A 55873-nucleotide genomic window follows, 5' to 3' on the forward strand; every position below is an offset into this window, starting at 1 on the left:
GCTTCGGCGACGGTTCTTCCCGGAGCGCCGCAACAGCTCCCCCGCGGCAAGCGTCACGGAAGCCACGACGCGGGCCCAGCGGGGCCCGCCGCGTTCCGCCCACACCACACACGCGCAGCCGCCGACGGCAAGCGCCAAGACGCCGAGCAGCACCAGAACAGCCATGTTCCCTACCCCTGGATTCGTTCTTACGGTCCTCGTGATCGTCTCACCGGAGAGAGAGGTGGCTGGGGTGGGCCGGGCGGCGGGATGCGGGGAACCATGAAGGTCCTCCTCGGCGTGGCACATGATGAAGGCGGTCGTCCCGTCAGAAGCGAGGTGTCGCGTTCCGATGAAGCGCAAGACCAGAATCCTCCTGGCGGGCCTGGCGTCCGTGGGCGGCGCCGTCGTCGGCGCGGGCATGCTGCACAACCGGCGGCCTGATCGCAGGGAACGCCTTTACGTCACGTTCTACAGCGAGCCCGGCTACATGGGCCGCAACGAGAAGCTGACCTGGACCGGCGGCAAGCGCGAGGTCGTCCCGCTCAACCGGATAAAGCTGCCGCGCATCGGCTCGATCAGGCTGGAGCGGCTCGTCTACCGCTTCCAGCCCGACGTGCGGCTACCGAACCCGTACTTCCTGTGGCACGCCATCACCGAGCGCTTGGACCCCTCGGACCCCGAGGACGGCATAGTCGGCTTCATCGCCATGCACCAGCTCGCCGGCATGTTCTCGGTGGGGTTGTGGGAGCCCGTCCGCGAGTCCGAGGCGCGGTCGGGGGTGCGGCTCTGGGCCGGGCGCCCCGCGCGTGACCCGGGGGCCCCTTCCGGTAAGGCGGCCTCCGGCAGCTCGCGCTGGCACGACGTCCTGACCAACGCGCCCGATCTCGGCTCCTGGAGCACCCGCGCCCGCTACCTCGAACTCGGCTATCACGGCGGGAGCGGCGCCCGCCGCTGACCGGCCGTCTGCCCTGCCTGCTCCCGCGCCGCCGCTACGGTGGATCAAGCGCTGAGCGGGGCGCACCGGGTCTCGCCGTCGACCATGTCGTCGGCCGCGGTCATGAGGGCTTCCAGGTGGTCGCGGGCCTTGGCCAGGTCGGCGATCTGGGCGTTCATACGGTCGCGTTCGGAGGTCAGGCGGGTGCGCATGGAGGGGGTGGCGACGCCGGTGTCCATGCAGGGGACGAGTTCGCGGATGGTCTTGCTGGACAGGCCCGCGGCGTAGAAGCACTGGATCATCAGGACGCGGGCGACCGCGGTGTCCGGGTAGTGGCGCTGGCCGCTGGGGCTGCGCTCCGAGGTGAGCAGGTGCTGCTCTTCGTAGTAGCGCAGCGCTCGCACACTGACGCCGGTCTGGGCGGCGAGTTCGCCGATGCGCACCGTGGCTCCTACCTCTGACGTCAAGGGTCGTTTCAGAGTAGTCGAGGGCAGGAGCGTCAGTGCGCTGTCGGGTTCGGGTTCCCGCCGCCGAGGGAACCGTCGGCGTTCTTGCGCCGGGCCTCGTCCTCGACGAGCAGGGAGAGGAGCGAGGCCACGGGGAGTCCGGCCTCGGCCGGGTGGCGCAGGACCTTCCCCGGCTCGATGCGGTACGTGTTCGTGCGCCCCTCACGGGTGTGGGACAGATAGCCGTCCTGTTCCAGGTCCGCGATGATCTTTTGGACGGCGCGCTCCGTCAGCCTGCAGTGCGCGGCGATGTCGCGGATCCGCACGTTCGCGTCGTCGGCGATCGCGGCCAGCACGCGGGCGTGGTTCGTCAGGAACGTCCACCCAGTGTGCGATTCAGGCACTCCTCCCATGCGCTCATGATATTGCCGAAGCGATGATGACGCATCTGGAAACATGAATTATGCTTCGTGTAAAGCAAGTCGTGTGATGCCGGTGGGACGACTTGAGGGGAGTCAGAGACAGATGCACGCCCGAGACGTCTCCACGCCCGAGCCCGGGCATCGCTCGCCGTACCGGCCCGTGCACGATGCGGCACCCGGGGCATCGGTCGGGCCGACGCCGTCGCGCCCCGCGTCCACGCCCCCGTCCGCCCTCATCACCGACAGCTACCAGGAGGGACCCCGGAAGGTTGTCGTGATCCGGGGGGAAGTGGACTACGAGACCGCCCCCGCCGTGTCCGCCGCCCTGCGCACGGCCCTCCGCGCTTCCGGCGAGGGCGTCGACCTGGACCTGAGAGCGGTGAGGTTCTGGGACTGCTCGGGCCTCAACGCACTGCTGAGGCTTCGCCGGGAGGCGCTCGCGCACGGCAAGACGGTCACCGTCCGCTCCCCGAGTCGCGCGGTCAGGCGAGTCCTCGGCCTGACCGGCACAGCATCGCTGTTCCGGCCGCCGCACCTTCGCCGTTGGGCCGTCGAGGGGCGCTCGATCACCCCTCCATCTCGTCCTTGATGGCCTCGGCGATTCGGGTCAGCGCCTTGGTGAGGGTGTCCACGGCGGTGGCCTTGTCGATGCCCAGGCCGGTCAACAGGCCCGCGCCGTCCTCGTGTTCGAGGAGGGCGAGGAGGATGTGCTCGGTGCCGATGTAGTTGTGGCCCAGCCGCAGGGCCTCGCGGAAGGTGAGCTCCAGGACCTTACGGGCACCCGCGTCGTACGGGATGAGCTCGGGCACCTCCTCGGCGGCCGGGGGAAGGGCCTCGGTGGCCGCTTGGCGAACGGTGTCGAGCAAGACGCCCTGGGAGAGGATCGCCTTCGCGGCGAGGCTGTCCGGGTCGTGAAGGAGGCCCAGGACCAGGTGCTCGGGGCGCACCTCGCCGTTGGAGGCCGCGCGGGCCTCGTTCGCCGCCGCCATCACCGTGTTCCGCGCCCGTGGGGTGTAGCGGCTGAAACCCTGGCTGGGGTCGAGGTCCGAGGGTTCGCCGGGCGCCTTGGGGACGAAGCGCTTCTGGGCCGCCTGCCGCGTCACCCCCATGCTCTTGCCGATGTCGGTCCAGGAGGCGCCGGAGCGGCGGGCCTGGTCCACGAAGTGGCCGATGAGGTGGTCGGCCACCTCGTCGAGGTGCTCGGCGGCGATCACCGCGTCGGTGAGCTGCTCGAGAGCGTCGGTATGGACCTTCTTGATGGCCTCGATCAGATCGTCGAGGCGTACGGGATGACTGAGTCCGACTGGTTTCGTCATGTGTCAACCATAGGTTGACACCTTGAGGAGCGTCAACGTTGGGTTGACAGTGAATTCCGTGAAAGCGGCAGTCGCCAGAGCCCGGCCCCGCGGGCCACCTAGCCGCGGTGCTCGTGGCGCGACCGATGCGGGGGCCAGAACGACGTCCACGTGAACTTGTCGCCGCCCACCCACCGGACCACATCCGGATCATCCAGATCGACGTCGTCCAGGCCGACCTCCCGGGCGATCTCGATGACGTCCAGGACCGAGTGCGCCTTGCCCGCCAGCTCACCGGCGATCTCGACCAGCCGGTACGGGGGGTCGTTCTGCTGCACGCCGAGCACCACGATCGGAGGCCGATGAATGCGCGGCGCCTGGGATTCGGTCATATGTCCCAGGCTGCTCCCCACGCCCTCCCACCGCACCTCGGAAGCGCCGGACACACGGCTGGACGGGCGATCCGACGCCAACGGAACGCGGCGGGGCCCGGGTCCGGGAGCCCCGCCGCTCAGGCACGGAAAGCCACTATTCGAAGAGGTCCGCGTACGACCCCATCGCCAGCGCGATGTCCGCCTGGGCCCAGAACCGGTGGTACGTGAAGCTGGGCACCGCACCGCCCTTCAGATACGCCTCGACCTTCGACCAGGCCGGGTCGTTCTTGTAGAAGGAGCGGATCGACTGGAAGGTGGAGCCGGCGTCGATCTTGTCACCGTTCGGCATGGTCCCCGTCCATCCGCTGGGGACGTAGACCGGGTCGTCGAAGCGGTTGTAGTCGGCGCGGGACTCGGGGACCGCGATCCCGAGGGCGTCCTGGTCGTTGTTCCACATGCCGTCCAGCAGCGCCTTCGCGGTGTCCCTGGCCTGGGTGTCGCCGGACTTGGCGGCGTAGTAGGACAGGGTCTTGGCGTACGCGGCCGCCACGCCCACATCATTGGTGTAGTCGGCGACGGTGACGTGCAGGCTCGCGTTGGCGCCGGGGCTGGAGGCGTTCCAGGTGTCGGGCTGGCCGGACCACTGGAGGGTGGACGGGATCTGGTAGGTGCCGTTGGCGTTGACGGTGGTCTTGGACAGCGCCCACTTGACCCACTTGTCCAGGACCGTCTTCGCGGAGGCGTCGCCGGTGCGGTTGTAGTACTCCGCGACCCGCTCCATGGACCATGCCTGGAAGCCGAACCACTGGTTGGACGGCGGGTCGTGGTAGACCGGCTTCTCGTCGTAGTACATGCCGTAGAACGTGGACTTGCCCGACGGCGGCGTGGCGTAGCGGCCCTGCCAGCTATTGGTGGCGCCGCCCGCGATGGCGCCCTCGCTGGACTGCAGCCAGCGGTAGAACTCGAGCTGGCGCTTGAGGCTGGTGGACCAGTCGCTCGTGCCCGTCGCGGACTTGGGCTTGAGGTCGGCGTACGAGCTGAGGGCCCAGGCCGCCATGGGGTTCTGGTAGCCGCCGTGGGCGTGGCTGGAGCCGATGCGCCAGGACCAGCCCGCGGAGGTGTCGGTGGCGCCGCCCCAGGCGTAGTACCAGGACAGCAGATAGTGGGAGCTGTTCTTGCCGCTGCCGGCCGCGCAGCCGGTCTCGCCGACGCAGTTGCCGATCTTCTTGAAGTACTTGTCGTACATCGCGTAGCGCAGATAGTCGCCCATCTTGGCGGCCTTGGCGATGTTCCCGGAGATCTGGCCGCCCTTGCCCTGCGCCTTGGCCCACTCCGAGGCCCAGTAGGCGGCCTGGACGACGCGGGCGTCGGCGTCGGGGGCGTTGGTGAACTTCCACTGCTTGGCGTACGCGGCGTCGCCGGTGAACAGGTCCAGATAGCCGTTCTTGCCGCCGTACTTGAAGCCGTCGCAGGTGGGCTGGGTCACGGTCTCCCAGACCGACTCCTGCGGGCCGCGCTGGAAGGTGTTGACGTAGCTCGGGCCGGTGTCGCTCGGGCCCGCCTCGCACTTGCCGGGCGCGTTGCCGTAGCCGTAGACGTTGTCGACGTCCTGGATCCAGTGCATGGCGTAGATGTCATCGGTGCCGTACGCGCTCTTCAGCTCGGCGGCGATGGGGTCGTTGCCGACCGGCACATTGCCGTTGAGCTGGGAGGGGTACTGGGAGGGCTGGTCCCATTCGGGCGCGTAGGTGGCCGGCTTGGAGGCGTTGTAGAAGCCGCCCGTGGGCTGGTCGGCGTGGGTGGGGATCATGTACTTCTCCATGATGTCCCACGCGTTGTTGAACTTGGACCAGTCGCCGGTGACCTTGCCGTACATCGCCTGCAGCCAGATCAGATAGCTGTACGCCTCGGAGGTCGTCTCATGGCCGTGGTCGGGGGCCTCGACGATCAGGGTCTCCACCGAGTGGTACGGAACGCCCTCGGGCGAGAAGTAGCCCGCCGAGGGTGCGGTGATCTTGTTGTAGAGGTCCAGGAAGCGGGCGTCGTAGACCTTCGCGGCGGCGAGCTGGGTGACGGTGACCTCGGCCTTGGTGTGGCCGGCGGCGGTCGCGGTGAAGGTGGCGGCGCCGGTGCCGCTGTTGGCGGCAGCCACGGTCACCTGCTGGGCGGTGTCCCAGTTGGCGGGAGTGAAGGTGAGGGTGGCGCCCGAGGAGATCGTCAGCCCGGTGTTGCCCGAGGTGCGGGCGACGGAGACGGTGACGTTCGCGGACGGCTTGGTGGACAGCTTGACGCCGAACGTCCCGCTCTTGCCCTGCTGCACCCCGAGTTGACCGGGGCTCGCCACCAGCGTGGGGCCGGCCGCCACATGGATGCCGACGGGGGTGGACTCGGCCGAGGCGCCCTGGCTGTCGTACGCCTTGGCATAGAGCGAGTAGTCGCCCACCGGGACGTCCTGGTGGTCGAAGGCGTATGGGGAGGTGGTGTCGGTGCCGAGGAGCTTGGTGTCGCTGTAGAACTCGACCTTGGTGATCGTCGCCCCGTCGGCCGCCGCGGCCGTGGCCGTCATCGGGACGGTGCCGCCGGAGGTGAAGACGGCGCCGGGGGACGGGCTGCTCAGCACCGCGATGGGCGGCTGATGGGCGCCCCGGCAGGCCACGCCGTTGACGGCGAAGGAGGTGGGGGCGGCGTTGGTGCCGCTGTAGGTGAACTGGGCGCCGGTGGTGACATTGCCCCCGGCCGCGATCTTCGCGTTGTGCCCCGCGTTGGTGACGGTGACGGTCTTGCCGGACTGCGACCAGCTACCGTTCCAGCCGTTGCTCAGCTTCTGGTTGCCGGCGTGAGTGTACGTCAGGGTCCAGCCGTCGATGGCGTCGGTGCCGGGGTTGGTGAGGGTGAGGTCGGCGGTGAAGCCGGAGCCCCAGTCGTTGGTCTTGTAGTCGACCCCGCACTGGACCGCCGCGGCGTGCGCGGGAGCGGCGCCGCCCGCCGCGGTCATGGCCACGGGGAGCGAGAGCGCGGCGGCCAGGGCGGTCACCAGCCGTCTCATGCGTCGTCGTGCCCCTGAGAGCCGTGCCCCTGAAAGTCGTGCGCCGGATAAGGGCGAGCCACGCTGTACGCGCATCGGGGGGACCTCCTCGCGGTTCGTGCGGGTGGTGGGGGAAATTGCGAACCAGTGGGAGCGCTCCCAAGGTTCGTGTCAGGCTGATGAGGTGTCAAGTCTTTGAACAACACCGAGTGCTCAGAGGTCTTCTACCGATAATTCCGTGAACGGGAACTGTTGACATGAGCCCGTCGAGCGCTACCTTCACTTCAACCAGTGGGAGCGGTTCCAGCAGTCTGCGCCGTATCGAACGGCGCTTGGACCTCAAGGAGTCGCTCCATGCGAGCACCCCCGCGCCTTTATGCCTTGGTGGCCGCCGCGGTCTTATCCGTGGTGGGCACCGCCCTGGCGCCCACCGCCGCGTCGGCGGCGAGCGGCCCGGCCATGACCACCGCGTCGGTCGCCCCCGCCGACGCGCCGGCCAAGCCGCTCCGTCCGAACGCCGCACCGCCGAAGCTGCGCGCCTCGGGCAACAAGCTGGTCGACGAGAACGGCGCCACCCGGCGGCTGCTCGGCGTCAACCGCTCCGGCGGTGAGTTCATGTGCGTCCAGGGATACGGCATCTTCGACGGCCCCGTGGACGACGCCTCCGTCAAGGCCATCGCGGACTGGAAGGTCAACGCGGTCCGGATCCCGCTCAACGAGGAGTGCTGGCTGGGCCTTTCCCATATCAACCCGGCCTACGGAGGGGCCAACTACATCACGGCGGTCAAGGCACTCGTCGCCCGGCTGGAGGCCCATGGCATCACGCCCATCGTCGAACTCCACTGGTCCCACGGCAGATACACCGGAGGGGACAGCCACTGCCCCGGCACCGAGTACGCCACCTGCCAGAAGCCGATGCCGAACGCGCAGTACACCCCGGCCTTCTGGACCTCGGTCGCCCAGACCTTCAAGAGCGACCAGGCCGTGGTCTTCGACCTGTTCAACGAGCCGTTCCCGGACCGCGCCACCTCCGACCTCACGGCGGCGTGGAAGTGCTGGCGCGACGGTGGGAGCTGCCCCGGAATCGACTTCCAGGTAGCCGGGATGCAGACCCTGCTGAACGCCGTAAGGACCACGGGTGCCAAGAACCTGGTCCTGATCCCGGGGGTCGCGTACTCCAACGATCTGCGCCAGTGGCTGACGTACAAGCCGAACGACCCGGCGGGCAACCTCGCCGCCGCCTGGCACACCTACAACTTCAACACCTGCTCGAGCGAGAGCTGTTTCAACGAACAGCTCGCCCCGGTCATCGCCCAGGTCCCCTTCGTGGCGGGCGAGATCGGCGAGAACACCTGCTCCCACGGCTATATCGACCGGGTCATGGCCTGGCTGGACGCCAAGGGCGCCTCGTATCTGGGCTGGACCTGGAACACCTGGGACTGTTCCTCGGGCCCGTCTCTGATCAGCGATTACAACGGCACGCCGACCAACTTCGGCGTGGGACTCCGTGATCACCTGAAGGGAATGCAATGAGCCGCAGAATCCGAATGGCGGGCACTCTGCTCGCCGCCTCCGCGCTGACCATGGGGGCGCTGACCGGCGTGGCGTCCGCCCAGGTGGACAGCGGCAGGGCGGCCGCCGCGAAGGTCGACAACCCGTACGCGGGCGCCAAGGTGTATGTGAACCCCGACTGGTCGGCGAAGGCCGCCGCCGAACCGGGCGGCAGCAAGATCTCCAACCAGCCGACCGGCGTCTGGCTGGACCGCATCGCCGCGATCAACGGCGCGAACGGCGCGATGGGGCTGCGCGCCCACCTCGACAAGGCGCTGCAGCAGTCGGCCGGCAGCCCGACCGTCGTCCAGTTAGTGGTCTACGACCTGCCCGGCCGTGACTGCGCCGCGCTGGCGTCCAACGGCGAGCTCGGCCCGACCGAGATCGACAAGTACAAGACGCAGTTCATCGACCCGATCGCGGCGATTCTCTCCGAGTCGAAGTACGCCAACTCCAATCTGCGGATCGTGACCACGATCGAGATCGACTCACTGCCCAACCTGGTCACCAACACCGGCGGCCGTCCCACCGCGACCCCGCAGTGCGACACGATGAAGGCCAACGGCAACTACGTGAAGGGCGTCGGCTACGCCCTCAACAAGCTGGGCGCCATCGGCAACGTCTACAACTACGTGGACGCCGGGCACCACGGCTGGATCGGCTGGGACGACAACTTCAACGCCACCGCCCAGGTGCTCAAGCAGGCGGCGACGGCCGAGGGCAGCACGGTCGACAAGGTGGCCGGCATCATCGTCAACACGGCCAACTACAGCGCGCTGAAGGAGAACAACTACACCATCAACGACTCGGTCAACGGGACGACCGTGCGCCAGTCGAAGTGGGTGGACTGGAACCGGTACGTCGACGAGCTCTCCTTCGCCCAGGCGTTCCGCCAGGAGCTGGTCAACGTCGGCTTCCCGAGCAACGTCGGCGCGCTGATCGACACCTCCCGCAACGGCTGGGGCGGCTCGGCCCGGCCCAGCGGCCCCGGCGCGAAGTCGGACGTGGACACGTACGTCAACGGCGGGCGCTACGACCGCCGGATCCACATCGGCAACTGGTGCAACCAGTCCGGTGCCGGACTCGGTGAGCGGCCCAAGGCGGCACCCGCGTCCGGGATCGACGCGTATGTGTGGATGAAGCCCCCGGGCGAGTCAGACGGCTCCAGCTCCTCGATCCCGAACGACGAGGGCAAGGGCTTCGACCGGATGTGCGACCCGACGTACACCGGCAACCCGCGCAACGGCAACAACATGTCGGGGGCGCTGGCGAACGCTCCGCTGTCGGGCCACTGGTTCTCGGCTCAGTTCCAGGAACTGCTGAAGAACGCCTACCCGGCGCTGTAAGCGCCTGACCCGTCCCCTGATCGTGGGGCCGGTGGACACTGTCCACCGGCCCCATGCCCTTTGCGGTCCCTCAGGAAGACTCCCGCCGCACCAGCTGGGTAGGAAGTACCATCTGCGGCCGCTTGGAGGTGCGGTCCGACAGCCCCTCGATCTCCTCCAGCAGCACCCGCACCATCGCCCGGCCCATCTCCTCCGTGGCCTGCCGGACGCTGGTGAGCGGAGGGTCCATATGGCGGGCGACGGCCGAGTCCTCGAAGCCGACCAGCGCCACGTCGTCCGGGACGCGGCGCCCGCTCTCGCGCAGCACCTGCCGGGCGCCCGCGGCCATCACGTCCGAGGCGGCGAAGAGGCCGTCCAGGTCCGGGCGCTGGTCGAGGAGTTGGCGCATGGCCCGGCGGCCGCCCTCCTCGGTGAAGTCCGCGGACGCCACCAGCTCCGGTTCCACTTCCCGGCCCGCCGCCCGGACCGCGGCGCCGTAGCCCTCCAGGCGGCACTGGGCGACATACATGTCCAGCGGTCCGGTGATGGTGGCGACCGTCGTGCGGCCGCGGCCGATGAGGTGTTCCACGGCGGACTGGGCGCCCCCGGTGTTGTCCGAGTCGACGTACGGGACCGATTCATGCGCCGAGCGGCGGCCGCTGAGCACCGCGGGCATCTCGATCTGCTCCAGCAGGTCCGGCAGCGGGTCGTCCGCGTGCACGGAGACCAGCAGCACCCCGTCGACCCGGCGCGCGGAGAGGTAGTCCGCGAGCCGCTGCCGTTCCTTGGGGGTGCGGATGAGGGTCAGCAGCAGTTGCAGGTCGGTGTCGGCGAGCTCGGCGCCGACACCGCGGATGATGTCGGAGAAGTACGGTTCGGCGAAGAGCCGGGTCTCGGGCTCGGGGATGACCAGGGCGACGGCGTCGGCACGGTTGGCGGCGAGCGCGCGGGCCACCCGGTTGGGCACATAGCCGAGTTCGGCGACGGCCTGCTCGACGGCTGTCCGGGTGCGGTCGCTGACCCGCGGCGAACCGTTGATCACGCGGGAGACGGTGCCGCGGCCGACTCCGGCGCGGGCCGCCACTTCCTCGAGGGTCGGCCGTCCCCGCCCCGCGCCATGCCGCCGCGTTCCTGCCATATCGCGCCTCCAGCCGTCCGTACCCAGCAGCTCCAACCCCCCAATGGGCGGCTGCGGGGTCATTCAACAGCAGTGTGGTTTCGGGAAGTTGTTTCGCGCACTCCCTTGACACCCCAGCAGGGAGCCGCGACCCTTCAACACATCACAGCTGGGAGCGCTCCCACAGTACCTGAGCCATACACAACCCGCACGATGTCCACCCGGCTCGATGCATCTCAAAAACCCATGTATCGCTACTTATTGGCCGGAAGCCGTTGGGCGGGGCGCTAGGAGGACGGAATGCGCAGGAGCACTGGTAGTCACCGCAGCAGAGCCGTGGTCCTCGCGGCCGTCGCCGCTTTAGGAGCCGGGCTGCTCAGCGGCTGCGCCGACGACGGCGACAGCGGGAGCGGCAAGTCCGGCGGTGGGGGCGATGGAGGCGGCAAGACCAAGATCATCATGGGGCTCTTCGGCACCATGGGCTTCCAAGAAGCCGGTCTTTACGACGAGTACATGAAGCTCCACCCGGACATCAAAATCGAGCAGACGGTCATCGAGCGCAATGAGAACTACTACCCGCAACTGCTGAACCACCTCAGCACGGGCAGCGGTCTGGCCGATGTCCAGGGCATCGAAGTCGCGAATATCGCCGAGGTCGTCCAGACCCAGGCGGACAAGTTCATTGATCTTTCGAAGACAGCCGGGGTCAAGAAAGAAAACTGGCTCGACTGGAAATGGCAGCAGGGCGTCGCGAAGGACGGTAAGGCGATCGGCCTGGGGACCGACATCGGCCCCATGGCGATCTGCTACCGCAAGGACCTCTTCCAGAAGGCCGGGCTGCCCACCGACCGCGACAAGGTCGCCCAGCTATGGGCCGGAGACTGGAACAAGTACGTCGACGCGGGCAAGACGTATATGAAGAAGGCCCCGAAGGGCACGGCCTTCGTCGACTCGGCCGGCGGTGTCTTCAACGCGGTGATCGCCGGCAGCGCCGAGCGCTACTACGACAAGAGCGGCAAGGTCATCTACAAGGACAGCCCGGCCGTGAAGGACGCGTGGGAGATCGCGGCCAAGACGGCCACCGGGAAGATGACCGCCAAGCTGCAGCAGTTCCAGAAGACCTGGGACCAGGGCTACGCCAACGGGCAGTTCGCCACCGTCTCCTGCCCGCCGTGGATGCTCGGCTACATCCAGACCAAGGCCGGGGACAAGGCGAAGGACCAGTGGGACGTCGCCGCCGCGCCCAAGCCCGGCAACTGGGGCGGCACCTTCCTCGGCGTGCCCCAGGCGGGCAAGCACAAGGAGGAGGCGGCCAAGCTGGTCGCCTGGCTGACCGCCCCCGAGCAGCAGGCCAAGCTCTTCAAGGAGCGCGGAAGCTGGCCGAGCGCCCAGGCGTCGTACTCCCTGCCCGATGTGAAGGACGCCAAGCACCCCTACTTCGCGGGCGCGCCGATCGGCTCCATCTTCACCGAGGCCGCCAAGGGCATTCCGGTGCAGGTCCTGGGACCCAAGGACCAGATCATCAACCAGAACATCGTGGACATCGGTCTGCTCCAGGTCGACCAGCAGGGCAAGTCCCCTGAGGAGGGCTGGAAGGCCGCGACCAAGACGATCGACAACGCGCTGGACCAGTGACCCGGATGTCAGCCACTTCCGGTACTGCCGCGCCCCCCGCAGGGCAGGGGGGCGCGGCCCCGCGCGGCGCCGGCACCACGGCGCCCTCCGATCCCCGCGAGCAGCGGCGGCGCGACTGGCGCGCCCGCCGCCACCGCTGGGACGTGCGCTGGAGTCCGTACGCCTTCGTCGCCCCCTTCTTCGTCTTCTTCGCCGCCTTCGGGCTCTTCCCGCTGCTCTACACGGGTTGGGCCTCGCTGCACCGGGTGGAGCTGACCGACCCGACCCATATGGAGTGGGTCGGGATGCGCAACTTCTCCCGGCTGTGGGAGGACGAGTTCTTCTGGAACGCGCTCCAGAACACGTTCACCATCGGGGTCATCTCGACGGTGCCGCAGCTCATGATGGCGCTCGGGCTCGCGCATCTGCTCAACTACAAGCTGCGCGGCTCGATGTTCTTCCGGGTCGCCGTCCTCACCCCGTACGCCACCTCGGTGGCCGCCGCGACGCTGGTGTTCGTGCTGCTCTTCGGGCGCGACTACGGGATGATCAACTGGGCACTCGGCTCGATCGGCATCGACACGATCGACTGGCAGAACGGCACCTGGACCTCCCAGTTCGCCGTCTCCACGATCGTGATCTGGCGCTGGACCGGCTACAACGCGCTGATCTACCTGGCCGCCATGCAAGCGGTGCCGGAGGATCTGTACGAATCGGCGGCGCTGGACGGGGCCTCGCGCTGGCAGCAGTTCCGCCATGTGACGATCCCCTCGCTGCGCCCCACCATCCTGTTCACCGTCGTGGTGTCCACGATCGGGGCCACCCAGCTCTTCGGCGAGCCGCTGCTGTTCAACGGCAGCGCGGGCGCGACCGGCGGGGCCGACCACCAGTTCCAGACGCTGGGGCTGTACCTGTACGAACAAGGCTGGGTGAACCTCCACCTCGGCCGGGCCTCGGCCACCGCCTGGGCCATGTTCCTGATCCTGCTGCTGATCGCCGCGGCCAACTGGCTGCTCCAGCGACGGCTGCGGAAGAGCCAGTGAGGGAGACGAGGGACCACCATGACCGCCACCGTGTCTTCCCCACCCGCCTCCGCACCGCCCGCACCGGCCCCGGCCGGGCGGAAGGGCCGTAGCCGCGCGGGCAAACAGCTACACGGCGGGAAGATCACCTATGCCGTGCTGATCCTCTTCACCGTGGGCTCGCTCTTCCCGCTGGTGTGGACCGCCATCGCCGCCTCCCGCACCAACACCCGGCTCGCCGAGACCCCGCCGCCCTTCTGGTTCGGCGGAAACCTGCTCCACAACCTCGATCTGGCGTGGAACGACGCCAACATGGGCTCGGCGCTGCTCAACACGACCATCGTGGCCGGGACCATCGCGGCCGGGACCGTGCTGTTCTCGACGATCGCGGGCTTCGCCTTCGCCAAGCTGCGCTTCCGCTTCAAGAACCTGCTGCTGATGCTCACCATCGGGACGATGATGGTGCCGCCCCAGCTCAGCGTCGTGCCGCTGTACATGATGGTGGCCAAGCTGGAGTGGACCGACCAGTTGCAGGCCGTCATCCTGCCCACGCTGGTCAGCGCCTTCGGGGTCTTCTTCATGCGGCAGTACCTCACCCAGGCGCTGCCGACCGAGCTGATCGAGGCCGCCCGGGTGGACGGGGCCGGCAGTCTGCGGATCATCTGGCACATCGTCTTCCCGGCGGCGCGCCCGGCCATGGCGGTACTGGGGATGCTCACCTTCGTCCAGGCGTGGAACGACTTCTTCTGGCCGATCATCGCGCTCACCCAGACCGGCAACCCGACCGTGCAGGTGGCCCTGACCGGCCTGGGCCGCGGATACACCGTGGACCAGTCGCTGATCATGGCCGGGGCGCTGCTCGGCACGCTGCCGCTGCTGATCGCCTTCGTCCTGTTCGGCAAGCAGATCGTGGGGGGAATCATGCAGGGGGCGGTCAAGGGCTGAGCGGGCCGCCCCCTCGGGCGGCCCGCCTCTCCCCACCTAGCCCGTCACCTCTCCCCCGCCTGAGCCCGTCCCCTCTCCCCTTTTCTCTTCTCTCTCTTTCGTCCCATCCCTCTCTTCGCCCCTCCCCTCCCGCCGCACCATGACCTCGAATGGGAGCGCTTCCATGACGCTGACCTTCCCGCCCGGATTCCTGTGGGGCGCTGCCTCGGCCGCCTACCAGGTCGAGGGCGCCGCCCAGGAGGACGGCCGCACCCCGTCCATCTGGGACACCTTCAGCCACACCTCCGGCAAAGTGCTCGCCGGTGACACCGGTGATGTGGCCATCGACCACTACCACCGCTTCCGCGAGGACGTCCGGCTGATGGCGGAGCTGAACCTGGCGGCGTACCGCTTCTCGGTGTCCTGGTCACGGGTGCAGCCCACCGGCCGGGGACCGGCTGTGCAGCGCGGGCTCGACTTCTACCGCTCGCTGGTGGACGAGCTGCTGGGCGCGGGCATCCAGCCGGTGCTCACCCTCTACCACTGGGACCTCCCCCAGGAACTGGAGAGCGCCGGCGGGTGGCCGGAGCGCGAGACCGCCGAGCGGTTCGCCGAGTACGCGGGCATCGTGGCCGAGGCGCTCGGCGACCGCGTCGAGTTCTGGACCACCCTCAACGAGCCGTGGTGCAGCGCCTTCCTGGGCTATGGCTCGGGGGTGCACGCCCCGGGCCGCACCGAGCGGCTGGCCCCGCTCCGCGCCGCCCACCATCTGAACCTCGCCCATGGCCTCGGCGCCCAGGCGCTGCGCGCCGCGCTCCCCGCCCGCGCCCAGATCGCCATCAGCCTCAACCCGGCCGTGGTCCGGCCGCTCAGCGACAAGCCCGAGGACCTGGACGCAGCGCGGCGTATCGACGCACTGGCCAATCGCGTCTTCACCGGGCCGCTGCTGCGCGGTGCGTACCCCACCGACCTGGTCAAGGACACCGCCTCGATCACCGACTGGTCGTTCGTCCGGGACGGAGATCTGGCCGTCATCAAGCACCCCCTCGACGCGCTGGGCATCAACTACTACACACCGTCATTGGTAGCAGCGGGCACCGACAACGAGGGCTCGCCCGCCCGCCACGACGGCCACGGCGCCAGCACCCACTCCCCCTGGCCGGGCTCGGAGCAGGTGGCCTTCCACCAGACGCCGGGCGAGCGCACCGAGATGGGCTGGACGATCGACCCGACCGGACTGCACGACCTGCTGATGCGCTACAGCCGTGAGGCGCCGGGCGTACCGCTGTACATCACCGAGAACGGCGCCGCGTTCGACGACAAGCCGGACGCGGAGGGCGCGGTCCACGACCCGCGGCGGATCGACTACCTCCGGGACCATCTGGCCGTCGCCCACCAGGCCATCGCGGACGGCGCCGATCTGCGCGGCTATTTCCTGTGGTCGCTGATGGACAACTTCGAATGGGCGTACGGCTACAGCAAGCGCTTCGGCGCGGTCTACGTCGACTATCAGACGCAGGCCCGGGTGCCGAAGTCCAGCGCCCGCTGGTATGCCCAGGTGGCCCGCACCGGAGAGCTTCCGGCGGCGTAGGGGACCTGCGTCCGCGGCGCCGCCCGCTGGGGGGCGGGCGGCGCCGCGGACGGCAGTCGAGGCGGCGCACGGGGGCGCAACCGGGCCGGTGCGTTCTTCCTTCAAAGGGGTTACGCCCTGATCCACCCGGCCGAAGAGCGCCGTCATCCGTGGAGAATGCCTGGTAAACCCATTGAGATATGAGAGCATTTCCGGAGCGCCGACAGAGGTTCCGCGATGAGGGATCCGGTCGGCGCGCGCCCGCCGGAAAAGGCGAGGCCCTCGCCGACTGGTTCGACGGCCGGGTGGGCCTCTTCAAGATGGCCAAGGCCAATCTGCGCAAGGTCTTCCCCGACCACTGGTCCTTCCTGATCGGCGAGATCGCCCTCTACACGTTCGTCATCATCATTCTGACCGGCGTCTATCTGACCCTGTTCTTCGAACCAGCGATGAACGAAGTGGTCTACGACGGCCGGTGGACGCCGCTGAACGGCATCCGCATGTCGCAGGCGTACGAGTCCACCCTGCGCATCAGCTTCGATGTGCGCGGCGGCCTGCTGATGCGGCAGGTCCACCACTGGGCGGCGATCATCTTCATCGCCAGCATGCTCGCCCATATGATGCGGACGTTCTACAACGGCGTCTTCCGCAAACCCCGCGAGATCAACTGGCTCTCCGGCGCCGGTCTGCTGATTCTCGGGATGTTCGACGGCTTCATGGGCTATTCACTGCCCGACGATCTGCTGTCCGGCACCGGTCTGCGCTTCATGGAGGGCGCGATCCTGTCGATCCCGATCGTCGGCACCTATCTGTCGTTCTTCTTCTTCGGCGGTCAATTCCCGGGAACCGAGATCGTGCCACGGCTGTTCACCGTGCACGTACTGCTGATTCCGGGCATCATGCTCGGGCTGCTGGCGCTCCATATGATCCTGCTCGTCTACCACAAGCACACGCATCTCCCGGGGCCCGGCAGAAAGAACATGAATATCGTGGGGCCGCCTCTTTGGCCGGTCTATGTGGCCAAGTCCGGCGGTTTCTTCTTCCTGGTCTTCGGCGTCACCACGCTGATGTCGGCTATCGCCCAGATCAACCCGGTGTGGGCCTATGGCCCCTACCGGCCCGACCAGGTGTCCACCGACGCCCAGCCCGACTGGTACATGGGCTATTCCGAAGGGCTGATCCGGCTGATGCCGGGCTGGGAGATCAATCTCTGGGGCCACACCCTGGTGCTCGGGGTGCTGATCCCCTTCCTGGTCTTCCCCACGGTGCTGCTCGTGATCTGGCTCTATCCATTCCTGGAGGCATGGATCACCGGGGACAGACGCGAGCACCATCTGAACCAGCGCCCGCGCAACGCCCCGACCCGCACCGCCTTCGGCAACGCCTGGGTCGCCCTCTACGGGGTCCTGCTGTTGGGCGGCGGTAACGACCTCATCGCCACCCACTTCGATCTGTCGATCAACGCGATCACCTGGGCCTGCCGGATCGGCTTCTTCGTGGTGCCGGTCGTGGTCTTCATCATCTCCAAGCGGATCTGTCTCGGCCTCCAGCGCAAGGACCGGGAGCTGCTGCTGCACGGCCGCGAGACCGGCATCATCGAGCGGCTGCCGCACGGCGAGTTCGTCGAAGTGCACGAGCCGCTGTCGGCGGCGGAGAAGTACACGCTGACCGCGTACGAACAGTACGAGCCGCTGGAGCTGCCACCGACGGTCGACGAGGCCGGGGTCGCCCGCAGGCTCTCCTTCATGGAGCGGCTGCGCGTCTCGCTGTCCCGGAGCTACTTCGGTATCGACGGCCAGATCGCCAAGCCCACGAAGGAGCAGGTGGCGGAGCACGAGGAGCATGAGGAGGAGGAGAGGGCCGAGGAGCCCCAGCGCCCCTAGGGGAAGCGGATCCTGACCGAGAGGCCGCCGCCCGGGTTGGCGTCCGCGGTGGCCTCGGCGCCGTGGGCGCGCGCGATGGACGCGACGATGGACAGACCGAGTCCGGCGCCTTCCCCGGCGGTGTGCGCGCGCTCGTTCAGACGGCGGAACGGTTCGAAGAGCCGGGGGACCGTGTCCGCGGGGATCTTTGGGCCGGTGTTGGAAACCTGCAGCACCCGGCCGGTGAGGTCGACGCGGATGCGGCCACCCTGGTGGTTGTACGCCACCGCGTTGGCAACGAGATTACGGACCAGATGGGCGAGCAGGACCGGGTCGCCCGGAACCGTCAGCGGCTCCACGGTGGTCGTGACCGTGATCGCCTTTTCGTGGGCCTCGTCGGAGAATCCGGCGGTGACGACCGCGACCGTCTCGTCCATCTCGACGTGCTCGCGGCGCTGGATGCCCTGGTCGGTGGAGGCGAGCAGGAGAAGCGACTCGATGAGTCTCTCGCTGGTGTCCGCGGTCTTGATCAGCTCGGCCCGGATCCACGCCACGCGTTGGGAGTCGGCGTCGGCCAGACCGATCTCGGCGGCGGCCCGCTGGACGGCCAGCGATGTGCGCAGCTCGTGCGCGGCGTTCGCCGCGAACCGCTGCTGGGCCGTCACCAGTTGTTCCAGCCGACCCAGCATCTGGTCGAAGGTGTCGGCCAGCGCCTTGAGCTCCCCGGGCGGTCCCTTGAGGCCGATGCGCTGGTGGAGGTTCTCCCCGGAGAGCTTGCGCGCGGTGGCGGTGATAACACCCACCGGGCGCAGCACCCGGCCCGCCATCCACCAGGCCAGGAAGAGCGAGAGCACCGCGAAGACGCCGAGCGCGATGCCCGAGACGGTCAGCAGGCGGCTGAGGGTGGTGGCGGTGAGGGCCGCCACCGTCTGTGTCTTGGCGGCCTCGCCCGCCTTGTTCGCCGGGACGACGGTGTACTCGTCCCCCCGGACGGAGCCGGGAGGGACGTCTCCGTCGGGATTCATCCGGGGCCCGAGCGGCACGGAGGTGACCTCCCTGCCGAGACGTACGTCCAGGTCGTCCTGGACCAGTGCGTAGATGACGCTGACCAGGACGCCTCCGGCCAGCAACAGGAGCCCGCCGTACAGGGCGGTGAGGCGGGCCCGTTCCGTCGTGGGACGCAGTCGGCGCATCATCGCGGTCGCGGGAGGCAGTCGGCGCATCATCGCCCGGCCCGCCTGGAACCGCTGGATCCGGATGTGTCCGCGGAGTGGGGTGTGTCCGCCGGGCCGGGTGTTTCCGGGGAACCCGGTGTTTCCGGGGAGCCGGGTGCTTCCGGAGAGCCGGGTGCTTCCGGAGAGCCGGGCGCCTCCGCGGCGTGCTGCCGGGGCAGGGAGGAGGAGGAGGCGATCCGGTATCCGGCGCCGGGTATGGTCTCGATCACCGGCGGGCCCCCGAGCTTGGCGCGCAGGCGGCTCAGGGCGACGCGCACAGGGTTGGTGTCGTACCCGGCGTTCTCCTCCCACACCCTCTCGATGAGGTCCTCGCCGCTGACGACGGCGCCGTTCGCGCGCATCAGCGTTTCGAGGACGGCGAACTCCTTGCGGGTCAGGGAGAGCGCCGCGCCATCGCGGTCGGCCTGGCGGCGGGCGGTGTCCAGGGTGATCCCGGCACGCTCGATCACCGGTGGCAGCGCGGGCTGGACGCGGCGGCCGAGCGCGAGCACGCGGGCGAGCAACTCCTCGTAGGCGAACGGCTTGGTGAGGTAGTCGTCGGCGCCGAGGCTCAGGCCCGCCACCCGCTCGGAAACGGTCACCGAGGCGGTGAGCATCAGCACCCGGGTGAGCAGGCCCTTGGCGACCAGGCGGCGGCACACCTCGTCGCCGTGCATGCCGGGAAGGTCGCGATCGAGTACGAGGACGTCGTAGTCGCCCAACTGGAGCTTGCGCAGAGCGCTGCCTCCGTCGAGGGCGACATCGACGGTGATCGCGTCGCGGCGCATGCCGTCGGCGATCATCTCGGCGAGGAACGCGTTGTCTTCCACCACAAGAACACGCATGGTCCCTGTCTACCGGACGGGCGCCTTTCGCCGTTGTTACACGTGTCCGCGGTGCCGCCCCGCGGCGCCGGGCGGGGCGCCCGTGCGTCGGTAAGAGACCCGCGCGTCTGTAAGAGGCCCGTGCGTCTGTAAGAGAAACGAAACAGCTCCATCGATCACTCTCTGATCCGTCCGCAACCACGCGGTCGCCGCACGGTGCGCAGCACGGTGCGGCGGCTCGTTCGCGAGGAGAGAGAACCATGAGGAACCACAGGCTCACCCTGACCCTGGCGGCCACTGCGGCCGGTCTGGCCCTGTTCGTGACCGGCTGCTCCGGCTCGTCCGACTCCGGCGGGTCCAAGGATTCGGCCTCGTCCGAGAATTCCGCCGCTTCGGGCGGGTCCGGCGACTCGGGCGGCTCGGGCTCGGACTCGGACTCGGCCGCTTTCGACAAGGCCCAGAAGCTGCGCACGTGCCTGCGGGACAAGGGCATCGACGTTCCCGACCTCAAGCCGGGCGAGGACCCGCGCTCGGCGACGCTGGGGCAGCCGGAGGGCGTATCCGCGGACAAGTGGTCCAAGGCGCTTGAGGACTGCGGTTCCGGCATGGCCGGGGGCGGCTCCGGCGGCGCCGCCGACCAGCAGGGCTCGCTCGACCAGCAGGTCAAGATCGCCGAGTGCGTGCGGGGCAAGGGCTTCGACATGCCCGACCCGAAGCCCGGCCCCGACGGGGGCAACACCGGCTTCCGGATCCCGAAGGGAGCCGACCCCGACAAGTTCCTCAAGGCCCTCAACGAGTGTGCGGCATGAGGCGGGCAGCCGTGGTCGTCCCGCTGGTGGCGGTCGCGGCCGTCATCGGCGGCGTCGCCGTGACGGGACTGGCCCAGCCGCAGAAGGACGAATCCGGGCCGCAGCGGTCCCGGCTGCCCGCGGCGACAGAACCCGTCGAGCGCGGCGACCTGACCAGCAGCACCAGCGTCGATGGCACGCTCGGCTACGCCCAGGAACGCAAGCTGAACGCCGGGGCGTCCGGCACCCTCACCTGGGTGACCCGCAGCGGCTCCACCGTCAAGCGGGACGGCCGTCTGTACGCCCTCGACGGCAAGGACGTACGCCTGATGTACGGAAGCGAGCCGATGTACCGGACGCTGAAGGACGGCGACACGGGCGCCGACGTCAAGCAGCTGAAGGAGAATCTCATCGAGCTCGGGTACGGCGGCGGCCTCGTCGCCGACGACGAGTTCACGGCGGGCACGACCGCGGCCGTCGAGCGCTGGCAGGAGGACCACGGGCTGAAGGAGACCGGCCGGATCGGATCCGACCAGATCGCCTTCGCGTCCGGCCCGCTGCGGGTGCAGAGCGTGAACGTGTCGGCCGGCGACGTGGCGGCGCCGGGCCAGAAGATCATGACCACCACCGGTTCCGACCGAGTCGTGCGCCTTGAGGTCAAGGTCTCCGAGGCCGCGCTGGCCAAGCCGGACCACAAGGTGCGGGTGGAGTTGCCCGACGGAACCGTCGCCGACGGGACGGTCTCCTCCGTGGGCGAGGTCGCCACGACGGGGGACGACCCGAACGACAAGACCCCGAAGGTCGGCGTCACTGTCACCTTCGACGATCCCGGCGCGGTGGAGGGCGTCGACAAGTCCCCCGCCACCGTCAAGTTCACCGGCCGGATCCGCAAGGACGTGCTCAGCGTTCCGGTCAGCGCTCTGCTCGCTCTGGAGGACGGCTCGTTCGGCGTCCAGGTCGTCGCGGGCGGCAAGGCACGGGAGGTCAAGGTGAGGCTCGGCATGTTCGCTCAAGGCCGGGTCGAGGTCTCCGGCGCCGGACTGCGGGACGGTATGCGCGTCGGGGTGCCCACGACATGACCGCCCCTGACCTCCCAGTCCCTGACATCCACGTCCCTGGCGCGACCGCCGACGCCATGCCCGCCACCGACATGACCGCCACCGACATGACCGCCGACGGTGCCGCTCGGACCGGACCCGTGGTGCGGCTGACGGGTGTGACCAAGGAATACCCGGGCGGGGTCGTGGCCCTGCGCGGTGTGGATCTGACCATCGGCCGGGGCGAACTGGTGGCCATCGTCGGCCCGTCGGGGTCGGGCAAGTCGACCCTGCTGCACATCGTGGGCACCCTCGACCAGCCCACGGCCGGTTCGGTCACCATCGCGGGCCATGACGCGGCCGGGCTCAGCGACCGCAGCCTGTCCGCGCTGCGCGCCCAGCACATCGGCTTCGTCTTCCAGGCGTTCCACCTCGTACCGGGCATGAGCGCGCGGGCCAACGTCGCCGAGGGCCTGCTCTACTCCGGTCTGCCGCGCGCCGAACGCCGCAGGCGCGCGGTCGAGGCCCTGGAACGGGTCGGCCTCGGCGACCGGATGAACCACCGGCCGCATGAGCTGTCCGGCGGTCAGAAGCAGCGCGTCGCCATCGCCCGTGCGGTCGTGGGCGAGCCCGATCTGCTCCTCGCCGACGAGCCGACCGGTGCGCTGGACTCCGCCTCCGGCGAGGCCGTCGTGGAACTCATCCACGAACTCAACAAGGAGGGCGCGACCATCGCGGTCATCACCCACGACACCGAGATCGCCGGCGAGCTGCCCCGGCAGGTGCGGATCCGCGATGGCAGCATCGTCGAGGACACCGCCCACGGTCAGGGGCACGCGCGTACCCCCGGCCACGTACCGGGCGAGGCCCGGTGAGGCGGCGGCGGTCGGTGCTCAAACCGGCCCGTCTGACACCGCTGGACACCCTGCACACCGGGATGGCCGGGATGCGCAACCGCCCGATGCGCGTCGTGCTGTCCGCCCTCGGTATCGCCATCGGTATCGCGACGATGATCTCGGTGGTGGGCATCTCCGCCTCCAGCAAGGAGGAACTCCTGCGGGAACTCGACAAACTCGGCACGAACATGCTGGTCGTCACCCCCGGCACGGATCTGGCCACCCAGAAGAAGGTGCCGATGGCCAAGGACGCGGCAGGCAGGGTGGCCCGGATCGACGGCGTCGAGCACGTCGGCGCCACCGGCCTGCTGGATCACGCCGTCCGCCGGTCGGAGAAGATCGACGACATGATCACCGGCGGTATCTCGGTCCAGAGTGCCACCGAGGACCTGCTGACCACCCTGCGGGGCAGCATGCGCAGCGGCACCTGGCTCAACGCGGCCACCGGCAAGTACCCCTCGGTGGTGCTCGGCGACGTCGCGGCTCGGCGCCTCGGCATTACCGAGCCCGGCCAGCGGGTCTACATCGACGACGAGTACTTCACCGTCCTCGGCATCCTCGACGAACTGCCGTTGGCCCCCGAGATCGCCCGCTCCGCCCTGGTCGGCTGGGAGGTCGGACAGACGCGACTCGGCTTCGACGGCCGGCCGACCACGCTCTACGAACGCTCCGCCGACGACAGTGTGGAAGCGGTCCACGGCCTGATCCCGCGAACGGTCGACCCCCAGACGCCCCGCAATGTCGAGGTCACCGACCCGTCATCCGGGCTTCAGGCCAAGGCCGCCACCGAGGGCGCCTTCAGCAATCTGCTGCTCGGGCTCGGCGGAGTGGCCCTCCTGGTCGGCGGGGTCGGCGTCGCCAACACCATGATCATCTCAGTGCTGGAGCGCCGCTACGAGATCGGCCTGCGCCGCTCCATCGGCGCGACCCGAGGTCAGATCCGAGGCCAGTTCGTCACCGAGTCGCTGCTGCTGTCCGGACTCGGTGGTCTCGCCGGCATCTTCCTGGGCGCCGCCGCCACCGGCATCTACACGGTCAGCAGCGGCGTTCCCTGGGTGATCCCGCCGTGGACGATCGGCGGCGGCTTCGGCGCCACCCTCGCCATCGGCACCCTCGCGGGCCTCTACCCAGCGGTCCGCGCCTCCCATCTGTCCCCCACCCTCGCTCTCCACGCGACCTGATCCAGGCGGCCCCGCCACAGCGAAGCCGGATGTGGGCGTGACATGTGACGACAACCCTCAAGGCGACGGAAACGGCGGGGCGCGGCGGGTGGGGGATTCCGTCCGCGCCCCGCCGTGTGGGGGGTGCCGTGGGGGGTGGTGATGGTGGGGCCCTTGGGGCTGACAGGCCCCGCGGCTTATGCGGCTGACAGGCGGTGCGGGGCCGCCCCGGTGTCAGCCGACGTCAGCCGTTCAGCCGTTGTAGGCGCCGAACGCCTTGGTGAAGGCGAACTCTTCCTGGTCGATCGAGCTGCAGGTCGGCGACGCGGTGTCCTGCGGGCTGGGGCACTGCTTGTCGCGGGTCGCGGACCACATCGACAGCCAGGCCAGCCCCTTGGACTTGGCGAACTCCACGAGCTGGGAGGCGTCGTCGACCTTGAATATCTCGTTCTTGACGTCGTTGACGCCGATCATCGGGGTGACCGCGACGGCCTTCCACGCCTCGTCGTCGCTCAGCTCGAGGGCGCCCTTGATCTGGCCCTGGGTCGCCGTGGCGGCGTCGATGGCGTACTGGCCCATGTCGTCGCCGAAGGAGGGTCCGTAGTCCATCGCCATGATGTTGACGGCGGAGACCTTCACCCCGTTCTTCTTGGCGTCGGCGACGAGGTCGACACCGTCCTGGGTGAGGCCGGTCGGGAGCACCGGCAGGGTGAAGGAGACGTCCAGGTCGGGGTTTTGCTGCTGCAGCTTGGCGATGGCCTGGGCGCGGCGGGTGTTGGCCTCCTTGTTCGGAAGCGCGCTGCCCTCGATGTCGAAGTCGACCTTGGTGAGCTTGAGGGTGTCCACGACCTTGCCGTAGGCGGCGGCGAGCTCGTCCGCCGAGGTGCAGGCCAGGCCCAGCTCGGAGCCGGAGGCGCCGCCGAAGGAGACCCGGACGTCGCCGCCGGCCGCCCGCAGTTGCTCGGTCTGCTTGGCCACGGCGTCGTCGCCGACCTCGGTGACGCCGCCCCACTTGGGGGTACAGCCGCCACCGGAGGTGATGAAGGCGAGGTTGAACTGCTTGACGCCGGTCTTCTCGGCGGTGCCCACCATGTCGTAGGCGGGGTAGAGCGAGGTGTCGATGTACGGGGCGAAGCCACCGCTCGCCGCCGCGGCGGCCTTCTCGGAGGCGGCGGGCTTCTCGGAGACGGTGCCCGCGTTCGCCGCCCCGCTGAGCGCGAACGCCGTGCCGCCGGCCACGACGGCGGCGACGGTCGCGCCGATCGCTTTGGTGGTCCGGCTCGCCTTGCGACGGTGCGTGCTGCTCATCAGGTCCCTGCCTTCGCTGTGCGGATGTGGGGGGTGATGGTGCGGGCGCCACGCTAGCGAGGGGAAGTCGGACAAACGGCAGGATCCGTGCACCGGCCATGGATCTTATGGCTGCCTTAAGGAACCCATCGGCGGCGATTAATGCTCCGCGGGCTCCTTGGGCCGGGTGCGGCCCCGGGTCTTCCGCTTACGGCCGCGCCGCCGCTGCCCCGGGTCCGCCGGGCCGCCGCCGTTCAGCGAGAGCCACACCCGTACCTCGGTGCCGCCCAGCACCGACCGCCCGATCCGCAGATCGCCACCCGTGGACTCCGCGACCCGGCGCACGATGTCCAGGCCGAGGCCGGTCGAGCCGGGGCCGCCGTCGCCATGGCCACGGCGGAGCGCCGCGTCCGGGTCGGCGATGCCGGGGCCCGCGTCGGAGACCAGGATGATCACACTGTCCTCGCCGTTGTGGACGTCGACCGCGAGCGCCGTCCCCTCGGGCGTGTGCCGGAAGACATTGCCGAGCAGGGCGTCCAGCGCGGCGCCGAGTTCGGGGCGGGCCACCGGCACCCGCACGGTCCGGTCGACCCCGGCCAGCCGCACCGTACGGTCCTCGTCCTCGGCGAGCGCGGACCAGAACTCCATCCGGTCCCGGATCACCTCGGAGGCGTCACAGCCGGAAGGGGTGTGCGTCTTCTGCTGGCGCGCGGTGCGGATGATCTGGTCGACCTCGCCCTCCAACTGGGCGACGGCGGCCCGGGTCTGGTCGGCCGCCGGTCCCTCGCCCAGCGAAGCGGCGTTCAGGCGCAGCACGGTGAGCGGCGTACGGAGCCGGTGGGAGAGGTCGGCGGCCAGCTCGCGCTCACCGGCCAGGAGCTGGACCACCTGGTCGGCCATGGAGTTGAACGCGGCGGCGGCCGCCCGGAGTTCGGCCGGGCCGTCCTCCGGGACCCGCACCCCGAGCTCGCCATGGCCCAGGTCGTGGGCGGCTTCGGCGAGCCGCCCGGCCGGACGCACCAGCCGGGTGCCGAGCCGGTCGGCGGTGGCGACCGCGCCGACGATCAACGCGAGGCCGACGCCCGCCAGCACCAGCCAGGACGTCGTCACCCCGCTGGTGACCACCCCACGCGGGACATACACCTCCACGACCGCGACCTGACCACTGCTCAGCGCGGTCGGCTGGAGCAGTGCGTAGCCCCCGGGCGCCGCGGACACCGAGGCGCGGCCCAGCCGCCGCGCGGTGGCCAGCTCGCCCTTGGCGGCACGGCTCTTGCCGAGGTCGTAGCCGCTACCCTGCTCGCCCGGCTCATCGGGGACATGCACCGCCATCCGGCCGTCCCCGCCCGCCTGGGTGCTGGCGACCGCGCGCTGCAGCCGCGCCCGCTCGGTGGTGATGGCGAGCGCCGGGCCGATGGTGGCGGCCTGCCGCTCGGCGTCGGCGAACGCACGGTCCCGGGCCAGCTCCTTGACGACGAGGCCGAGCGGTACGGCGAAGGCGACCACCACCATCGCGGTGACCGCCAGGCAGACCTTGACCAGGGCCCATCTCACGTGGGCTCCGCCGGGGGCTCCAGTTTGACGCCGACCCCGCGCAGCGTATGGAGATAGCGCGGCCGGGCGGCCGTCTCGCCCAGCTTGCGGCGCAGCCAGGACAGATGGACGTCTATCGTCTGGTCGTCCCCGTACGCCTGCCGCCAGACCTCGGCGAGGAGCTCCCTGCGCGGCACCACGACGCCGGGCCGCCCGGCGAGATAGGCCAGCAGATCGAACTCCCGCCGGGTCAGATCGAGCGTCACCCCGTCCAACTGGGCCTGGCGGCGCAGCGGATCGACGGCAAGACCGCCGACCCGGAGCACCGCCGGGGGCGCCGCCGCACCGCCCGGCTCGCCCGCCCCGCCGCCGCGGACGCGGCGCAGCACGGCGGTCATCCGGGCGGAGAGATGCGCCACGGAGAACGGCTTGACCAGGTAGTCGTCGGCGCCGTCGTTGAGCAGCCGGACGATCTCGCCCTCGTCGTCACGGGCGGTGGCCACGATGACCGGCACATCGGTGATGCCGCGCAGCATCTTGAGCGCCTCCGCCCCGTCCAGATCGGGCAGGCCGAGGTCAAGGATGACGACGTCGAATCCGATCTGTGCCACCTCGCGCAACGCCTCCAGGGCGGTGCCGACGCTGCGCACGGTATGGGACGCCTCGGTCAACTGCCGTATGAGGGCTGAGCGTACGAACTGGTCGTCCTCGACCACGAGCACACTTGCCATGAGCGGCACCGTACGCCATTCGGGTGAGGCAAGATGGGGAAGATGCGAAGAGGTCTGGTCCAATGTCTGGCGTGGGTCCTCGCGACCGGCGCCGCGGTCACGCTGTCGTGGTACGGCGTGCGGACCGTGCTGACCGGGACGGCCTACGATCCACCGCGCGCACTTCCGATCGCGGACGGCTCCCGTTCAGCGACCGGGGCCTGGTCCTCCTCGACACACCGGCCCAAACCGCCGTCGTCCTCGGCGACTTCACCCTCTTCCCCGTCCTCGCCTTCACGTTCCGGGGCGGATGCGGGGGCCGATGGAGATAAGGACAAGGGGTCCGGTTCTGCCGGGCGCACCCGGAAGCCGACGCAGGCGCCGACCCGGCGGGAAACGGCGCGGCCGGAGGAGAGCGGCGAGGTGCGCAGCTATCCGGCCAAGGGCGGCCGGGCGGTCTTCGACATCCGGGCGGCGTCGGCGGATCTGGTCTCGGCCACACCGGACGGCGGCTGGCAGATGCAGGTGTGGAAGCAGAGCGAGTGGATCCGGGTGGACTTCGTCTCCGGGGCCGACACCACCACGATCTTCTGCACCTGGCATGACGGCCCGCCGCAGGTCCGTATCGACGAGCACTGAGCGCTTCGCTGGAAGTGCCCTGACCTGCCGTCGATCGTCCGCGGCGGCGTCGTGGCCGGTCGCCCACGCGGCGGAGCCGCACATCGACACAGCCGCGGCGGATCCGCACATCGACACAGCCCCGCGCCCCTTCAGGGCGCCTTTCGCACCGCAGCCGACTTCCGCCGATCTACTGAGGCCGTGCTGGTCTCCGGTCAGGTGAAGACGGCGGGCGGCGGGGCCGGGGAGGGGGCGGCGGTCGCGTCGGTGACCGGGGCCGCGCCACCGGTGAAGTCCGCGAGCCCGGGCCCGTGTTCGACCCGGGCGGGGTGCGGATCTCCGGCGGCCCGGCGGGTGAGCTCGGCCAGCGGAAGGTCACGGTCGGCGGCCAGCAGCACGGCATTGCCGAAGCGGCGGCCGCGCAGCAGGGCGGGGTCGGCGGTCAGACACACCTGGCTGAACGCGGCGCGGGCGGTGGCGATCTGGGCCTTCAGATGGGCCAGCGGCGGACCGTCGGCGAGATTCGCGGCGTACCACCCGTCCGGGCGCAGGGCACGCCGCACCTCGGCCAGGAACTCCACACTGGTGAGATGGGCGGGCGTACGGGCCCCGCTGAAGACATCCGCGATGATCAGATCCGCCCAGCCGTCGGGCACCTTGGCGAGCCCGGCCCGGGCGTCGGCGCCGCGCACCCGTATCCGGTCACCGGGGTCCAGCGGCAGCTCACTGCGGACGAACTGGACGAGCGGGGCGTCGATCTCGATGATCTGCTGGGTGGAGCGGGGGCGGGTCGCCGCTATATAGCGGGCGAGCGTGAAGGCGCCGCCGCCCAGATGGACCGCGTGCAGCGGACGGCCGGGAGGGGCGACGAGATCGGCGACATGGCCGAATCTGCGCTGGTACTCGAAGTCGAGATACGCGGGGTCGTCGAGATCCACATGCGACTGCGGCTTGCCGTCGAGCAGCAGCGTCCAGCCGCGTGGCCGGTCCCGGTCCGGCACGAGCTCGGCGAGCCCCCCGTCGACGGATGCGGTGACCGGCTCGGGGCTGCGTCCCCGCGCCGCTCCGCGCCCGCGCGCGGCTCGCTTGTTCGTGCCTTTCGCCATGTGTCCCAGTATGCGGCGGACCACTGACAGCCGGTCGCCGGCAGGAAGGGGCGGATGGTCACCGCCTCACTGGCAGCGGTCGACGGCCTCGATCGTGCGGGCCGCCTCGCCGAGCGCCGCCCGGAGCTCGGCGGGGTCGGTGGCGACCGTGTACGCCGCGTCGGGCGACACCAGCCAGCCGGTGCCGATGCCGGGCGGCGCGTCGTCCCCGGCCGCTCCGGAGTCGGTGTCTCCGGCTTCGGTGTCTCCGGAGTCGGCCGCTCCGGATTCGGTGTCTCCGGACGGGATGTCCCCGGCTCGGGTCTCTGCGGATTGGGTGTCTCCGGCTTCGGCGGGGGTGCCGGTGCCGGAGCCGATATTTATCCGGATTCCACGCCCGGATGTCTGGGTGCACGCCGAGCCCGGCAGATCCCAGCCGTCCGCCGTTCCGGGCGGCACCAGGAAGCCGAGGGTGTCGCAGGCGTTGTCATGCAGGACGGGACCAAGGCCGTCGCACGCACGACGCAGGATGTCCACCGCCTCCAGCCCCTGGCGGGCGGGCACGGTGACGAGATCGCAGTCCTGGCGCTGGGGGTGCTGGGCAGTCGTCCGCGAGCGGCTGATGTCCACTCCGGCCTCCCTCTTCATCGGGTCGCACCTGATTCAACGCGCGGCGGTGTCAACGGCTACGGCCGAATGCCGCCGTAAAGGATGGCAGTTCATGGCAGATCATGGGAGAAATGTAACGTTTGCCGGAAATCTCCGAGTGTCGGAGATTTCGCAGCCGGTACGGTTCTCCCCCGCCCACCTGGCATCACCAAGGGAGAGGCACAGCATGACGCCGCTTCCGGAGCCCCCGCCTCCTCGGCCGAACACCGCGTTCCGCCGACTGCGCGGACAGCTCTCGCCCTCAGAGTTCGCGGCGTCCGTGCGCCGCGCTGCCCTCGAGATCGGCGAGCAGGTCTCCTGCGACGCCCGCTATATCGGCCGTGTCGAGTCGGGGGCGATCCGCTGCCCCAACTACGCCTACGAGCGGGTCTTCCGCCATATGTTCCCCGGCCGCACCCTTACGGATCTCGGCTTCGCCTCCCGTGAGTCGGTGCGCGGCCACCAGGCCCGCGGCCCCGCGGGCCCTCCCGTACCCGTGACCGTCCCCGCATCGGTCCACGTATCCGTCCCCGGCCCGCGCCCCGGGCCTTCCGAGCCCCAGGGCAAGGGGACCGTCGACATCTTCGAGGAGAGCGAACTGCTACGGCGCTCGTTCATGGCCGGTGGGGCGGCGGCCGCCGCCGTGGCCGCCGCGCCCCGGGCCGGGACGCCGCCCCGGCGGACAGGGCGGCGGGTAGGAGAGGCCGAGGCCGCCGCCGTGGAGGAGGCCGTACGGCGGATCCGGGTGCTGGACGACCAGCACGGCGCCGATCCCCTCTATGCGCACACCGCCAAGCCGCTGAGCGCCGCCTACGCGCTGCTCGACGCGGGCGGCTACAGCCGCTCGATCGCCGAGCGGCTCTTCGCGGGCGCCGGTGAACTGGCCATCTCGGTGGGCTGGCTGGCCCATGACTCCGGGCGGCTGTCCGACGCGCGGTCCCACTACGCCGAGGCCCTGGCCACCGCGCGGGTCTCCGGCGACGCCGCCCTGGAGACGCACGCGTTCTGCAACACCGCTTTCCTCGCCCGCGACGCCGGGCGCCCCCGCGAGGCCGTACGGGCGGCGCAGGCGGCCCAGCGGGTCGCCGAGCGGCTCGCCTCGCCACGGCTGCTGTCGCTGCTCGCGCTGCGCGAGGCCGGGGGGCTCGCCTGGCTGCCCGACCGGGGCGGCTGTGAGCGGGCACTGCTGCGCGCCCGGACACAGTTCGGGCGCGGGCCCTGCGACGCCGACCCCGAGTGGATGAGCTTCTTCGGGGAGGCCGAACTGGAGGGGCTGGAGGCGCAGTGCTGGTCGGCGCTCGGCGACTGGAAGCGCGCCGCGGAGCACGCCCGGCGCGCGGTCGCCCTCCAGAACCCGCACTTCACGCGCAATATCGCGCTGTTCACCACGGAGTTGGCGAGCGATCTGGTGGCCGGGGGCGCGCCGGACGCGGCCGCCGCCGCGGCCGGCCGGGCCCTGGGCCTGCTGGACCAGGTGAAGTCGTCGCGGATCCGCCGGATGCTCGACGACACGGCCCGGATACTGCGTCCTTACGGTCGCGATGAGGCGGTCGCGGACTTCCTCGACCGCCATGAGGCGGCCGTCACCCGTCCCGAGGCGACCGTCACCCGCCCTGAAGCGACCGTCACCCGCCCTGAGGCGGCCGGCCGCGCCTGTCCGGTCTGACGCCGGTTCGGCTCTCAGTCGAGATGGCCGGTGTCGTTCCAGCGCTCGATGGCGGGTTCGCCGTAGGCCCAGCCGAGCACCGACAGGGACGTCGGATCGAGCCGGATACGGGCGGCGAAGGAGGCGTCATGACCGAGCCAACGGGCGCCCAGCGTCCGCAGGATGTGGCCGTGTGCGAAGACCAGCACATCGCGGTCGGCCGAGCGCGCCCACTCCACGACCTCGTCGGCCCGCGCCGCGATCGAGGCGATCGACTCGCCCTCGGGCACCCCGTCGCGCCAGATGAGCCAGTCGGGCCGGGTGGCCTTGATCTCGGCGGGGGTCATTCCCTCGTACGCGCCGTAGTCCCACTCCAGGAGCGCGTCCCACTCCCGCGCCCGGTCGCCGAAGCCCGCCAGCTCACAGGTCTTCTTCGCCCGCGACAGCGGGCTGGTGCGCACCTCGACGTCCGGAAGGCCCGCCCAGGGGCCGTGGTGCAGCCGCTCGCCGAGCAGCTTGGCACCGCGCCGCCCCTCGTCCAGCAGCGGGATGTCCGTACGGCCGGTGTGCTTCCCGGAGAGCGACCACCGCGTCTGTCCGTGCCGGGCCAGGAGGATGCGTGGGGGCATGGGTACTGCCTTCTTTCACCGGTTTCGCACCGCTGCGGCGCCGTGCGCCATTACACGCCGCTGCCTGCGGTTTCATGCACTCTTCGGGACCGGCACATGGCCGATCGCCATCCCTCCATCATCGCGCATGTGATCGGCAGGCAACCTCCGGGTCACTCCTGGCGTCTTCCAGTCTGCGCGCGGGTCCGCCAGGGGGATTCCGACAGTGGGCGCCGCTCGCGGACGGGGGCGGTGCGTTGGTCGCTTCGCCTACACCGTACGGTTGACCGCGCGCCTTCTTGTGGCCGCCCGAACTTTGGAGAGCGTCCGAATGCCCCATACGGTGCCCCGTGCCGGAGCAGCACAGGGCAGTCGGCCCCGTTGGTGGACCGAACTGCCGCTCATAGCGGTGGTGTACGCCGCCTACTCGGCCGGTCGGCTGCTGGCCCGCGGCGATGTGTCCAGCGCCGTCGATCATGGCCTGGCGATCCTCCATTTCGAACAGCGTCTGAACATCGACTTCGAGTCGCCGCTGAACGATCTGTTCACGGCCCACGCGGTGATAGGCATACCGGCGGACTTCGCCTACGCCTCGCTGCACTACGTCCTGACCCCCGCGATCCTGATGTGGATGTGGAAGCGCCGTAAGGCGTCGGACTACCGCTTTCTGCGCACCTGGCTGCTGGTCTCCACGATCATCGGGCTCATCGGCTTCACGCTGCTGCCGACCTGCCCGCCGCGGCTTCTGGAGGGGAGCCACGGCTTCGTCGACACCATGGCGCAGTACAGGTCGTACGGCTGGTGGGGCGGGGACGCCAGCGCACCGCGTGGACTGGGCGGGCTGACCAACCAGTACGCGGCGATGCCCAGCCTCCACGTGGGATGGGCGCTGTGGTGCGGGGTCGCCCTGTGGCGGCACGGACGCTCGACGTGGACCAAGATCGGCGCGGTCGGCTATCCGCTGGCGATCACGCTCGTGGTGATGGGCACCGCAAACCATTACTTCCTGGACGCTGCCGCCGGCGCCGCCGCCATGGGGCTCGGGGCGCTGCTGACGGTCCCCGCGCTGCGGCTCACGGAGTCGCTGCGCACCCGCCTGCGTCCGGCCCGCGAGACCGTCACCGCCTCCCGAAACGCGGGTGTGCCCGCGAATGTCGGTGACAAGTGCGAGACTTCGGCGCGTGAACGGGAACGGATCCCCCGACAGCAGGGCAGGGGCGCGGACAGGCAACGCACCGACGGTGCCGCGGATGACGGCGGCCGGGGAGCCGGTGCCGGTACCAGCGGCCGGGGAGCCGGTGCCAGTGCCGGAGGCGGCCGGGAAGCCACTGCGGGCGGCCCGGCCCCCGCGGCAGGTGACGAGGCTGCGGCAGCGGCTCGCTGAGCTGCGCGGCCCGGCCACCGTTCCGCATCCGATGGACGCCCGCGCGCTGGCGGCGCTGGCCGCCAACCCGGGCTGCCGCCGCCGCGCGCTGCTGGACGGGGCCGGGGTCGACAAGGGCGCGCTGGCGACGGCGCTGGGGGCTCCCGCGAACTTCGGCCAGTCGCAGTTCGCGCATCAGCGCGGCAACTCCTTCGAGGCCCGGGTCAAGGCGGACGGCGGCGCGGATCTGGTGCGGCTGCTGCATGAGCGGCTGCGTGACGGCTCGGAGGCGCCTGGTCCCGGCGCCGTCGCGACCCCCGATCTGACCGCGCCCGGGCCGCAGGGCCGCACGGCCCGTACGGCGCTCGCGCTGCGCGAGGCCACGGAGGCGGGGCGCTGGGCGCTGCTGGACCATCCGATGGTGAGCCTGGACGTCGCGGGCTCGCCCGCCTTCCTGGAGCCGGACGCGGTCGTGGTCCACCCCGACGGGTCGTGGACGGTCGTCGAGATCAAGTCCTTCCCCATGGTGGACGGCGCCGCCGACCCGGCCAAGGTGGGCGCGGCCGCCCGCCAGTCGGCGGTCTACACCCTGGCGCTGGAGCGGGTGGCGTCGATGATCGGCCGACCGCCGGAGGACGGGGGCGACACGGCGGACGCGGTGCACGTGGAGACGGCGAGCGCGGCGAAGACGGCTGAGGCGGCCGGGGCAGCTGAAACGGCAGGTCCGGTGGCCCCGGCGGAGGCGGCAGCCTCGGCGGACCCGGCCGGAACGGCGGCGCGGGAGGGCCCGGTGACCCCGCCGGAGGCCGCTTTGCGGGCCCGGGTGCGGCATCACGTGCTGCTCGTCTGCCCCAAGGACTTCTCCAACCTGCCGACCGCCGAAATGGTCGACGTGCGCAAGCAGCTCGCGGTCACCCGGCGGCAGCTGGACCGGCTGACCCGGATCGAGGAGATCGCCGCCGCCCTCCCCGAGGGCACCACCTTCGACCTCCGGCTCACCGACGACGGCCGGACCCCGACCCGGCCGGTCGAGGAGCTGACGGCCGCCGTCGAGGCGGTGGACGCGGCGTACGCCCCGGAGTGCCTGTCCACGTGCGAGCTGGCCGCCCACTGCCGGACGCGGTCCCGCGCGGCGGGCCGGGTCGAGGCGCTGGGCCGTGGCGTCCGGGGCGAGCTGGGCGGGCTCACCACCATGGACGCCGTCCTTACGGCCGCCATGGAACACCCCGCCGACGACGCCCCCACCGGCGACCCCACCGTGGACGCCCTGCGCCGCGCGGCGGCCCTGCGCGCCGAGGCGCTCGCATCCCGCCCCGAGGCGGTGGCATGTCGCTGATCACCACCCTGGCCCGGATGGAAGCGGTCCGGGAGGGGCGGGCCCAGCCCCTGACCACCGTGCGCCACCGCCATCTGTCGGAGCGTCCGCTGGCGTTCGTCCCGCTCACCACCGCCGGTGAGGCGGGGGCGCCGCTCGGGGCTCTGGTGGGCAGCGACCGGGACGCGCCGCGGCTGCTGATCGTGGCCCAACCGCGCGACCGCGACCTGCGGTTCGCGTTCCTCGCCGCGCTCGCGGAGGAGATCCAGCCGTATCTGGACTCGTACGCGGACCAGGTCGAGCTGGAGGAGCGCAAGGAGACCGATCCGGAGACCGGTAAGAAGGTGCCGGTCCAGGTCGAGCTGTGCGAGGACGCGCCGCAGCTCCTGGTGCCGAGTGCCGCGGGCGTGGCGTTCGTCCGGCTGCTGGGCCGGTCGATGCGGTTCCGGCGGACCGCCGAGCAGGACCCGGAGACGCCCTTCCCGGCGCCTGCGCGGGTGCCGCTGCTCGGCCGCTGGCTGACCCACTACGGGGAGCGGTCGCGGGTGCCCGGCTCGTCTTTGCTGCTGTCGCTCACCGAGCTGCTGAGCCGTCACTGGGCGACCGGGCAGAGCAACCTGGAGGATCAGCACCTGGGCTCGCTGCTGGCCTGGATCGACCCCCCGGAGGGCGTGCCAGGGGCGGAGGCGGCGCTGCGGGCGGAGTCGGAGCGGGACGAGGACGGCCAGTTGCGCTGCCCGCCCGCCGGACCGGCCACCGACCCCGCCTTCGACAACAAGCTGCTGGCACCGGCGATGTCCCGCTACGACGCGGCGCGTACCGAGACGTCCCAGGGCATCGCCGGGGGCGAGGCGCGGCTGCGGCTCGCCGAGGCGGAGCTGCGCGGGCTGATCGAGTCTCAGCTACGGCCCACCTGGGACGCGCTGTGGCGCGGGGTGGATCTGCTGCGTGCCCTCCCGGAGGGCGCGCGGGTGGCGGACCGCTGGAAGCGGGACCGCTGGTCCTACACCGGCCACCGGGACCGGGTCCGGGCCGGGGAGCCGCCGCAGCCCAAGCGGGACGACGCGGTGACGGCGGCGCAGAAGCTCGCCGCGCGCGAGACCGCGCAGGCCCAGCTGGACGCCCATGAGGCGCTGGACGATCCGCTGGTCATGGCGGGGCGGCGGCTGGCCGGTGAGGCGTTCGCGGGCGAGGTGATCGATGTGGAGATGGCCTGGTCGGACGCGAAGGTGCCACGCCCGCGCCCGCTGGTCACGGTCCGCACCGAGGACCGTCCGCATCTGGCCGAGCGGGTCAAGCTGCACCGGGTCATGGCCGACGGCAAGGCGCAGAGCGGGGAGTTCGCCGGTTTCGCGGACACCGACGAGGCTGATGGAGCCGACGAGGCCGGCGGAGTCGACGGGGCGGGCGCCGCGGAGGACCCGGCCCGCGCGCTGGTGGTGCGGCTGACCGGCGGGATGGGCCGGGGCAAGCAGCCGGAGCCGGGTTCGGTGCCCGAGAAGGGCGACCGGGTGTGCTGGACGCTGTTCGAGCACGCCCCGCGCGGCGGCCCGGAGCTGCCCGACGCGGAGAGCACTCCGTGGACCCATGGCGGCCCGCCGGACGCCGCCGCGCCGGCCCAGGGCCCCGAGCCCGACCCGATGACCGAGGAGGACTATCTGTGATCGGCGCGGACCCGGCCGCCGCCGCGGCCCACCCGGGCCGTGCCCGAGCGGGCGAGCCGTTCGACCCGTCGGCCGCGGCGGCGCGCGCGACCGAGGCGATCCTGCGGGACACGCTGCACGGAGCGGACCGCGGCGTCGTCGTGGACTCCCCGCCCGGTGCGGGCAAGTCGACACTCGTGGTGCGGGCGGCGCGGGAGCTGGCCGCCGCCGGGCGGCCGCTGATGGTGGTCGCGCAGACCAACGCCCAGGTGGACGACCTGGTGGACCGGCTGGCCACGGCGGACCCCGACCTGCCGGTGGGGCGGCTGCACAGCAGCGATCCGCATCCGTACGACCCGGTGCTCGACGGTCATGCGTCGGTCCGCGCCTCCGCGAAGATCGCCGACCTCGCCGGGCTCGACATCGTCGTCTCCACGGCCGCCAAGTGGGCGCACATCAAGAACGTCGAGCCATGGCGGCACGCGATCGTGGACGAGGCGTACCAGATGCGCTCCGACGCGCTGCTGGCGGTCGCCGGGCTGTTCGAGCGGGCGCTGTTCGTGGGCGACCCGGGGCAGCTGGACCCGTTCAGCGTGGTGGGCGCCGACCAGTGGGCCGGGCTTTCGTACGACCCGTCGGCGAGCGCGGTCACCACCCTGCTCGCGCACAATCCGCGGCTTCCGCAGCACCGGCTGCCGGTGTCCTGGCGGCTGCCGGCCTCGGCCGCGCCGCTGGTCTCGGACGCGTTCTATCCGTACACGCCCTTCCGCAGCGGCACCGGCCACGGCGAGCGGCGGCTGAGCTTCGGGGTGGCCTCCGACGGCTCGGGGCCGGACCGGGTGCTGGACGAGGCCGCCGCGTCCGGCTGGGGCCTGCTGGAGCTGCCCGCCCGGCGCACCCCGCGCACCGACCCGGAGGCGGTGGCGGCCGTGGCCCAGGTGGTGCGGCGGCTGCTGGACCGGGGCGCGGTGGCGGTCAGCGAGCGGTCCGACGAACCGCTGCCGGTCGCGGCGGACCGGATCGCGGTGGGCACGGCCCACCGGGACCAGGCGGCGGCGGTCCGGGCGGCGCTGACGGGGCTCGGGGTCTCCGGCGTCACCGTCGACACCGCCAATCGACTCCAAGGGCGTGAGTTCGAGGTCACGGTCGTTCTGCACCCGCTGTCGGGGCGGCCGGACGCCACGGCCTTCCATCTGGAGACGGGCCGGCTGTGCGTGCTGGCGTCGCGGCACCGGCAGGCGTGTGTGGTGGTGTGCCGGGCGGGGGTGGCCGAGCTGCTGGACGAACATCCGTCCACGGAGCCGGTGCAACTGGGCGTCACGGTGAAGTTCCCGGACGGCTGGGAGGCCAACCACGCCGTGCTGGCGCATCTGGCCGAGCACCGCGTGACATGGCGGCCGTAAGGGCGCGTTGGCGGCGGCCATGGCTGGCGTGAGGGCGTGTGGGCGGCGGCGGCCGTAAGGCTGTGTCGGTGGCAGCCGTAAGGCCGTAACGGCGTGTCGGCGGCGGTCGTAGCGGCGTGTCGGCGGCGGCCGTAAGGGCGATGCGCCACCGGCGGCCGTACGGTGCGTCACCAGGGGCGACGGTCCGGCCATGGTTCAGGGGGCGGCGGGGTGGGGAGAGACCCCAGGTCTGCGGCGTACGGCAGGGGCGCCCTTGCCCTACGCGCGACAATGGAGACAACAGGACCACCGCGAACCGTAGGTGCCTCACGACCCAGGAGGAGAGATCACATGCCCGAGCCGGATGCGGCTCAAGGCCGGCACGGCTCCGCGCCCCGGCGGCTGAAACCAGCGCCCCTGCTCTTCGAACCGGCCGCCGCCGCCTCGGACGAGGCGCACTTCTTCGACCTGGAGTCGATCGAGGACCCGCGTGAGCTGCTGTCCCGCTCGACGGAGCTGGTGCTGGCGTTCCGCGCGGCGACGGACCGGGCCATGGAGTTCCAGGCGATGGCGGCCGCCCAGCTCGCCGACCCGAGGCGGTTCGATCGGCTGACCCCCGCCGTGATCGCCGAGCGTGCCGAGTGGACCGAGGACTACGCCAAGAAGATGGTCGAGTTCGGCCGTGAGCTGATGCGGAGCGGCGAGTTGCCGGACTGACGGCGGGCGTGAGCCTGGGGCATATGCGGGCGGAAGATACCCGATGCCGACACCCGATGTCCCGGTTTCGCCGCATCTCTCTACACCGTCATCGCCGACGGTAAAGGTGGAAACATGACCAGAACGCCGCAGGACGCACTGCACACCGCCGCCTATGTCACCCCGGCGGGCGCGGACTGGCTCGCCTCGGCCAGCGCCTCGCCGCGCGGTGTGCAGGCCCTGTGGGCCGGAGCCCCGACCGCCGCGGTGACGCTGCCGTGCGGTACGGCGTTCGACGTCATCAGCATGGACGCGCTCTTCGGCCGCCGGGTGGTGGGCCGGTTATGGACCGACGGCCCCGGCACCGGGCCGGTCGCGGCCCGGGGCGGCCGCGTCATGCTCTTCGCCACCCCGGGCACCGCCCAGCGGCTGCCGGCGCTGCTCGGCTGGGAGGAGTGGGGCGCGACCGCTCCCCCACTGCTCTGCTACGGGCGGGGCGACGCGGTGACCGTGCCGCCACTGTTCCCGCCGGACCCCGATCCGCCGGAGGCGGCGCCCCTGGAGCGCGACGCCCGGGAGACCTGGACCCATGAGTCCGGCGCCCGGGAGTGCACCCCGGTGCCGTCGCCGCGCTGGCTGGTCGCGCCCGATGTCCGCAAGCCCTGGCTGCCCGGTCCCGAGGTGCTGCTGTGGGCCTGTGTGAGGGCGGCCCGCGCCGCCGGTTGTGATCTTGTCGGCACGGCTGTGACCAGCGCACCCGCCGTCTTTCCGGGCTGAAAGTTATCGATTTTCGCTCCCCGGCGTCCGGGTGCTAAGGTCTCCTACGTCAGCAGGCGCCGCTAGCTCAGTTGGTTAGAGCAGCTGACTCTTAATCAGCGGGTCCGGGGTTCGAGTCCCTGGCGGCGCACAGACAGCGAAAGGCCCCTCACTTCGGTGAGGGGCCTTTCGCGTGGTCTCTCACGGAGAGCGGCCCTCCACGTACGACGGCCCTCACGTCGCCGGGCCCGTGAGCCGGGTGACCGCCAGGACCGCCTTGTCCGGGCCGGGCATCGCCAGCGCCTCCCGCCGCAGAGCGTGCGCCGCCGCCGCGTACGAGGGCTGCTCCAGCAGTGTGAACAGGTCCAGGGCCAGCCGCCCGCCCGCCGCCCGCGCCCCGTGCCGCGTGCCGTCGAGGGCGTCGGCGGGGAGATAGATCCCGGCGCCCGCCCGGGCCAGCCGCGCCCCGTTCAGCTGCTGCTCGAGGCGGGGCGCGACGACCAGCTGTGGCACCCCGGCCGTGGCGGCGGCCAGCACCGCCGCGCCCCCGCCCTGGTGGAGCAGGGCCCGGCAGCCCGGCAGCACCCGGTGCAGCGGCCCGGCGGGTGGCCGCCCCTCGGCGGCGCTGCCGACCCGGACGACCTCCACGCCCCGCGCCTCGGCGGCCGACAGTGCGGCCCTTACGGCGTCCGGCGGGCCACTGGCGTCGTCCCACGCCGCGCACACCCGCACCGGCCCGGAGCGCCTCGGGCCGCCCGGCCCGCGCCGCCCGTTCGGCGCCGCGACCTGACGCGCGGGGTGCGGCCCGGCGCGGCGGGCCTCGTAAGGCGACAGCGCCTCATGCGGCGACGACCCGTCCTGCGGAACGAGGCGCACTGGCAGCCGCCGCGCCCGCGAGGGCAGCGCGAGGCTCGGCGGGCAGGGGTCGAGCCACAGGTCGGGCTCGCGCGCCGGGTCGGCGCCGTAACGCCGCATCAGCCGGGCGTAGCCGGGCAGCGGCGGGCCTTCGAGCCGCTGCCGGTCCAGCCGCAGCACGGCCGCACTCCCCCATAGCTGGCCGATCGCGGGCACCCCCAGCGCCCCCGCGGCCACCGTGCCCGCGTACGCGCCGGCGTCATGGACCACCAGCTCCGGCTGCCAGCAGCGGGCGAAGGCCACCAGGCCCTGGGCCATCGCCTCGGCGATCCGCACCTGCCGATCGCCCAACGCGCGCAGCACGCCGTGCTGCTCCGCAGTGAGCGCGGCGGGCCGCACCGGCCAGTCCGTCGGCCAGATGCCGCGCGGGCGCCGCGTCGCGTCCGGCGCCCTGACCACCGCCACGGGCAGAGCACCGATCTGCACCGGCACCAGGCCGGTCCGGGCGACGGCCGCCGCGCACTCGGACGGCACCGCGACCCGCACCTGGTGCCCGGCTCCGAGCAGGGCGCGCGCCAGCGGCACCATGGGAACGAGATGGGCGCCCGAAGCCCAGGTCGTGAAGAGGACGCGCACGGTTCACCTCCCGCAGAGGTCGAGCCGGCCGGGCCGCCCCGTCCGGCCGATGGACATGACACCGAGCCGACCCATCGCTCCCCTCGCCGGGCTCAGCGGCACCCCGCGAACGTCAGCGCTTCGCCGGTGATCGTGCCGTTGGCCGCCGAGCACAGGAAGAGGAGGGCGCGGGCGATGTCCTCGGGGGTGGCGGGCGGCCGGTCGGGCGAGGCGGGCGGCCGGCCAGGCGGAGTCGGCGGCCGGTCGGGCGGGGTCGGCCCGGGGCACACGGCGTTGATCAGCACTCCATCGCCGCCCACTTCGCCCGCCAGACCGCGGACCAGACCGTGCAGCCCGGCCCGCGCCACCGCGTGGAACTCCCCGTCGACCGCGCCGTCCGGTGCCTGCGTCGAGGCCACCAGCGCGATCCGGCCCCAACCGCGCTTGCGCATCCCGGCGACGGCCCACTGGACGGTGCGCATAGCGGGCACGAAGCCGTCGGCGACGAGGGGCCGCCAGTGCTCCTCCGGCACGTCTTCGAACCGGGTGTGCGGATCGCGTCGCGTGCCCCGCCGCCGGGCGGCCGCCACCAGCACGTCGAGCCCGCCCCAGTGCTCCTCCACGGCGGCCACGACCCAGCGCGGCGACGCGGCGTCGTCCAGGGCGTACGGCACGGCGAAGGCCCTGCCACCGTCCGGTCCGGACAGCTCGGCGGCCAGCGCCTCGGCGGCCTCGCGGTGGTGCCGGAAGGCGAGCGCCACCCGGGCGCCCTGCTCCGCGAAGGCGCGTGCGGCGGCCCGGCCGATGGCCCCGGTGGCCCCGGTGACCAGGACCGTGCGCCCCTCCAGGCCGAGGTCCAACATGGGCGCTCCTCGCGGTCGTTCCCACTGAGAAGGCCATGGTCGCCGCCGTGACTCGAGTCCGCCTCGACCCGTGCCCGAGGCTGCCCAGGGGACCGCTCGGCGGCTATCCGGCGTTTCGCTGGAAGGCGGAGCGGTAGCTGTGCGGGCTGGTGCCGACGACGCGCTTGAAGCGGTCCCGGAAGGAGGTGGGCGAGCCGAAGCCGACCTGAGTGGCGATGCGCTCGACCGGGTGGGTGGTGGCCTCCAGCAGATACTGCGCCTGCCGGATCCGGGCGCGGTGCAGCCACTGCAGCGGGGTGGTTCCGGTGTGCTCCCGGAAACGGCGGTTGAGGGTGCGGGTGCTCATGCCGATGTGGGCGGCGATCTCGTTGAGGGTGAGGTCCCGTCCGGCGTTGTCCTCCATCCACCGCAGCAGCGGTTCGAACAGCGATCCGCGCGGTACGGGCGGCTGGTCGTGAACGATGAACTGGGCCTGCCCGCCCTCCCGTTCCAGGGGCATCACGGACAGCCGCGCGGCGTCGGCGGCCACGGCGGAGCCATGGTCGCGCCGGATCATGTGCAGACACAGATCGAGCCCGGCCGCGGCGCCCGCCGAGGTGAGGAACTGGCCGTTGTCCACATAGAGCACATCCGGGTCGACCTGGATCTTCGGATGGAGCTCGGAAAGCAGCGCACCGGCGAGCCAGTGGGTGGTGGCGCGGTGTCCGTCGAGCAGCCCGGTGGCGGCGAGGACGAAGGCCCCGGAGCAGATCGAGGCGATACGGGTGCCCCGGTCGGCGGCGTCCCGCAACGCGTCGATCACCTCGTCGGGGACCGGGAGCAGGACGTCGCTGCGGCCGGGCACGACGATCGTGTCGGCCTCGGCGAGCGCCTCGAGCCCGTACGGGGCCTGGAGGGCGAACACCCCGGCGTCGACGCTGGGGGCGGGGCCGCAGACCCGGACCCGGTAGGGCTCCCGGCCATCGGGCAGCCGGGTGCGGGTGAAGACCTCGATCGGGGTGGCCAGATCAAAGGGGATGACCTGGTCCAGCGCCAGGATCACGACAGTGTGCATGGCCTCAATCTAGGCGGTGCGGCATATGGGTTCGAAGCAGGGTGGCGATAAGCCGGTGCAGTGGTGCTTTCCAGCCATGGCGCTCCGGGGTGTCATGTCCGGCCGCACACTCCGGCGTCGGCGATGCGGATCGACGGGTTGCCGTAGGCCATGCGCTGCAGGATCTTGCGATAGAGCGGCGTACGACGCAGCGCCCGTGCGAGACGGGGGCGCACTCGGGTGGTGAACGCGCCCTGCGAGAGGATCGCCCGGCTCTGCAGGGTCTGCATCCGCATCACCGCCGCGATATCGGGCCCCCGCCGCCGCTCGAACTCCGCCAGCCGCTCGGCGCTGGTGTCGCCCTCGGCCAGGGCGCGGGCCAGCAGGGGGTGCAGCACCACCGCGTCCTGCACCGCGAGGTTGATGCCCTGGGCGCCGATCGGGCTGTGGGTGTGGGCGGCGTCGCCGATCAGCACCAGACCATCGGCGACCCAGCGCTCGGCGCGTGCGGAGAAGACCTCGAGAACGCCGAGGTCGGCGGGGGTGCGGATCTGATCGCGGATCAGCGTGGCGTACCCCGGCACGGCACGCACCAGCCGCTCCTTGACATGGTCGAGGCCGAGGGCGGCGATCTGGCCGTAGCGCCGGTGCGGCAGGGTCCAGCCGATCTGGATCCGGTTCGACCAGGAGCCGTAGACCAGCACCGGGCCGCCGCCGGTGCGGAACACCCGCACATCGCGGAGCGGCGGCTCTTCCCGGGGCGCGATGAGCGTGCACCACAGCACATCCTGGGCGAACGCGTCGGCGCGGCCCGCTCCGATGCCCGCCAGCCGCCGGATCCGCGAGAACCGGCCGTCCGCGCCGACGACGACCCGGGCTCGCACGGCACAGCGGCCCGGTGGTCCCTCGGCGATGACCCCGGCGATCCGCTCCTCCCGCCACAGCAGGGCCCCGGCCCGCCGTCCGGGCAGATAGCGGAAGCCGGGCGAGCGGCGGCAGCGGGCGAGGAGCTCATCCAGCAGATGGGGGCGCGGAACGCTCAACAGGTGGTCGTACGGGGCCGCGAGCAGCCGGTAGTCGGCCTCCAGCAGCACTCGCTCGCCCTCGATGACCAGGAATCGGTCGTGCTCATGGGCACCGCGGGCGCGGGCGCCGGCGAGCACATCGAGCGCGTCCAACAGCGCCATCGCGCCGGGTTGGAGGATTTCGCCGCGGAACACGCGCTGATGCGCGCGGGCGCACTCCACCACGGTCACCCTGGCCCCCGACCGCAGCATCAGCAGCGCCAGCACCAGACCGGCCGGGCCGCCGCCGACCACGCACACATCGGTGTCGATCTCGCGCGTCATCGCGCCTCCTGCTGGTCGAACTCCAGGGCATGGGCATCGGGCGCCTGTGGCATCCCCTGGACGCACTACGGCTCCGCTTGCCCGCGCGGGGGGATCGGGCAGCGGAGCCGTAGCGAGCCCGGCTGAAGGGCGGCGCCGGGCGTTCTTGGGGGGATGGTTCGCCGGACGGGGACGGCTGGTGGGGGACTTACGGGGCTCCGGACGAGGGCGGGGTCGGGGCTGTGGGGGCTATTGGCTGTGGGGGCTATTGGCTGTGGGCTGTGGACTGTGGGCTATGCGGCGAACAGGTCGAGCACCGGGCGGCGCCAGTGGCCGTCCAGATCCAGATCGAGCGCCGGGTCGGAGGCGAGCACCGCCTGCTGGAGCTTCTGCAGTCGCGGCGACGGCTCCAGCCCGAGGTCCTCGACCAGTCTGGCGCGCAGCCCCTGGTAGACCTCCAGCGCTTGCCAGGGGCGGCCCGCGCGGTAGAGAGCGGCCATGCACTGGGCGTGCAGCCCCTCGTGCAGCGGATGACGGGCGGTCAGCTCGGTGAGCTCCGTGAGCACCTCGGCATGGCGGCCCAGCCGCAGATCGGCCTCGATACGGCGCTCCAGGACGCCGAGCCGGCTCTCCTCCAGACGGGCCAGCTCGATCTCCAGGACCGGCCCGACCTTCACATCCACCAGCGCGGGGCCGCGCCAGACGGCCAGCGCCTCGCGCAGCAGCAGGGACGCCTGGACATCGTCCCCGGCGTCCAGCGCCTCCCGCCCCGCGGCCACCAGCCGGTCGTACTCATGGATGTCCACCGCGCCCGGCTGGGCCTCCAGCACATATCCGCCGTAGCGCGTGGCCAGGACGTCCTTGGAAGCCTGCGGGGCCTGGGGGCCGTAGGCCGTGGCCAGCCTGCGGCGCAACTGCAGGATGTAGGTCTGCAAAGTGGTGAGCGCGCTGCGCGGCATCTGCGTGCCCCAGATTTCCTCCATAAGAGTGGGCACCGGCAGCATCTGGTTGGCGTAGACGGAAAGCAGTGCAAGGATCTGGCGCGGCTTGCCCGCGCTGGGCACGATCGACTGACCGCACGCCTCGACGCTCAGCGGCCCCAACACCTTGATGTCCATGGTCGTGTACCTCCGTCAACGGTCCGTCAAGTGCCTCCTGGCCGCGCGGCCTGCCACCGAGGCATTTAAGAGCCTCGCTTGTGGGCCACCTGTGCGGCCAGTGCCGGAGTAACGAGCTCGATATGAGTTCCAGAGCGCCGCACCATGACAAATTCACACCCTGGCGATGAGAGAGTCCGCGATGACCGATACGCCCGTCCCACATGAGTCCACGAGCCCCGCCGCCCTGGCTCATTCCGCCGAGAACACCGAGGTCACCGGGGTCACCGAGGTCGTCGAGATCGCCGAGCGCGCCAGGATCACCCGGCGCGCCGGGGCCATCGGGACCGCCGCCGAGGCCCTTCAGCCGCCCGCCGAGGACGACGACCTGGTCATCGAGGACCTCTCCGACACCGCCTGGCCCATCGGCGCGCCCGCCATCTGCATCTGCACCGTCGGCGCCGAATGACCGGCCGATGACCGGCGAACTGGGCTTCACACCACATCTGCGGGTCGAGCCGGTGCCGGGTGAGGCCGTGTATCTCGTCTCCGAGCACGGGGTCACGGCGCTGCACGGGCAGGCGATCGCCGCGCTCGCGCCGCTGCTCGACGGGTCGCGGGACCTCGCCCACATCCTCACCGAAGCCGCCGCGCCCGCCCGCGCCGCGGGCCCGCCCGGGGCGGTCACGCCCGGCGCGGTCACGGCCGGGCAGGCCGAGCGCGTGATCGCCCGCCTGCGCGCGGCCGGTCTTGTCTCCGAGCGGGACCACGCCTGGACCCCCGAGGAGGCGTACTGGGAGCTGGCCGGGCTGAACACCGCGGGCGGCTCCGCCCCGGCCCCCGCGCCCCAGCCCACCCGCCCCGCCGTGACCTCGCTGGTCCTCGGCTCGGCCGACCCGGGCGAGGTGGTCCGGGCGCTGCGCGCCGCGGGGCTGAGGATCGCGGACCTGAGGACCGTGGACGGGAAGGCGGCGGACGGCGATCCGCCGGCTTCCGGGGCGACTAGCCCTCGGCGAGAGATATGTCAAATCGCCCCCCGTCAACATGACGACGCAGAACTCACCCTTGTGGTGTGCGATGACTACCTCGATCCGCGGCTCGCCGCCGTGGACGCCGCGCACCGCGCCGCCGGCCGTCGCTGGCTGCCCGTCAAACCGGTGGGCACCCAGGCGTGGCTGGGTCCGTTCCTCGGCGCCCCCGACGACCCGTGCTGGGTCTGTCTGGCCGACCGGCTGTGGCGCGGACGGCAGGCCGAGGCGTATCTCCAGCACCGGCTCGGCCGCCCCGGACCGGTGCCGCGCCCGCCCGCCTCACTGCCCGCGAGCCGCGCCGCCGCGCTCCAGCTCGCCGCGCTGGAGGCCGCCAAGTGGCTGGCCGGGCACCGGCATCCGGGCCAGCGGGAGCTGCGCACCCTGGACACCCTCACCGCCACCGTGGACCGCCATCCGCTCTCCCGCCGCCCGCAGTGCGCCGGCTGCGGCGATCCGGCGCTGGTCGCGGCCCGGATACGGGCGCCCCTGGCGCTGCCGTCGCCACGGGAGCCGCTGGCCGAAACCGGCACCGACACCTCCCCGCGCCGGATCATGGAGCGCTACGGACATCTGGTGGACCCCGTCACCGGGCTGGTCACCGAGATCCGGCGCGATCCGCGCGGCCCCGCCGTCCTCAACTGCTTCCACGCCCGCCACCCTTCGTACGCGGGAGCGGGCCCCCAGACCGGCCTGGACGCCGTAAGGGCCGGGCTGCGAGCTGCCGCCCACGGTAAGGGCCGCACCGCCGAGCAGGCGCGGGCGAGCGCGCTGTGCGAGGCCCTGGAGCACTACAGCGGCCATTTCCAGGGGGACGAGCCGCGGCAGCGCGCCCGCTACCGCGATCTGCACCCGGACGACGCGGTGCACCCGGACACCGTCCAGCTCTTCGACCCGCGGCAGTTCCGCGACCCTGTCCTCCCCGCGCGCCACCGGATCCGCGATCCGTTCGACGAGGACTCGGAGCTGGACTGGACCCCGGTGTGGTCGCTCACCGCCGAGCGCCACCGGCTGCTGCCCACCGCGCTGCTGTACTACGGCGCCCCGCAGCCCCCGGGCCACCGCTGCTGCCGGGCGGACTCCAACGGCGCGGCGGCGGGCGGCACGCTGGCCGACGCCGTCGTACGGGGCTTCCTGGAGCTGGTGGAGCGGGACGCGGTCGCCCTGTGGTGGTACAACCGCACCCGGCAGCCCGCCGTGGCCCTCGACGCCTTCGACGACCCGTGGCTGGCCGAAGTGCTCGCCGCCCACCGGGAGTTGCGGCGCGAGGTGTGGACCCTGGACCTCACGACGGACTTCGGCATCCCGGTGGTCGCCGCGCTCTCCCGGCGCCTCGACAAGCCCGCGGAGGACATCACCCTCGGCTTCGGCGCCCACTTCGACCGGCACACCGCGCTGTGCCACGCCTTCGCCGAGCTGAACCAGATGCTCCCGGCGGTGGTCGAGGCCCGCGCCGACGGCGGGGGCTACGGCGCCGCCGAGCCAGAGGCGCTGCGCTGGTTCCGCACCGCGACCGTGGCCGACCACCCGTATCTGACGCCCGACCCGGCCGCCGTACCGCCCTCGGGGATATCCGGCCCCCCGGAGGGCGGCGCACTCGCCGCCGTAAGGGAGTTGGCGCGGCAACGCGGGATGGAGTTGCTGGTGCTGGACCAGACCCGGCCGGATGTGGGCCTGCCGGTGGCCAAGGTGCTGGTGCCCGGAATGCGCCCGCACTGGGCCCGGTTCGCGCCCGGCCGGCTCTTCGACGTTCCGGTCGCGCTCGGACGGCTGCCGGGGCCCACGCGCTACGCGGACCTCAACCCGATTCCGTTTTTCCTGTGATCCCCCGTGATAACGAGTAACTCTGCGTACACCATGAGCCTTCCACGCGGCCTCACCACCCCCCGCAAAGATCGGATACTCTCGGGCAAGCCACCCAATCCGGCCCGACCATCCGGAGGACGAGTGCAGGGGAGCCTCTTGCCCGACGATGCCGGGAACCACCCACCGCGCCAGCACGACAATCTGGCGCCGCGCCTGGCCGTCGTCATCACGGTCCTCGTGCTGGTGGGCTACTTCGCCGTGGCCGTCACCTATGTGGTCGACGGCAATCGTTCGGGCAGGACGATCGACGCGGCGATGCTCGGGCTGGCGCTGCTGCCGATGACCATGCTGCTCTGCCTCCAGATGCTGCACTCCTTCCCCGGTCTCGCGCCCCGGCTCAGCGGCGCGCGCCGCTGGACGCTGACGCTCCAGGCGGTGCTGACCTTCGCCCCCTTCGCGGTCTTCAAGCACGCCTGGCTGGGCATGCCGGGCTTTCTGGCCGGCTCCTCGCTGCTGGTGCTGGCACCGGCGCTGGCGTGGCCGGCGTTCGCGGCCATCCTGCTGTGCACCGATGTGCTGCTGTTCCAGGTCGGCTTCGGCTGGGGCCAGGTCGCGTACACCTCGGTCTCCACCGCGCTGACCGGGCTGGTGGTCTTCGGGCTCTCGCGGCTGTCCGGGCTGGTCGCCGAGGTGTCCCGGTCCCGGGCGGAGCTGGCCCGGCTGGCGGTCGCCCAGGAGCGGCTGCGGTTCTCCCGGGATGTGCACGATCTGCTCGGGTACAGCCTGTCCACGATCACCCTCAAATGTGAGCTGGTGCACCGGCTGGTGCCCCGGCAGAACTCCCGTGCCCAGCAGGAGCTTTCCGAGATCCTGCAGACCTCCCGTCAGGCCCTCGCCGACGTACGGGCCGTGGCCAGCGGCTATCGCAAGATGTCGCTGTCGGCGGAGTCGGCGACGGCCCGCTCGATGCTGGCCGCGGCGGGTATCAGCGCCACGTCCGCGATCGACTGCGGACCGCTGCCGGAGCTGGTGGACACGGTGCTGGCGAGTGTGTTGCGCGAGGGGCTGACCAATGTGCTGCGGCACAGCAAGGCCGACCACTGCGCGATCGAGGCGCGGCGCAGCGGGCACCAGGTGTGGCTGACCCTCGTCAACGACGGGGTGGGCCGGCCGTCCACGATCCTGCGCACCGACAGCACGGACGGCGGCAGCGGAATCGGCAACCTCCGGGTCCGGGTGGAGAACCTCGGCGGGCGGCTGCGCGCGGGCGTACGGCCGGACGGCTGCTTCGAGTTACGGGCGGAGCTGGATGTGTCCATGGACGCGCCGCCGCGGAGCGGCCGGGAGCGCGGTTCGAAGGACTCGAAGGACTCGAAGGAGGAGTACGGCCCAGGGCCGGCCGTGACGGCGTGACGGGCGTGCGGGCCCGACGGGCGTGACGGCCTGACGCGGTCTACAGCCAGCCCGCCTCGCGGGCGATCCGGATGGCGTCGACCCGGTTGCGGGCGTCCAGCTTGGTCACGGCGGACGTCAGATAGTTGCGCACCGTGCCCACCGACAGAAAGAGCTTGGCCGCGATCTGCGCGGACTCCTCCCCCTTCGCGGCGAACCGCAGGACCTCCAGCTCACGCGGCGTCAGCGGCTGCGGACCGTCGTCCAGGGCGGCCAGCGCAAGCTGCGGATCGATCACCCGCTCGCCCTGGGCGACGGCGCGGATGGCGTCGCTCAGCTTCTCGGGGCTGCTGTCCTTCAGCAGAAAGCCGGAGACATGGGCGGCCAGCGCCCGGCGCAGATTTCCGGGGCGGCCGAGGCTGGTGAGCATCATGGTGCGGCATTCGGGAACGGCGGTGCTCAACTCGGCCGCGGCGGTGAGCCCGTCCATACCCGGCAGATCGATGTCGAGGACCGCGACATCCGGGCGGAGTTCACGGGCGCGCGGCAGGATATCGGCGCCGTTGGAGAAATCGGCCACCACCTCGATGTCCGGTTCGAATTCCAGCAGGGCGACCAATGCCTTGCGCAACATATGCATGTCTTCCGCGATCAGCACCCTGACCATCCCGCCCCCTGCTTTCCCCGCCCCGTCATCACCCCGCATGCCGATTATTCCCGCGCTCTCCCGGCCCTTCCATAGATTCGCGGGCAAATACGCCCGTCGAACGCATATCTCGTTGCGCGAGCGCGAGCGCGCGCCCCCTTGTCATGCCGCACCACCCCGGCAGGGCTCACCGACCTCCGGCCCGAACTCGGCGTGCAGGGCGCGCACTTCACCCCGTAGATAGCGCTCGCGCAGCAGGGCGCGCCGCACCTTGGCGGTTCCCGCCCCGCGCACGGTGCCGGGGCGCACCAGCAGCAGCGCGCCGGTCACGACGCCGAACTCCTCCGCGATCAGGGCGCGGATCCGCGCCGCCAGCCGGGGCAGCCCGGTGCGCGCCCCGCCCGCCGTACGGACGACCTCCTGGACGACCACCAGCGCCCCCGCGCCGGGCCCCGCGCAGAACACCCGGGCCGACCCCAGCGCCCTTGCACAGCGCAGCAGTTCGCGCTCCACGTCCTGTGGATGCAGGGTGTGGCCGTCCACCAGGAGGGCGTCACGGACCCGGCCGGTCATCCGGAGCCGGCCGTTCACCGTAAGGCCGAGGTCGCCGGTGCGCAGAAAGCCGCCCGGACCCTCGGCGACGCGGGCGGCGAACAGCAGCGCGGTGTCCGGAGGACCGCCCCAGTGGCCGGTGGCGACGGCGGGGCCGCGCACCCAGATCTCCCCGGGCGCCCCGTCCGGCAGCCGGCGCCCGGTCAGCGGGTCCACGACGGCGAAGTCCGCGCCCGGCACCGGTGCGCGCCCCGTGGCCAGCGCCACCGGGGATCCCTCGGCCGGGACGTATCCGGCCACCAGGGTGCCCGGGCGCAGCCCCAGCGGCGCGCAGCGGTGGGGGAACGCGGCCATGGTCCCGGCCGAGACCGGCTCCCCGGCGTTCAGCGCGGTCCGCCAGCGGGAGAGGTCGAGCCCGGCCGGTGGCTCGTCGCCGAGGAGGGCGGCGCAGCGGGCGTGGAGGATGTCGGGCGCGACGGTTTCGGTGATGCCGTGGCGGCTGATGGCCCGCAGCCAGCCGAGCGGATCGGTGCGGAACGGCTCCGCCGGAAGTGTCACGGCGGTGGCGCCCAGCCACAGCGGCTGCAGCACCTGCCCGATCAGCCCGGGGGTGTGGCAACGGGGCAGCCAGCCGCCGATCCGGGAGTGGCGGTCGGTGCCGAGCGTCCGCCGCAGCCCGGCCATGGCCGCCGTAAGGCTGCCATGGGTGAGCAGGGCGCCGCGTGGGGCGGTGGCGGGCCCGGAGTCGTAGGCGAGCAGCGCGAGGCTGTCGGCGGTGGTGCGGACGGGTTGCCGGGGCGCGTCGGCGTGCGCGTCGGGGCGGAGTCCGTCGACGGCGAGGCAGGTCAGACCGGCGCGGCCGACCCGGGAGAGCCTGCGGGAGGTCTCGGTGGCGTGGGCGGTCTCGGTGAGGACGAGGTCTACAGCGGCGTCACGGACGATCGAGGCGGTGCGCTCGGCATCGGTCCGGGAAGCGGACGGCGCGGGGACGGGCACCGCGACGGCGCCCGCGTACAGACAGCCGAGCAGCGCCACCGCGGCGTGCGGACCGGGGTCCATGGCGAGCAGCACCCGGCGGCCGGCGGCGTCCCGGGCGCACAGCCAGGCGGCCACGGCGTCGGCGCGGGCGTCGAGCGCGGCGTAGGACACGCGGTGTTCGGTGCCGTCGTCGGCGGGGTGGGCGAGCGCCGTACCGTCGGCGTGCCGGAGGGCCCGTTCCTTCAGGGCCTCGGCCAGATTCGCGTGTCGCGGCATTCTCAACTCCCGGGCGCCCGACGTCGGAAAGGGGCCCACAGTCTCGAAGCGGCACCTCGAAGCCGACTTGATCACCGGTTATGAGCGCGCCCCGGCCGTCGGCGCGGCTCCGTCAGCGGCCCGACCTGGTCATCTTCGGGGCGTCGTCAGCGGCGCGACCGGACATCGGCGCGGCCGGACATCGGCGCGGCACCGTCATCACCGCGCCCGGCGGTTGACCCGGACGGTCCAGCCCCCGTCGGCGGCGCGGCCGGCCACCGTGATCCGTACGGAGTCCTCCTTGACCGACAGGCTGTCGCCGACGCCGAGCGGGGCGTCGGCGAGTCCGGGGTAGACCGACTCGTTCCAGCAGGCGGAGGTGGCGGGGTGGCCGTCCAGCACCTGGACGGGGCCGTCGCCCGACGCCTTGTCGTTGTGGACGCGGTAGACCAGCACGCCCTCGGTGCAGGTGCCCGCGTCGTTGCCACGGCCGCCCCGCGCCTCGATGGCCAGCGCGGTGGTGGGCCCGGTGCGGACCACGACCAGTCGGGTGCGGGTGTCGGCGCCGGGCCTGCCTCGTCCCATGGGGGCGGCGAGGGGCTGGAGGGTGTATCGGCGCGGACCGATGGCGCGGTCGCAGGCCACCTGGCGCGCGCCGAGCCAGCCCAGCTTCCACTTGTGCCAGCCGAACGGATCCGGTGCCATGCCGAACTGGCTTCCCATCAAATCCCAGTCGCCGACGTAGGTGTCCCATTCGGCGCTGGCGTCGGTGTCCTTCGGCCGGTGGTAGAGGTCGGGCAGGTCGAAGACATGGCCGGTCTCATGGGCCAGGACATTGCGGTCCGGCGGATGGTGTTCGAAAACAGTGACCAGACGGCGCAGATCAACACCATCGGCGCGCAGTGGCTTTTCGAAGTTGACCACTTTCGTCGCGTCGGCGTCCACACCGGGAGCATCGGGGTCGGCGACCAGATAGACGAGGTCATAGCGGCCGAAGTCGAGGTGCGGATCGGCGGACGCGATGGCGTCGCGCAGATACGCGGAGCGGCGCTTGGCGTTCCAGTCGCGCTGTATGGCGTACGCGGTGGAGCGCTGGGGCATGGTGAGCCAGCGCCGCAGTGGATGCACCCGCAGCGCGAACTTCCCGTAGGACGCCCGCTTGAAGAAGTCGGGGGTCGCGGGAATATGGTCGGCGGCCAACCGGGCCGGGGTTACTCTGGGCTTGGCGTCCGGGAACGACAGGAAGACCATCGCCGCGTCCAATCGGCGCACCGGGCGCGGATAGCGGGAGTTCCAGGTGTCCAGGCCCTCCGAGTGGTGGGCGTCGGTACGTTCCAGGTCACAGGGTCCGCCGGGGCCGGCCGCGACAGCGGGGCCCGCCACCACGGTGGTCGCGATGAGCGCGCTCAACGAGGTCAGCAGGGCCCCGGTCCGACGCAACCGAGGCTGTCGGTGCACCCCCTCGGGTACCTGAGGACGCACCATGTCGACCTCCCGGGCGTAGTCCGAACACCCACTCCACCCTGAGCTGAATTGGCGGGGTACGCCCTGTTGGGATGGGCTGGTCGAGTGAAGAGGCCGCGATCCGGGTACGTAACAGACGGTCACAATCGGTCAGAGCGGCTGTTGGCCCGCGCAGAGTCGAACAGATACGACCAAACACATTGTCAAGACGGCGGTGAGCGCGATGACGTCGATGGAACGCCCGGAGTACGAGCCCCTATGATCGGCACATGTCCAGCGGGGAATCCCCCTTCAGGCAGGAAATTACGGTCTGCCCGGCACCCGGTGTGAGACAACAAGATGCGTACGAACAACCTGGACACAACGAACGCCACGCGGGAGCGAGCGGTGAGCGGAATCCCTGACGGGCAGGGCCGCGCCCTGGGCGCGACGCTGCCGACGATCACAGAGCGTGATGCTGCCCCCAGCGTCCTCCCGGTTGCGGAGGACGCCGGCGCACCTCGCCCGGCCATCGGCGCGCCGTCGGCCTCGGGCGCGCCCCCAGCCCTGGGCGCGCCCCCGACACCGGGGGCGCCCTCGGCGCCAGGCGCGCCCCCGGGCGCCGGCCCAACCCCGGGCCCCGCGCCCGGCGACTACCGCGCCGCCTTCAATGTGGCGCGCCTCGCCATGGCCGTCGTCGACCGCGAGGGCAGAGTGCGCGACGCCAACCCCGCGCTCGGCGCCCTGCTCGGCACCGATCCGGCCGTGCTGACCACCCGCAGCGCGGCGGATCTGGCCAATCTGCGCGAGGATCCGCGCGCCTGGAAGGAGTACCGGGACGTCCTGGGCGGCCGTCTCGCGCGGCTGCGCCGCACCCGGCGTCTGCTGCGCGCCGACGGCCATGCCCTGTGGGCCGAGATCACCATCGAGCCCGCGCCGGACAGCCGCAGTCTGCTGCTGTCGATGGCCGACATCAGCGATCAGCGGGATCTCCAGGGACGGCTGCGCCATCTGCAGATGCACGATCCGGTGACCCGGCTGCCCAACCGCAGCCTGTTCTTCGAGCGGATGACCTCGGCGCTGGAGGCGGCCACCTACGACCACGGGGGCACCGGCCGGATCGGGCTCTGCTATCTCGACCTGGACGGTTTCAAGGCGGTCAACGACACCCTCGGCCACCGGGTCGGCGACCGGCTGCTCGGCGCGGTCGCCCAGCGGCTCACCGAATGCGCGGCGCCCGGCGGCCATCTGGTGGCGCGGCTCGGCGGGGACGAGTTCGCCCTGCTGGTCCGCAACTCCACCGGCACCGAGCAGCTGTGCGACCTCGCCCGGTCGCTGCTGGCCGCCCTGCAGGAACCGTTCGACGTGGGCGGGCAGCGGCTGTCGGTGTCGGCGAGTATCGGCGTGGTGGAGCGGCCCGCGGCCGGCACCCACACCACCTGGCTGATGCAGGCCGCGGACACCACGCTGTACTGGGCCAAGGAGGACGGCAAGGCGCGCTGGACCCTCTTCGACCCGGAGCGCAACGCCCATCGGATGACCCGGCAGGCGCTGTCCAGCACCCTGCGCCCGGCGGTCGAGCGGGACGAGTTCGTGCTCGACTACCAGCCGCTGGTGGGGCTGGGCGACGGGGTCGTCCGCGGGGTGGAGGCGCTGGTGCGCTGGGACCATCCGCAGTTCGGGCGGCTGTCGCCGAACCGGTTCATCCCGCTGGCCGAGGAGAACGGCGCGATCGTGCCGCTGGGGCGGTGGGTGCTGCGCACCGCCTGCCGCCAGGCCCGCGCCTGGCAGCTCGCCAATCCGACCCATCCACTGGTGGTCAGCGTCAATGTGGCGGTCCGCCAGGTGTGGGACTCCGACCTGGTCGCCGATGTCGGCACGATCCTGGCGGAGACCGGGCTGCCGCCGCATCTGCTGCAGTTGGAGCTGACCGAGTCGGCGGTGATGGGGTCGACGGGGCGTCCGCTGCAGGCGCTGCAGCGGCTGAGCGACATGGGGGTGCCCATCGCGATCGACGACTTCGGGACGGGCTACTCCAACCTCGCCTATCTCAGCCGGCTGCCGGTCTCCACGCTCAAGCTGGACGGTTCGTTCGTCCAGGGGTTCCGGGCGGAGGAGCATCCGAATCCGGCCGACGAGACCATCGTCGAGGCGCTGGTGCAGCTCGCGCACCGGCTGGGCCTCACCGTGACGGCCGAATGCGTGGAGAGCGCCGAGCAGGCGGAACGGCTGAGGCGGATCGGCTGCGACACGGGACAGGGGTGGTTCTACTCCCGTCCGGTGCCGCCGGACCGCATACAGACGATGATCACCTGCCCGGCGTCCGGCTAGGGCTACGCCTCCGTCTGCGCCGTCGGGAGATCGTAGGCATCGGCGATCAGCTCGTACGAGCGCAGACGGGCGTCACGGCCGTGCGCATTGGCCGTGATCTTGATTTCGTCCACTCCGGTGCGCTTGATCAGCCCGTCGAGCCCCTCGCGGACCTGGTCCGGGGTGCCGTACTCGACGTTGGCGAGCCAGCTGTTGATGAAGTCGCGCTCGATCTCGTTGAACTCGTACGCCTCGGCCTCCTCGGGCGTCGGCACCAGGCCGGGGCGGCCGGTGCGCAGCCGGACCATGGCCAGGGCACCGGTGAGCACCTGCCGGTGGGCCTCCTTCTCGTCCTCGGCGGCGAAGGCCGAGACGCCGATCGAGGCGTACGGCCGGTCCAGCGCGGCGGACGGCCGGAAGGTCTCGCGGTAGAGGTCGAGCGCGGGGACCGTGTTGGCCGCGGAGAAGTGGTGGGCGAAGGAGAACGGCAGACCGAGCATCCCGGCGAGCCGGGCGCTGAATCCACTGGAGCCCAGCAGCCAGATCGAGGGCCGGTCGGCGGACTGGACCCCGCCGGGCACGGTGCCCTGCACCGGCCCCGGCACCGCGTGGATACGGGCGTAGCGGTGGCCGTCGGGGAAGTCGTCGTCGAGGAAGCGGGTCAGCTCGGCGAGCTGCTGAGGGAAGTCGTCGGCGCCCTCGCGCAGCCGGTCGGTGCGGCGCAGGGCGGCGGCCGTGGCCCCGTCGGTGCCGGGCGCGCGGCCGAGGCCGAGGTCCACCCGGCCGGGGGCGAGCGCCTCCAGGGTGCCGAACTGCTCGGCGATGACCAGCGGGGCGTGGTTGGGGAGCATCACCCCGCCGGAGCCCAGCCGGATCCGCTCGGTGTACGCGGCGAGATGGGCGAGGATCACCGCCGGGGAGGTGCTGGCGACCCCGGGCATGGAGTGGTGCTCGGCGACCCAGAAGCGGTGGAAGCCCCGGCGCTCGGTGAGCCGGGCAAG

49 protein-coding genes and 1 tRNA gene (2 of these 50 only partly in view) are annotated in these 55873 nt (G+C 71.6%); 26 read left to right on the forward strand and 24 right to left on the reverse strand.

Going from position 1 to position 55873, the window contains the following annotated elements:
• On the reverse strand, window positions 1-165 hold the 5' portion of the coding sequence (locus J5X86_RS31510) for a hypothetical protein (RefSeq protein WP_208520096.1). Its footprint begins 42 nt before the window's first position; only the first 165 of its 207 coding nucleotides appear in the window; the start codon lies at window positions 163-165; its stop codon lies beyond the left edge, outside the window.
• A gap of 166 nt (window positions 166-331) precedes the next feature.
• Between J5X86_RS31510 and J5X86_RS31515 the strand changes: the two genes are divergently transcribed.
• On the forward strand, window positions 332-937 hold the full coding sequence (locus J5X86_RS31515) for a hypothetical protein (protein ID WP_208520097.1): 606 nt from the start codon (window positions 332-334) through the stop codon (window positions 935-937).
• Window positions 938-981: 44 nt separating this feature from the next.
• Here J5X86_RS31515 and J5X86_RS31520 read toward each other — a convergent pair whose 3' ends face one another.
• Window positions 982-1359: a MerR family transcriptional regulator gene (locus tag J5X86_RS31520; protein ID WP_208520098.1), complete on the reverse strand. Its 378-nt coding sequence runs from the start codon at window positions 1357-1359 to the stop codon at window positions 982-984.
• 56 nt (window positions 1360-1415) lie between these two features.
• The gene (locus tag J5X86_RS31525) at window positions 1416-1775 is read right to left on the reverse strand and encodes a helix-turn-helix domain-containing protein (protein ID WP_208520099.1); all 360 of its coding nucleotides are present in this window, start codon (window positions 1773-1775) and stop codon (window positions 1416-1418) included.
• Between the two features lie 112 nt (window positions 1776-1887).
• Here J5X86_RS31525 and J5X86_RS31530 point away from each other — a divergent pair, with 112 nt between their 5' ends.
• Complete coding sequence (locus J5X86_RS31530) at window positions 1888-2373, forward strand: STAS domain-containing protein (RefSeq protein WP_208520100.1); 486 nt, start codon at window positions 1888-1890, stop codon at window positions 2371-2373.
• On the opposite strand, the gene J5X86_RS31535 is transcribed toward J5X86_RS31530, so the two are convergent.
• The 3 genes from J5X86_RS31535 to J5X86_RS31545 all read right to left on the reverse strand — a co-directional run bounded on the left by J5X86_RS31535 (window position 2351) and on the right by J5X86_RS31545 (window position 6499).
• Window positions 2351-3100: a Clp protease N-terminal domain-containing protein gene (locus tag J5X86_RS31535; protein WP_208520101.1), complete on the reverse strand. Its 750-nt coding sequence runs from the start codon at window positions 3098-3100 to the stop codon at window positions 2351-2353. The genes J5X86_RS31530 and J5X86_RS31535 overlap by 23 nt on opposite strands.
• Before the next feature lie 98 nt (window positions 3101-3198).
• Window positions 3199-3471 carry a hypothetical protein gene (locus J5X86_RS31540; RefSeq protein WP_078641586.1) on the reverse strand — a complete coding sequence of 91 codons (273 nt, stop codon included), beginning with the start codon at window positions 3469-3471 and terminating at the stop codon, window positions 3199-3201.
• A 136-nt stretch (window positions 3472-3607) separates the two neighbouring features.
• The gene (locus J5X86_RS31545; protein WP_208520102.1) at window positions 3608-6499 is read right to left on the reverse strand and encodes a glycoside hydrolase family 48 protein; all 2892 of its coding nucleotides are present in this window, start codon (window positions 6497-6499) and stop codon (window positions 3608-3610) included.
• Between the two features lie 333 nt (window positions 6500-6832).
• Between J5X86_RS31545 and J5X86_RS31550 the strand changes: the two genes are divergently transcribed.
• A complete protein-coding gene (locus J5X86_RS31550; RefSeq protein WP_208520103.1) occupies window positions 6833-8011 on the forward strand; it encodes a glycoside hydrolase family 5 protein in 1179 nt (392 codons plus the stop codon).
• Window positions 8008-9375: a glycoside hydrolase family 6 protein gene (locus J5X86_RS31555; RefSeq protein ID WP_208520104.1), complete on the forward strand. Its 1368-nt coding sequence runs from the start codon at window positions 8008-8010 to the stop codon at window positions 9373-9375. Before J5X86_RS31550 ends, J5X86_RS31555 begins: the two co-directional genes overlap by 4 nt.
• Before the next feature lie 70 nt (window positions 9376-9445).
• On the opposite strand, the gene J5X86_RS31560 is transcribed toward J5X86_RS31555, so the two are convergent.
• The gene (locus J5X86_RS31560) at window positions 9446-10492 is read right to left on the reverse strand and encodes a LacI family DNA-binding transcriptional regulator (RefSeq protein ID WP_208520105.1); all 1047 of its coding nucleotides are present in this window, start codon (window positions 10490-10492) and stop codon (window positions 9446-9448) included.
• A 279-nt stretch (window positions 10493-10771) separates the two neighbouring features.
• Here J5X86_RS31560 and J5X86_RS31565 point away from each other — a divergent pair, with 279 nt between their 5' ends.
• From J5X86_RS31565 to J5X86_RS31585, 5 genes are all read left to right on the forward strand, one after another.
• Entirely contained in the window at window positions 10772-12106 is a 1335-nt protein-coding gene (locus tag J5X86_RS31565) for an ABC transporter substrate-binding protein (RefSeq protein ID WP_208520106.1), read from the forward strand.
• Window positions 12107-12111: 5 nt separating this feature from the next.
• Window positions 12112-13128 carry a carbohydrate ABC transporter permease gene (locus J5X86_RS31570; RefSeq protein WP_208520107.1) on the forward strand — a complete coding sequence of 339 codons (1017 nt, stop codon included), beginning with the start codon at window positions 12112-12114 and terminating at the stop codon, window positions 13126-13128.
• Between the two features lie 18 nt (window positions 13129-13146).
• Window positions 13147-14052, forward strand: a complete 906-nt coding sequence (locus J5X86_RS31575; protein ID WP_208520108.1) for a carbohydrate ABC transporter permease — start codon at window positions 13147-13149, stop codon at window positions 14050-14052.
• A 163-nt stretch (window positions 14053-14215) separates the two neighbouring features.
• Window positions 14216-15622 carry a glycoside hydrolase family 1 protein gene (locus J5X86_RS31580; protein ID WP_208520109.1) on the forward strand — a complete coding sequence of 469 codons (1407 nt, stop codon included), beginning with the start codon at window positions 14216-14218 and terminating at the stop codon, window positions 15620-15622.
• A gap of 179 nt (window positions 15623-15801) precedes the next feature.
• On the forward strand, window positions 15802-17484 hold the full coding sequence (locus J5X86_RS31585) for a ubiquinol-cytochrome c reductase cytochrome b subunit (protein WP_208520110.1): 1683 nt from the start codon (window positions 15802-15804) through the stop codon (window positions 17482-17484).
• On the opposite strand, the gene J5X86_RS31590 is transcribed toward J5X86_RS31585, so the two are convergent.
• Together J5X86_RS31590 and J5X86_RS31595 are read right to left on the reverse strand one after the other, a co-directional pair.
• Window positions 17481-18689 (reverse strand): ATP-binding protein, encoded by a 1209-nt coding sequence (locus J5X86_RS31590; RefSeq protein ID WP_308124786.1) that lies wholly within the window; start codon window positions 18687-18689, stop codon window positions 17481-17483. The two genes, J5X86_RS31585 and J5X86_RS31590, sit on opposite strands and share 4 nt — an antisense overlap.
• Window positions 18686-19522: a response regulator transcription factor gene (locus tag J5X86_RS31595; RefSeq protein ID WP_208520111.1), complete on the reverse strand. Its 837-nt coding sequence runs from the start codon at window positions 19520-19522 to the stop codon at window positions 18686-18688. The genes J5X86_RS31590 and J5X86_RS31595 overlap by 4 nt, the downstream gene beginning before the upstream one ends.
• 239 nt (window positions 19523-19761) lie before the next feature.
• Here J5X86_RS31595 and J5X86_RS31600 point away from each other — a divergent pair, with 239 nt between their 5' ends.
• The 4 genes from J5X86_RS31600 to J5X86_RS31615 all read left to right on the forward strand — a co-directional run bounded on the left by J5X86_RS31600 (window position 19762) and on the right by J5X86_RS31615 (window position 23403).
• Window positions 19762-20310 carry a hypothetical protein gene (locus J5X86_RS31600; RefSeq protein WP_208520112.1) on the forward strand — a complete coding sequence of 183 codons (549 nt, stop codon included), beginning with the start codon at window positions 19762-19764 and terminating at the stop codon, window positions 20308-20310.
• Window positions 20307-21368, forward strand: a complete 1062-nt coding sequence (locus J5X86_RS31605; protein WP_208520113.1) for an efflux RND transporter periplasmic adaptor subunit — start codon at window positions 20307-20309, stop codon at window positions 21366-21368. The genes J5X86_RS31600 and J5X86_RS31605 overlap by 4 nt, the downstream gene beginning before the upstream one ends.
• Before the next feature lie 71 nt (window positions 21369-21439).
• A complete protein-coding gene (locus tag J5X86_RS31610) occupies window positions 21440-22201 on the forward strand; it encodes an ABC transporter ATP-binding protein (RefSeq protein ID WP_208520158.1) in 762 nt (253 codons plus the stop codon).
• Window positions 22202-22263: 62 nt separating this feature from the next.
• Window positions 22264-23403: an ABC transporter permease gene (locus J5X86_RS31615; protein WP_208520159.1), complete on the forward strand. Its 1140-nt coding sequence runs from the start codon at window positions 22264-22266 to the stop codon at window positions 23401-23403.
• Between the two features lie 231 nt (window positions 23404-23634).
• Here J5X86_RS31615 and J5X86_RS31620 read toward each other — a convergent pair whose 3' ends face one another.
• The 3 genes from J5X86_RS31620 to J5X86_RS31630 form a co-directional block, all read right to left on the reverse strand.
• The gene (locus J5X86_RS31620; RefSeq protein WP_208520114.1) at window positions 23635-24690 is read right to left on the reverse strand and encodes a chitinase; all 1056 of its coding nucleotides are present in this window, start codon (window positions 24688-24690) and stop codon (window positions 23635-23637) included.
• Window positions 24691-24828: 138 nt separating this feature from the next.
• A complete protein-coding gene (locus J5X86_RS31625) occupies window positions 24829-26223 on the reverse strand; it encodes a HAMP domain-containing sensor histidine kinase (protein WP_208520115.1) in 1395 nt (464 codons plus the stop codon).
• Window positions 26220-26933, reverse strand: coding sequence for a response regulator transcription factor (locus J5X86_RS31630; protein ID WP_208520116.1), 714 nt, complete (start codon window positions 26931-26933; stop codon window positions 26220-26222). The genes J5X86_RS31625 and J5X86_RS31630 overlap by 4 nt, the downstream gene beginning before the upstream one ends.
• A gap of 402 nt (window positions 26934-27335) precedes the next feature.
• On the opposite strand from J5X86_RS31630, the gene J5X86_RS52580 reads away from it, so the two are divergent.
• The gene (locus J5X86_RS52580) at window positions 27336-27551 is read left to right on the forward strand and encodes a hypothetical protein (protein WP_308124787.1); all 216 of its coding nucleotides are present in this window, start codon (window positions 27336-27338) and stop codon (window positions 27549-27551) included.
• 194 nt (window positions 27552-27745) lie between these two features.
• Here the strand turns inward: J5X86_RS52580 and J5X86_RS31640 are convergent, their stop codons facing one another.
• Together J5X86_RS31640 and J5X86_RS31645 are read right to left on the reverse strand one after the other, a co-directional pair.
• Window positions 27746-28636, reverse strand: a complete 891-nt coding sequence (locus J5X86_RS31640; RefSeq protein ID WP_208520118.1) for a spermidine synthase — start codon at window positions 28634-28636, stop codon at window positions 27746-27748.
• 66 nt (window positions 28637-28702) lie between these two features.
• Window positions 28703-29263: a hypothetical protein gene (locus J5X86_RS31645; RefSeq protein WP_208520119.1), complete on the reverse strand. Its 561-nt coding sequence runs from the start codon at window positions 29261-29263 to the stop codon at window positions 28703-28705.
• Between the two features lie 187 nt (window positions 29264-29450).
• On the opposite strand from J5X86_RS31645, the gene J5X86_RS31650 reads away from it, so the two are divergent.
• Window positions 29451-30929 carry a tetratricopeptide repeat protein gene (locus J5X86_RS31650; protein ID WP_208520120.1) on the forward strand — a complete coding sequence of 493 codons (1479 nt, stop codon included), beginning with the start codon at window positions 29451-29453 and terminating at the stop codon, window positions 30927-30929.
• Window positions 30930-30943: 14 nt separating this feature from the next.
• Here the strand turns inward: J5X86_RS31650 and J5X86_RS31655 are convergent, their stop codons facing one another.
• Window positions 30944-31537, reverse strand: a complete 594-nt coding sequence (locus J5X86_RS31655; protein WP_208520121.1) for a histidine phosphatase family protein — start codon at window positions 31535-31537, stop codon at window positions 30944-30946.
• Window positions 31538-31847: 310 nt separating this feature from the next.
• On the opposite strand from J5X86_RS31655, the gene J5X86_RS31660 reads away from it, so the two are divergent.
• The 7 genes from J5X86_RS31660 to J5X86_RS31690 all read left to right on the forward strand — a co-directional run bounded on the left by J5X86_RS31660 (window position 31848) and on the right by J5X86_RS31690 (window position 38822).
• Window positions 31848-32900: a phosphatase PAP2 family protein gene (locus tag J5X86_RS31660; RefSeq protein WP_208520122.1), complete on the forward strand. Its 1053-nt coding sequence runs from the start codon at window positions 31848-31850 to the stop codon at window positions 32898-32900.
• Window positions 32815-34215: a hypothetical protein gene (locus J5X86_RS31665; RefSeq protein ID WP_374229311.1), complete on the forward strand. Its 1401-nt coding sequence runs from the start codon at window positions 32815-32817 to the stop codon at window positions 34213-34215. The genes J5X86_RS31660 and J5X86_RS31665 overlap by 86 nt, the downstream gene beginning before the upstream one ends.
• Window positions 34206-35858 (forward strand): hypothetical protein, encoded by a 1653-nt coding sequence (locus J5X86_RS31670; RefSeq protein ID WP_208520123.1) that lies wholly within the window; start codon window positions 34206-34208, stop codon window positions 35856-35858. Before J5X86_RS31665 ends, J5X86_RS31670 begins: the two co-directional genes overlap by 10 nt.
• The gene (locus J5X86_RS31675) at window positions 35858-37240 is read left to right on the forward strand and encodes an AAA family ATPase (RefSeq protein ID WP_237299894.1); all 1383 of its coding nucleotides are present in this window, start codon (window positions 35858-35860) and stop codon (window positions 37238-37240) included. Before J5X86_RS31670 ends, J5X86_RS31675 begins: the two co-directional genes overlap by 1 nt.
• Before the next feature lie 330 nt (window positions 37241-37570).
• On the forward strand, window positions 37571-37936 hold the full coding sequence (locus J5X86_RS31680; RefSeq protein WP_208520124.1) for a hypothetical protein: 366 nt from the start codon (window positions 37571-37573) through the stop codon (window positions 37934-37936).
• 114 nt (window positions 37937-38050) lie between these two features.
• Window positions 38051-38692 carry a bifunctional DNA primase/polymerase gene (locus J5X86_RS31685; RefSeq protein WP_208520125.1) on the forward strand — a complete coding sequence of 214 codons (642 nt, stop codon included), beginning with the start codon at window positions 38051-38053 and terminating at the stop codon, window positions 38690-38692.
• Window positions 38693-38748: 56 nt separating this feature from the next.
• A tRNA-Lys gene (locus J5X86_RS31690) sits at window positions 38749-38822 on the forward strand.
• 83 nt (window positions 38823-38905) lie between these two features.
• Here the strand turns inward: J5X86_RS31690 and J5X86_RS31695 are convergent.
• From J5X86_RS31695 to J5X86_RS31715, 5 genes are all read right to left on the reverse strand, one after another.
• Window positions 38906-40162 carry a nucleotide disphospho-sugar-binding domain-containing protein gene (locus J5X86_RS31695; RefSeq protein ID WP_208520126.1) on the reverse strand — a complete coding sequence of 419 codons (1257 nt, stop codon included), beginning with the start codon at window positions 40160-40162 and terminating at the stop codon, window positions 38906-38908.
• Between the two features lie 92 nt (window positions 40163-40254).
• Complete coding sequence (locus tag J5X86_RS31700) at window positions 40255-41004, reverse strand: SDR family NAD(P)-dependent oxidoreductase (RefSeq protein ID WP_208520127.1); 750 nt, start codon at window positions 41002-41004, stop codon at window positions 40255-40257.
• A gap of 103 nt (window positions 41005-41107) precedes the next feature.
• Window positions 41108-42058: a GlxA family transcriptional regulator gene (locus tag J5X86_RS31705; RefSeq protein WP_208520128.1), complete on the reverse strand. Its 951-nt coding sequence runs from the start codon at window positions 42056-42058 to the stop codon at window positions 41108-41110.
• Window positions 42059-42150: 92 nt separating this feature from the next.
• Complete coding sequence (locus tag J5X86_RS31710; protein ID WP_208520129.1) at window positions 42151-43386, reverse strand: FAD-dependent monooxygenase; 1236 nt, start codon at window positions 43384-43386, stop codon at window positions 42151-42153.
• A 272-nt stretch (window positions 43387-43658) separates the two neighbouring features.
• Entirely contained in the window at window positions 43659-44483 is an 825-nt protein-coding gene (locus tag J5X86_RS31715; RefSeq protein ID WP_208520130.1) for an AfsR/SARP family transcriptional regulator, read from the reverse strand.
• Between the two features lie 181 nt (window positions 44484-44664).
• Here J5X86_RS31715 and J5X86_RS31720 point away from each other — a divergent pair, with 181 nt between their 5' ends.
• The 3 genes from J5X86_RS31720 to J5X86_RS31730 all read left to right on the forward strand — a co-directional run bounded on the left by J5X86_RS31720 (window position 44665) and on the right by J5X86_RS31730 (window position 48709).
• Complete coding sequence (locus tag J5X86_RS31720) at window positions 44665-44931, forward strand: hypothetical protein (RefSeq protein WP_208520131.1); 267 nt, start codon at window positions 44665-44667, stop codon at window positions 44929-44931.
• Window positions 44932-44938: 7 nt separating this feature from the next.
• Window positions 44939-47314 (forward strand): TOMM precursor leader peptide-binding protein, encoded by a 2376-nt coding sequence (locus tag J5X86_RS31725; RefSeq protein ID WP_208520132.1) that lies wholly within the window; start codon window positions 44939-44941, stop codon window positions 47312-47314.
• A 138-nt stretch (window positions 47315-47452) separates the two neighbouring features.
• Window positions 47453-48709 carry a sensor histidine kinase gene (locus tag J5X86_RS31730; protein WP_243981890.1) on the forward strand — a complete coding sequence of 419 codons (1257 nt, stop codon included), beginning with the start codon at window positions 47453-47455 and terminating at the stop codon, window positions 48707-48709.
• 40 nt (window positions 48710-48749) lie between these two features.
• On the opposite strand, the gene J5X86_RS31735 is transcribed toward J5X86_RS31730, so the two are convergent.
• The 3 genes from J5X86_RS31735 to J5X86_RS31745 all read right to left on the reverse strand — a co-directional run bounded on the left by J5X86_RS31735 (window position 48750) and on the right by J5X86_RS31745 (window position 52604).
• Complete coding sequence (locus tag J5X86_RS31735) at window positions 48750-49355, reverse strand: DNA-binding response regulator (RefSeq protein WP_014060949.1); 606 nt, start codon at window positions 49353-49355, stop codon at window positions 48750-48752.
• Between the two features lie 141 nt (window positions 49356-49496).
• Entirely contained in the window at window positions 49497-51140 is a 1644-nt protein-coding gene (locus J5X86_RS31740; RefSeq protein WP_208520134.1) for an AMP-binding protein, read from the reverse strand.
• A 198-nt stretch (window positions 51141-51338) separates the two neighbouring features.
• Complete coding sequence (locus J5X86_RS31745) at window positions 51339-52604, reverse strand: M6 family metalloprotease domain-containing protein (protein WP_208520135.1); 1266 nt, start codon at window positions 52602-52604, stop codon at window positions 51339-51341.
• Between the two features lie 318 nt (window positions 52605-52922).
• Here J5X86_RS31745 and J5X86_RS31750 point away from each other — a divergent pair, with 318 nt between their 5' ends.
• The gene (locus J5X86_RS31750; RefSeq protein ID WP_208520136.1) at window positions 52923-54893 is read left to right on the forward strand and encodes a bifunctional diguanylate cyclase/phosphodiesterase; all 1971 of its coding nucleotides are present in this window, start codon (window positions 52923-52925) and stop codon (window positions 54891-54893) included.
• Window positions 54894-54895: 2 nt separating this feature from the next.
• Here J5X86_RS31750 and J5X86_RS31755 read toward each other — a convergent pair whose 3' ends face one another.
• A protein-coding gene (locus tag J5X86_RS31755; RefSeq protein WP_203348452.1) for an LLM class flavin-dependent oxidoreductase crosses the window boundary here: on the reverse strand, window positions 54896-55873 show its 3' portion. The gene runs 150 nt beyond the window's last position; 978 of the gene's 1128 nt are visible here — the last part of the coding sequence; the start codon falls outside the window, past its right edge; it ends in the stop codon at window positions 54896-54898.

The sequence above is a fragment of the Streptomyces sp. NEAU-YJ-81 genome (genome assembly GCF_017592595.1).
In the GTDB taxonomy this organism is placed as follows: Bacteria; Actinomycetota; Actinomycetes; order Streptomycetales; family Streptomycetaceae; genus Streptomyces; species Streptomyces hygroscopicus_B.

What these genes read in the sequence shown, in the direction of transcription:
- J5X86_RS31610 (WP_208520158.1), top strand. Translation starts at nt 21,440, where the DNA reads ATGACCGCCACCGACATGACCGCCGACGGTGCCGCTCGGACCGGACCC.
- J5X86_RS31595 (WP_208520111.1), bottom strand. Translation starts at nt 19,522, where the DNA reads ATGCGTGTTCTTGTGGTGGAAGACAACGCGTTCCTCGCCGAGATGATC.
- J5X86_RS31580 (WP_208520109.1), top strand. Translation starts at nt 14,216, where the DNA reads ATGACGCTGACCTTCCCGCCCGGATTCCTGTGGGGCGCTGCCTCGGCC.
- J5X86_RS31670 (WP_208520123.1), top strand. Translation starts at nt 34,206, where the DNA reads ATGTCGCTGATCACCACCCTGGCCCGGATGGAAGCGGTCCGGGAGGGG.
- J5X86_RS31600 (WP_208520112.1), top strand. Translation starts at nt 19,762, where the DNA reads ATGAGGAACCACAGGCTCACCCTGACCCTGGCGGCCACTGCGGCCGGT.
- J5X86_RS31745 (WP_208520135.1), bottom strand. Translation starts at nt 52,604, where the DNA reads ATGGTGCGTCCTCAGGTACCCGAGGGGGTGCACCGACAGCCTCGGTTG.
- J5X86_RS31700 (WP_208520127.1), bottom strand. Translation starts at nt 41,004, where the DNA reads ATGTTGGACCTCGGCCTGGAGGGGCGCACGGTCCTGGTCACCGGGGCC.
- J5X86_RS31570 (WP_208520107.1), top strand. Translation starts at nt 12,112, where the DNA reads ATGTCAGCCACTTCCGGTACTGCCGCGCCCCCCGCAGGGCAGGGGGGC.
- J5X86_RS31705 (WP_208520128.1), bottom strand. Translation starts at nt 42,058, where the DNA reads ATGCACACTGTCGTGATCCTGGCGCTGGACCAGGTCATCCCCTTTGAT.
- J5X86_RS31630 (WP_208520116.1), bottom strand. Translation starts at nt 26,933, where the DNA reads ATGGCAAGTGTGCTCGTGGTCGAGGACGACCAGTTCGTACGCTCAGCC.
- J5X86_RS31590 (WP_308124786.1), bottom strand. Translation starts at nt 18,689, where the DNA reads ATGATGCGCCGACTGCCTCCCGCGACCGCGATGATGCGCCGACTGCGT.
- J5X86_RS31650 (WP_208520120.1), top strand. Translation starts at nt 29,451, where the DNA reads ATGACGCCGCTTCCGGAGCCCCCGCCTCCTCGGCCGAACACCGCGTTC.
- J5X86_RS31620 (WP_208520114.1), bottom strand. Translation starts at nt 24,690, where the DNA reads ATGAGCAGCACGCACCGTCGCAAGGCGAGCCGGACCACCAAAGCGATC.
- J5X86_RS31725 (WP_208520132.1), top strand. Translation starts at nt 44,939, where the DNA reads ATGACCGGCGAACTGGGCTTCACACCACATCTGCGGGTCGAGCCGGTG.
- J5X86_RS31685 (WP_208520125.1), top strand. Translation starts at nt 38,051, where the DNA reads ATGACCAGAACGCCGCAGGACGCACTGCACACCGCCGCCTATGTCACC.
- J5X86_RS31715 (WP_208520130.1), bottom strand. Translation starts at nt 44,483, where the DNA reads ATGGACATCAAGGTGTTGGGGCCGCTGAGCGTCGAGGCGTGCGGTCAG.
- J5X86_RS31525 (WP_208520099.1), bottom strand. Translation starts at nt 1,775, where the DNA reads ATGGGAGGAGTGCCTGAATCGCACACTGGGTGGACGTTCCTGACGAAC.
- J5X86_RS31560 (WP_208520105.1), bottom strand. Translation starts at nt 10,492, where the DNA reads ATGGCAGGAACGCGGCGGCATGGCGCGGGGCGGGGACGGCCGACCCTC.
- J5X86_RS31615 (WP_208520159.1), top strand. Translation starts at nt 22,264, where the DNA reads ATGGCCGGGATGCGCAACCGCCCGATGCGCGTCGTGCTGTCCGCCCTC.
- J5X86_RS31545 (WP_208520102.1), bottom strand. Translation starts at nt 6,499, where the DNA reads ATGAGACGGCTGGTGACCGCCCTGGCCGCCGCGCTCTCGCTCCCCGTG.
- J5X86_RS31740 (WP_208520134.1), bottom strand. Translation starts at nt 51,140, where the DNA reads ATGCCGCGACACGCGAATCTGGCCGAGGCCCTGAAGGAACGGGCCCTC.
- J5X86_RS31720 (WP_208520131.1), top strand. Translation starts at nt 44,665, where the DNA reads ATGACCGATACGCCCGTCCCACATGAGTCCACGAGCCCCGCCGCCCTG.
- J5X86_RS31555 (WP_208520104.1), top strand. Translation starts at nt 8,008, where the DNA reads ATGAGCCGCAGAATCCGAATGGCGGGCACTCTGCTCGCCGCCTCCGCG.
- J5X86_RS31540 (WP_078641586.1), bottom strand. Translation starts at nt 3,471, where the DNA reads ATGACCGAATCCCAGGCGCCGCGCATTCATCGGCCTCCGATCGTGGTG.
- J5X86_RS31655 (WP_208520121.1), bottom strand. Translation starts at nt 31,537, where the DNA reads ATGCCCCCACGCATCCTCCTGGCCCGGCACGGACAGACGCGGTGGTCG.
- J5X86_RS31565 (WP_208520106.1), top strand. Translation starts at nt 10,772, where the DNA reads ATGCGCAGGAGCACTGGTAGTCACCGCAGCAGAGCCGTGGTCCTCGCG.
- J5X86_RS31585 (WP_208520110.1), top strand. Translation starts at nt 15,802, where the DNA reads ATGAGAGCATTTCCGGAGCGCCGACAGAGGTTCCGCGATGAGGGATCC.
- J5X86_RS31640 (WP_208520118.1), bottom strand. Translation starts at nt 28,636, where the DNA reads ATGGCGAAAGGCACGAACAAGCGAGCCGCGCGCGGGCGCGGAGCGGCG.
- J5X86_RS31530 (WP_208520100.1), top strand. Translation starts at nt 1,888, where the DNA reads ATGCACGCCCGAGACGTCTCCACGCCCGAGCCCGGGCATCGCTCGCCG.
- J5X86_RS31535 (WP_208520101.1), bottom strand. Translation starts at nt 3,100, where the DNA reads ATGACGAAACCAGTCGGACTCAGTCATCCCGTACGCCTCGACGATCTG.
- J5X86_RS31645 (WP_208520119.1), bottom strand. Translation starts at nt 29,263, where the DNA reads ATGAAGAGGGAGGCCGGAGTGGACATCAGCCGCTCGCGGACGACTGCC.
- J5X86_RS31680 (WP_208520124.1), top strand. Translation starts at nt 37,571, where the DNA reads ATGCCCGAGCCGGATGCGGCTCAAGGCCGGCACGGCTCCGCGCCCCGG.
- J5X86_RS31710 (WP_208520129.1), bottom strand. Translation starts at nt 43,386, where the DNA reads ATGACGCGCGAGATCGACACCGATGTGTGCGTGGTCGGCGGCGGCCCG.
- J5X86_RS31550 (WP_208520103.1), top strand. Translation starts at nt 6,833, where the DNA reads ATGCGAGCACCCCCGCGCCTTTATGCCTTGGTGGCCGCCGCGGTCTTA.
- J5X86_RS31515 (WP_208520097.1), top strand. Translation starts at nt 332, where the DNA reads ATGAAGCGCAAGACCAGAATCCTCCTGGCGGGCCTGGCGTCCGTGGGC.
- J5X86_RS31605 (WP_208520113.1), top strand. Translation starts at nt 20,307, where the DNA reads ATGAGGCGGGCAGCCGTGGTCGTCCCGCTGGTGGCGGTCGCGGCCGTC.
- J5X86_RS31660 (WP_208520122.1), top strand. Translation starts at nt 31,848, where the DNA reads ATGCCCCATACGGTGCCCCGTGCCGGAGCAGCACAGGGCAGTCGGCCC.
- J5X86_RS31750 (WP_208520136.1), top strand. Translation starts at nt 52,923, where the DNA reads ATGCGTACGAACAACCTGGACACAACGAACGCCACGCGGGAGCGAGCG.
- J5X86_RS31575 (WP_208520108.1), top strand. Translation starts at nt 13,147, where the DNA reads ATGACCGCCACCGTGTCTTCCCCACCCGCCTCCGCACCGCCCGCACCG.
- J5X86_RS31735 (WP_014060949.1), bottom strand. Translation starts at nt 49,355, where the DNA reads ATGGTCAGGGTGCTGATCGCGGAAGACATGCATATGTTGCGCAAGGCA.